The sequence below is a fragment of the Caulobacter sp. GW821-FHT10A10 genome (assembly GCF_059415745.1).
In genome coordinates this window covers 1-57671 of sequence record NZ_JBWKNV010000014.1, presented here as the reverse complement: position 1 = coordinate 57671, position 57671 = coordinate 1, and the positions used below count along the sequence as shown (strand labels likewise).

The following is a 57671-nucleotide window of genomic DNA, read 5'->3' as shown; positions in this document are numbered from 1 at the left end:
CTCGGTGAACCTGCGGGGGCTGGGCTCGCAGCGCACCTTGGTGCTGCTGAACGGCCGGCGCCTGGCGATCAATCCGCTGGCCGCGGCCGGGGCGGGCATCGTCGACACCAACATCATCCCCGCCGCCGCCATCGGCCGGGTGGAGGTGCTGAAGGACGGGGCGGCGGCGACCTATGGCTCCGACGCCATCGCGGGGGTGGTCAACTTCATCACCAAGAAGAACGTCGACGGGCTGGAGATGGCGGCCGACTACCGCGCCATCGACGGCTCGGACGGCGACTACGGCCTCAGCCTGACCTACGGCAAGAAGTGGGACCACGGCGACATGCTGCTGAGCGCTGGCTGGCAGCATCGCTCCAAGCTCAGCGTCGCCGAGCGCGACTGGGCCAATCGCGGCTATCTCGACAATCCCGAGGCCGGCTGGTCGGCGGCGGGCAATCCCTCGACCTTCATCCCGGCCGCCAGCCCGACCAACGGCATGCGCGATCCGGCCTGCGCCGGCCTGGGCGGCTATCCCGGCTTCAGCGGCCTGACGCCGGTCTGCTACTGGCACTACACGCCGTTCGACAACCTGGTGGAAAAGTCCAACGCCGTGCAGGTCTATGGCGAGATCAACGCGCGGCTTTCCGACACCACCAAGCTGCACGTCGAGGCCCTGTGGTCGCACACCGACGTGCCCGACTGGAACACCTCGCCGTCCTACGCCGCCCTGGCCGTGCCGACCGCCGAGGTGGCGGCCTCGACCAGCCTGATCGGCCGCTACTACGTGCCGGCGACCAATCCGGGCCTAGCCGCCTTCATCGCCGCCAATCCGACCGTGACCCTGACGGGGCTGGGGACCGGCGCCCAGACCACGGTGCCCAGCAGCGTTTTCGCCTTCGGGGCCATCAACGCCGCCAACCGGCCCTACGGCATCGGCGGCAATCCCAAGTTCGGCTACGGCCCGTCGATCGGCTCGCGCTCGTTCGACGCCTATCGCGTTTCGACCGACCTGAAGGGCGAGTTCTCCAACGGGATCGGCTGGGAGGCGGCGCTGACCTATTCCCAGGAGGTGGGCATCCGCACCGGCTACGACACCCTGGTCAACCGCTTCGCCCTGGCGCTGCGAGGGCTGGGCGGACCCAACTGCGACACCGACCCGAACACGGCGGGGATCCAGGGCACGCCGGGCGTCGGCGGGTGCCTGTATTACAACCCCTTCGCCAGCGCGATCCCGAGCAACGCCATCACCGGCGTCGCCAATGCCGGCTACGTCTCCAGCCTGGCCAACAGCAAGGAACTGACCGACTGGTTCTTCAAGAAGCTGTCGACCAAGCAGACCTCGCGCTTGTTCGTGGCCGAGGCGGTGCTGAACGGCAAGACGGCCATCACCCTGCCGGGCGGCGACATCGCCTGGGCGGCCGGGGTGCAGTATCGCCGGACCTATTTCACCTCGACCTTCAACGACATCTCCAACGCCCTGATCAATCCGTGCGTCAACACGCCGGACTACGGGGTGACCAACTGCACGGGCTCGGCGCGGAACGGGCCGTTCATGTTCCTGGGCGTCAACACCCCGGCCGACAATCAGAGCGACGTCGTGGCGACCTTCGGCGAGCTCAGCCTGCCGATCACTGAAACCGTGCAGGCCCAGCTGGCGGCGCGGTACGAGGATTATGGCGGGGCGGTGGGCTCGACCTTCAACCCCAAGGCCTCGATCCGTTGGCAGGCGACGCCGTGGATGGCGGTGCGGGCTTCGGCCGGCTCGACCTTCCGCGGGCCGCCGGACCCGCTGACCACCACGACCTCGGTGACCTCGCTGCAGGGGATCCTGGGCGTCTTCCGGGCGGTCGACATCTTCGGCAATCCGGACCTGAAGCCGGAGAAGGCCAACACTTACAACTTCGGCCTGCTGTTCAAGGCCGGCGCCTTCAAGGCCAGCATCGACTACTTCCGGTTCGACTTCAAAAACCCGATCGTGGCCGAGCCGGTGGCCGGCATCACCAGCGCGCTCTATCCGAATGGCGCGGCGGGGACCAACAACTGTGGGAACAGCGCCTATGCCGCCTTACAGGCGCGCTTCACCTTCAACGGCGCGTGCGGCACGCCGACCACCAGCATCGCGCGGCTGAAGACCTTCTACATCAATGGCGCCCCGATCGAGAATTCGGGCCTCGACTTCTCGGCCGACTACGCCTTCGAGGGCGTGCTGGGCGGCGAACTGGCCGTCGGCGGCAGCGCGACCTGGATCCAGAAGTACGAGGTGGGCGCGACCAGCGTCGAGGGCGTGGTGGTCGAGAAGGCTTTCGACGCGGTGGGCCTCTTGAACTACCAGACCACCGTCGTGCCGATCCCGGAATGGAAGGGCGACATCTTCGCCGAGTGGAGCCGGGGGCCGCACAACCTGCGCCTTACCGTGCACTACATCGGCAAGTACACCGACCAGCGCACCGCGCCGTTCGCCACCGGGGCCTACAAGGACACGACCGGGGCGGCGGTGACGGTGGCCAACGGCAAGACCATCGACGCCCAGGTGCTGACTGACCTGGCCTATCGCGTGATCCTGCCGAGGGATGCGACGGCGAGCATCGCGATCACCAACCTGTTCGACAAGGACCCGTCCTACGCCCGGCTCGATCTCGGCTACGACCCGTTTACCGGCGACCCGCTGGGCCGGACCTACAAGCTGAGCCTGCGCAAGAAATTTTGAGATCCCCGCCTCGGGGAACTGGCGGTCGACTTCCTCCGTCGATCTCCCTGGGCCGGAGCCCGCTTGGCCGCCCCCCGCGCCGCGCGCCAGGCAGGCTTCGGCCTTTCTGTTGTTCGGGCGCAAAATTCTTCGTCATCCCGGCCGCAGCGCAGTGGAGAGCCGGGACCCAGGGGCCGACGCATTGCGGTTGCCCCTGGGTCCCGGGTCTACAGTCCGCTTCGCGGACTTTCGCCCGGGATGACGAGATTTGATGAGCGAACGAAAGTGGAAGTCTTTCGGTGGCTCAGACCTGCGCCACCGCCCTCCGAACCGCCTCGGCCAGGTCGTCGAGGTCGGCGATGTCGAGGTTGGCGGCGAAGGGCAGGCCGAGCATCTTGCCGGCCAGGTGGTCGACGACGGGAACGGCGTCGGCGGCGGCCTCGGGGTCGCGCACGCCCACGCAGGTGACGAAGCGGCCCTCGACGGCCAGCAGGGCGGCGACGGCCGGAGCGCAGCCTTCGGCGACGCTGACCACGCAGGCGCTGGACACCCACGACAGGCCCCAGCCGGGCTGGAACTGGATCGGCGAACCGAGCAGCAGCATGCGCAGGCGCTGGGCGTTGGTGGCCAGTTGCTGGCGCTTGAGGGTCCAGCCGTCGAGGCCGGCCTCGCCCTCGAAGGCGGGCGCCGACAGGCGAGCGATCAGCGCGGCGTCCTCGGCGGCGACGAACACGCCCCGGCCGCCGGGCAGGCCGACGACCACCGGGACGGGGGCGTCCATGATCACGTCGTAGCCGAAGGTGGCGTCGACCACGATCGGCAAGCCGGTCTCGGCCTGGAAGGCGGCCAGGGCGGCGAGGTCGGGCGCGCGGCCGAAGGCGCAGGTGGTGACGATGGCCTCGAGCGGGCAGGGGGCCTCGGTCAGACGCTCGCGCAGGTGGGCGGTGTCGACCATCCAGGTGAACGGATCGACGTCGACCAGCCACGGCGTCAGGCCGGCGGCGGCGACGCCCGCCAGGGTCTCGCGGCCGGCCAGGGCCGAGACGATGCAGACCCCGCCGGGACGGGCGCCCTGGGCGGCCAGCAGGTCGGCGGTGGCGGCGGCGCGGTCGGCGGCGGCGCGCACGGCGGTGGGGCGGGAGAAGCGCTGGGCCAGTCGCCCGTTCAGGTCGCCGGCCGGAGCCAGGGCGCGGGAGACGGCGTCGAAATCGATCGGCGCGTCGGAGGCGGGGCCCTGGATCTTCGGCTGCGACGCCAGAACGGCGGCTGTGAGAGAGGACATGCGATCGACGCTTCCGCAACAAAGGCGCCCCTACGACGCCATCATGGTTAACTGAAGGTATCGAGTGACTCGGGGCCGCCCGATGCGGCGCGCCGTCGCGGTGGAGGTCGGAGTTTTCCACGGATTTTGCGGGTAGAGCGCCATGATCCCTCTCTCTCTTTGAGAGAGGGAGGGGCCCGCCGCGAAGCGGTGGGAGGGTGAGAGGTTTCACCTTTGGCGAGCCCCCTAACCGCGTTCCGATCGATTTCGATCGCTGGCTTGTTGCCAATGACGGCCGCCGGCGAGGGGCCGCTGGCTGAACTACCGAGCCCCAGCCTGTGAGAGTGTAATCTCTCACCCTCCCATGGCTTCGCCATGGGTCCCTCCCTCTCTCTATGAGAGAGGGGTCTTGGAGTTCCACCCGTCCCGTAGCTCGCGCTTCAGCACCTTGCCGATATGGCTGCGGGGCAGGGCGTCGACGAGGACGAGGTCGGCCAGGCGCTGGGTCTTGCCCAGGCGCTCGTTGGCGAAGGCGCGGACGGTTTCGGCCGAGGCCGCGGCGCCGGGCCGCAGGGCGACGAAGGCGACCGGGGTCTCGCCCCAGGCGTCGGACGGCACGCCGACCACGGCGGCCTCCAGCACGTCAGGGTGGGCGGCGATCACCGCCTCCAGATCGCTGGGATAGATGTTGAAGCCGCCGCTGATGATCATGTCCTTCTTGCGATCCATCAGGGTGAGGAAGCCCTCGTCGTCGAAGCGGCCGACGTCGCCGGTGCGGATGAAGGCGAGGCCTTCGGGCGAGGTCCAGGTCGCCTCGGCCGTCTTGCCGGGCTGGCCGTGATAGCCGTTCATCATGCCGGCCGAGCGGCCGACGATCTCGCCGACCACGCCGGGACCGACCTGCACGCCATCCTCGTCGATCAGGCGGATGTCGTGGCCCGGGGCGGGGCGGCCCACGGTGTGCAGCTTGTCCGGATGCTCGTGGGCCATGAGGATGCAGGTGCCGCCGCCCTCGGTCATGCCGAAATATTCGACGAGGCCGCCGGGCCAGCGGCGCAGCACCTCGGCCTTCAGTTCGGGGGCGAACGGAGCGCTGGTGCAGAACTTCAGCCGGGTAGTCGACAGGTCGAAGCCGTCGAAGCCCGGATGGGCCAGCAGGCGGCGGTACTGCACCGGCACCAGCATGGCATGGGTCATGCGATGCTGCTGGGCCAGTTCCAGGAAGCGGCCGGCGTCGAACTTCTTCATCAGCACGACGGTCCCGCCGCCGGCCAGGGTGGGGAAGAAGCAGACCAGGGTAGTGTTGGAATAGAGCGGGGTGGACAGCAGGGTCACCGCGTCCGCCCCATAGCCGACGGCGTCGCCGCGGAAGACGTGCTTCCAGCGCATGCCGTGCGACTGGACGATGCCCTTGGGCGCGCCGGTGGTGCCGCTGGAATAGATGATGTTGAACGGATGCTCGGGGCCGATCTCGACCGGCGCGGGGGCCGCACCTTCCGGAGCAAGCCAGGCCTCGAAGGCCTCACCGGCGGGCGAGCCGTCCGGGGCGATGGTGCGGGTGGCGATGGGCGCGGGCCTTTGCGCTTCGGCCACGCCCGCATCGACGAAGAACAGTTTCGCGCCGCTGTCGGCGACCATGCCGGCGATGGCGTCGGGCGTGGACGACGGCGCCAGCGGCGCGACCGCGACCCCGGCCCGCAGGCCGCCCAGGAACACCGCCGCATAGGGAATGGACGACAGGGCGCAGACAGCCACGGCCTCGCCCGGCCGGACGCCGTCGCGCTGCAGGGCGGCGGCGACGCGGTCGGCCACGGCGTCGAAGGCGGCGTAGGTGATGGTCTCGCCGGTCTCCATGATCACGGCGGGGTGGCCGGGGGTCTCGGCCGCCCGCTCGCGGAGGATGTCGCCCATCACGCCGTAGTCGGCGGCGATCATGGAGGGGATGGTGGGCATGGGCTGTTCCTACGCAAAAACTCTCGTCATCCCGGAAGCCTCGCAGAGGCTATCCGGGACCCAGGGGCGGTGCGCACGGCCCCTGGGTCCCGGCTCTTCGCTGCGCTTCGGCCGGGATGACGGGCAAATTTAGGATCGGACTTAGACAGCTACGCGTCCTTGAAGCCCTTGCCTTCGGCCGCCAGCCGCTCCAGCAGGGCCGAGGGCTTGAAGTCGTCGCCGTGCTTGGCCTGGAACTCCTTCATCTTGGCCAGGACCTTGTCGAGGCCGACCAGTTCGCCCCAGAACATCGGGCCGCCGCGATAGACGGGCCAGCCGTAGCCGTTGATCCAGACGATATCGATGTCGGAGGCGCGGATGGCCTTGCCTTCCTCGAGGATCTTCGCGCCCTCGTTGACCATCGGGTAGAGGCAGCGCTCGAGGATCTCCTCGTCGCTGATCTGCCGGCGCTGGATCTGGCGCTTCTCGGCGAAGTCGAGGATCACCTTCTCGACCTCGGCCGAGGGTTTGGCGACACGGTTTTCGTCATAGTCGTAGAAGCCCTTGCCGTTCTTCTGGCCGCGACGGTCCATCTCGCACAGCACTTCGCGCACGGTCGAGGAACTGGTCTTGGCGGGATCCCAGCCGATGTCGAGGCCGGCCAGGTCGCTCATGGCGAACGGACCCATGGGCAGGCCGAAGTCGTAGAGCACGCGGTCGACGTCCCAGGGCATGGCGCCTTCGAGGATCAGCTTCTGGGCCTCGCGCTGGCGCTGGGCCAGCATGCGGTTGCCGACGAAGCCGAAGCAGTTGCCGACCAGCACCGCGACCTTGCCGATCTTCTTGCCGATCTGCATCGAGGTGGCGATCACCGACTTGTCGGTCTTTTCGCCGCGGACGATCTCCAGCAGGCGCATGACGTTGGCCGGCGAGAAGAAGTGCAGGCCGATCACGCTTTCCGGCCGGCTGGTGACGGCGGCGATGGCGTCGACGTCGAGATAGGAGGTGTTGCTGGCCAGGATCGCGCCGGGCTTGGCGATCTTGTCGAGCTTGGTGAAGACCTCCTTCTTGATCTCCATCAACTCGAACACGGCCTCGATGATCAGGTCGCAGTCGGCGAGGTCCTCCAGGTGCATGGAGGGGGTCAGCAGCCCCATGCGCTTTTCGACGTCGTCCTGGGTCAGGCGGCCCTTCTTGGCGGTGTTCTCGTAGTTCTTGCGGATGGTGGCGACGCCGCGGTCGAGGTTCTCCTGCTTGGCCTCGATGATCGTCACCGGGATGCCGGCGTTGAGGAAGTTCATCGAGATGCCGCCCCCCATGGTGCCGGCGCCGATGACGCCGACCTTCTTGACCGGGATCGTGGGGGTGTCATCCGGCACGTCGGGGATCTTGGCGGCCTGGCGCTCGGCGAAGAACACGTAGCGCTGGGCGGCCGACTGGCTACCGGTCATCAGCTCCATGAAGAGGCGCCGCTCTTCCTTCAGGCCCTCGTCGAAGGGCAGGTTCACCGCCGCCTCGATGCACTTGATGTTGTTCTCGGGCGCGAGGAAGCCGCGGAACTTCTTGGCGTTGGCCTTGCGGAATTCGGCGAAGATCTCGGGCTTGCCACGGGCGGCCTCGACCTTGTCGTTGAGGTCGCGAACCTTGGCCAGCGGACGGTCTTCGGCCAGCACCACGCGGGCGAAGGCGATCGCCCCGTCGCGCAGGGCGCCTTCCTCGACGAGGCTGTCGAACAGGCCCATCGCAAGAGCTGCTTTCGCCGGCACGTGCTGGCCGGTGGTGACCATCTCCAGCGCCTTCTCGACGCCGACGATGCGCGGCAGGCGCTGGGTGCCGCCGGCGCCGGGCAGCAGGCCGATGTTCACTTCCGGCAGGCCCGCCTTCGCGGACGGCACGGCGACGCGGTAGTGGGCGACCAGCGCCACCTCCAGCCCACCGCCCAGCACCGTGCCGTGGATCGCGGCGATCACCGGCTTGGGCGAGTTCTCGATCGTGTTCTGCACGTCCTGCAGGGACGGGCCGGTCATGGCCTTGCCGAACTCGCTGATGTCGGCGCCGGCGATGAAGGTCTTGCCCTCGCAGATCAGCACGATGGCCTGGACGGCCGGATCGTCGATCGCCGCCTCGAAGGCGTTCTTCAGCCCTTCGCGGACCTGGGCCGACAGGGCGTTGACGGGAGGCGAGTTCAGCGTGACGACGCCGATGTCGCCTTCGACGGTCAGATCGGTGACGGCGTTGATCGCGGCCATGCGGTTCCACCCTTCTGGTTCGTTTGAACGCTTGTTTGATCCTAGCCTGCACGACGCCGCGCGAGAGTCCAGAGGGGCGCGGACGGCGCCGCTTTTTCGGGCGCCGCAGGTTGACGTCGTGGGCGTCGTACTGGACATTCGAAGGGTTCAGTTTCGGTCGAGATGGCGCCTGCCGGCGCGGGCCGACGTGACATCGCGTCGGCGCGTAAAGCCCACGGTCTCCCAAGAATAATCGGCCAAACTGGGGAGGGAGTTCGCACCAGGACCGGCCGGCCGCCGCCGCTTGCAGGCGTGCGGGACATTCCAAGACCGTTTCAGGCGCGAGCGCGACGCGGTGCATACGACGCGTCGAAACTAAGAGGTGAAGCGCACCTCGGCGCGGGGGCCCCACGCTCCCGCGCCGCCTTGTGTGGGCTTGATGTGCGGGCTTGACCCCGCCACGCCGCGAGCCGATGGAATTCCCATGACCGACACCACGCTCGAAGCCTTCGCTCGCGGCCTGCCCAAGGCCGAACTGCACATGCACATCGAGGGCAGCCTCGAACCGGAACTGATGTTCGCCCTGGCCGAACGCAATGGGATCAGCCTACCGTACAAGTCGGTGGAGGAGATCCGCGCGGCCTACGCCTTCTCGAACCTGCAGGACTTCCTGGACATCTATTACCAGGGCGCGGGCGTGCTGATCACGCGGGCCGACTTCAAGGACCTGGCGCTGGCCTATTTCGAGCGCCTGGCGGCCGACGGCGGGGTGCACGCCGAGATCTTCTTCGATCCGCAGACCCACACCGAGCGCGGGATCGCCTTCGAGACGGTGATCGACGGCCTGCTGGACGGCATGGCGGAAGCCGAAAGCCGCTGGGGCGTGACCTCGAAGCTGATCCTCTGCTTCCTGCGCCACCTGTCGGAAGACAGCGCCTTCGAGACGCTGGACCAGGCCAAGCCGCATCTGGCCAAGATCGCAGGCGTGGGGCTCGACTCCTCAGAGGTCGGCCATCCGCCGGCCAAGTTCGCCCGGGTGTTCAAGGCCGCCCGAGAGCTGGGTCTCAAGATCGTCGCCCACGCGGGCGAGGAGGGGCCGCCGGAATATGTCTGGGAAGCCATCGACCTGGTGGGCGTCGACCGCATCGACCACGGCAACCGCGCCCTGGAGGACGAGGCCCTGACGGCGCGTCTGGTTGCGGACGGGACGACCCTGACGGTCTGCCCGCTGTCGAACCTGAAGCTCTGCGTGGTGCCGGACCTGACGGCGCACCCGATGCGGAAGATGCTGGACCTGGGGCTGAAGGCGACGGTGAACTCCGACGACCCGGCCTATTTCGGCGGCTACCTGCTGGACAACTATCTGCAGACGGCCAAGGCCGTGGACCTGACGCGCGAGGACCTGGTGATGCTGGCCAGGAACAGCTTCACCGGCTCGTTCCTCGACGAAGCCGAGAAGGCGCGGCGGCTGGCGCAGGTGGATGCGTACGTGGCTGGGAAATCCCTCTCTCTGGGAGAGAGGGAGGGGCCCACGCCGCAAGGCGTGGGAGGGTGAGAGGTTACACTCTCTCCGAATGAGGCGCGGCGGTTGGGTTGCGGTTCCCCCCGTGGGTTTGCTTGTGGGCGGTGAAACCTCTCACCCTCCCACCGCTACGCGGCGGGCCCCTCCCTCTCTCAAAGAGAGAGGGGTCTGGCGGAGCGGTCAGTGCGGCAGCACTTCCACCCCGCCTTCCTTGTAGACAATCCCGCCCTTCATCACGAACGCGACCTTGCGCATCAGGCTGATGTCGGCCGTCGGATCACCGGTCACCGCCACAAGGTCGGCCCAGCTGCCCGGCGCAACCCGTCCCACGGCCGGATCGCCGATCAGGTCGCCGGCGGCGCCGGTGGCGGCGGTCAGGGCCTGGGTGGGGGTGAGGCCGCCCTGGACCAGCAGATCGAACTCCAGCGTGTGGTCGCCTTCGCCCAGGTCGGTGCCGTAGGCGATCTTGACCCCAGCCTTCACGGCGTTGGGGAAGTTCCGCTTGGGGATCAGGTCGTTGGCCAGCTCCTTTTCGGCCGTGCCGGGCGGCAGCAGTTCGGGGTGCTTGGACGCCGTCTCGTAGAAGACGTCGTAGACGCTGAGGGTCGGCACCAGATAGACGCCGCGCTCCTTCATCAGCTTCAGCGCCTCGGGCGTGGCGAACGAGCCGTGCTCGACGGAGTCGATCCCGGCCTTGACCGCCGTCTCGATGGCGGGGGCGGGATAGATGTGGGCGGCGACCTTGAGGCCGAGGCCATGGGCGGTGCGGACGGCTTCCTCGATCTCGTCCTGCGCCATGGTCTGGTGGCGCGGGTCGTCGCCGATCGAGGCGATGCCGCCCGACGGCATCAGCTTGATGACCGTGGCGCCGCGGCGCTTGTGCTCGCGAACCTTCAGCCGGGCCTCCAGCGGCGAATTGACGATCCCGTTGTCCCAGCCGGGATTGGAGAGGGCCGGGTCGACGCCGCTGCGCATGTCGCCGTGGCCGGCGGTGGGGCCCAGCGGCTCCAGGGCGATCCACAGGCGCGGGCCGGCGATCTTGCCGCCGTCGATGGCGTCGCGCACGGCCGCCGTCTCCGGGCCGCCGCCGAGGTCGCGGGCGGCGGTGAAGCCCTGCAGCAGCATCTGGCGGGCGTAGAGCGCGCCGTCGAAGGCGCGGTCGATGTCGGAGTGGGTGACGCCGTACTCGACGGCGTTGGTCTTGCTGGGCAGGGCCGCGCCGATGTGGACGTGGGCATCGATCAGGCCGGGCAGGACGGTCTGGGTCTTCAGGTCGACGATCTGCGCGCCCGCCGGGGCGGTCCAGCCGTCCTCGACGGCGATCACGCGGTCGTCGAGGATCACGACGGTGCTGGGGCCGCGCAGCTTGGCGCCATCGAACAGCTTGCCGGCCTGGACGGCCTTGTCGGCGGCGCTGGCGAGGCCCGGCGCGGCGAGCAGGGCCGCGCTCGCCAGCAGAAGGGCGCGGATCGTGGACTTGGGCATGGACGCTTCCCCGAAATGAACGCTTCCGGCTTGGCGCGCGGCGATCGCCGCGTACAGGGCAAATCGCCAGGAAGCGGCGAAAACGGCGCCCTCGCCTACCGCGCCATCAGCCCCATCAGCAGCGGACGGGCGAAGAGCCTCGCGGCGTCCTCCCGCGTGACACCCGGCGCCCAGGCCTGCAGCGACGCCGCCGCGTTGAGCATCGAGTTGATCATGTGGGCGGCGACCAGCGGGTCGACCGCGCGGACCGAGCCGTCGGCGATCCCGTCGGCGATCATGCCGGCGAAGCGGTTGGAGCCGCGGGCGTAGCCGTCGCTCATCTCGTGGCGGATCTCGATCGGCAGGGCGCCCATGGACGAGGCGCGCAGCAGCGGGCCGTGGTCGGACAGCTGGTATTCGACCAGGGCCGCCGTCGCCGCCGACACCGCCGTCCAGCCGTCTCCCGGCTGATCGAGCGCCGCGAGCTGGGCGCGGCGGGTGACCGCGAAGGTGCGCTTGAAGCACTCGACCACCAGGGCGTCCTTGTCCTCGTGGTGGTGGTAGAACGAGCCCTTGGTGACGTTCAGCGCCGCTGAGATGTCCTCGACCGAGGCCCCGCGATAGCCGCGCTGGTTGATCAGGCGGGTGGCGGCCACGAGGAAGGTCTCGCGCCATTCCTGGCCCTCGTCGGAGGCCGGGGTCGGGTCGGGCAGGGCGGGCGGCGCCCAGTCGCGGCCGGCCGCGGCGATGCCGCCCACCAGGATGTCGAACATCCGCTCGCGCACCCGCTCGTAGTCGTCGAGGTCAAAGCGGCGCAGCCAGGCGCCGGTCCAGAAGACCTGTTCCAGCAGGAGGTGGGCGCGGGCGTTGCGCTCGGCCTTGTCGAGATGGGCGAAGGCCTCGCCGTCGAAGAAGCCGCGCACCCGGCGGAAGATGTCGGCGAAGGCGGCCTGGACCGAGGCGCGCATCGGCTCCTTGAGGGCGCGGATCTCGGTGAAGCTGGCCAGGGGCGGGGCCTCGCCGGCGCGGACCTGGCGCGACAGGTCGAGATAGAGGGTCAGGAACTTGCGGATGCGGGCGGCGGCGTCGGGTTGCGCCGCGGCCTCGTCGATCATCGCGTCCAGCCGCTCCAGCCCGCGGATGAAGCAGGCGGCGGCCAGGTCGTCCTTCTTGCGGTAGTAGTAGGTGACGCTGGTGGTGATCAGCCCGACCTTGGCGGCGACGTCGGCCAGGGTCATGCCCTTGACGCCCTGGCGGTTCAGCACCGCCGTCGCGGCCGCCAGTATGGCTTCCTTCTTCTGTGCGTAGCGCGCCGTCGCGGCGGTGACGGTGTGGCCGTCGTCCATTGTCAGGCCCCCTGCAACGCCTCGTGCAGGCGTTGGACTCTCCGGTCCAATCTAGGCCCGGAACGAGGCGGCAGAAAGGCCTTCGTTCAGGAGGTCTCCAAGGCGCGAGCAGGCAGGGCCTCGGCGACCGCGCGGACCAGAGCGGCCGGCGACAGCGGCTTGGCCACCGCGCCGTTCATGCCGGCCTCGACATAGGCGGCCTGCTGGTGGGCCATGGCGTTGGCGGTCATGGCCAGGATCGGCGCGGCGCCGGCCCGGCCGGGCAGCTTGCGGATGGCGCGCGTGGCCTCGACCCCGTCCATCACCGGCATCTGGATGTCCATGAAGATCAGGTCGTAGCCCAGGCGGGCGGCGGCGATGCCGGCCGCGCCGTCTTCGGCGGTGGCCACGCGGGCGCCGAGGGCCTCGAGCATGCGGGTGGCGATCAGCCGGTTGACCGCGTTGTCCTCGACCAGCAGCACGTCCAGGCCCGCCAGCAGCGGCGCGTCGGGCTCGGCGGGGGCGGGGGTGCGGACGGGCGCCTCGGCCGGGGCGGCCAGGATCTCCAGCCAGAAGGTCGAGCCCTGACCCGGGGTGCTGGAAAAGCCGATGTCGCCGCCCATCATCCGCGCCAGCCGGCGGGTGATCGACAGGCCAAGGCCCGCGCCGCCGAACCGCCGGGTGGTCGAGCCGTCGGCCTGGCTGAAGCGCTCGAACAGGTTCTCGGCCGCTTCTGGCGAGATCCCGACGCCGGTGTCCTCGACCTCGAAGCGCAGGCGCAGGCCTTCCGGATCGGGCGAGACGGCAAGGCGCGCGGTGACGCCGCCTTCCAGGGTGAACTTCACGGCGTTGCCGATCAGGTTGAACAGCGCCTGGCGCAGGCGCACCGGGTCGGCCAGGGCCCAGCTGGCGCCGACGGGCGGGGCCTCGACCGTCAGGCGCAGGCCCTTCTGGTCGGCCTGGGGCTCCAGCAGGTGGGCGACGCTGCGCAGCAGGGCCGATGGATCGAGCGGCTCGGGGGAGAGCTCCAGCTTGCCGGCCTCGATCTTGGAGAAATCGATGATGTCGTTGAGCAGTTCCGACAGCATGGCGCCGCAGCCCAGGGCCTCGGCCAGCAGGCGGCGGCCATCGTCGGACAGGCGCTCGTGCTCCAGCAGGTGCAGCACGCCCAGCACCCCGTTCATCGGCGTGCGGATCTCGTGGCTCATATTGGCCAGGAAGCGCGACTTGGCCTCGGCGGCGTCGAGGGCGGCGTTGCGGGCGACCAGCAGTTCGGTGACGTCCTGGCTGATGCCGATGACGTCGAACAGCTCGCCGGCGCCGGCCCGCACGCCGCGCCAGTCGGTGCGCATCCAGATCCAGTTGCGGCTGGTCGGGTCGGCGTGGCGATAGACCAGCTGGGCGTGCTCGCCGGTCTCCTGGGTGCGGACGAAGGCCTGGCTCATCATCGTCCGGTCATCGGGATGGATGGCGGCCAGCATCTCCGGCACGGTCATCTGCCGCGCGTCGCCCATCGGGGCGGCCAGGGTGGTGATCTCCTGCTCGAAGAAATAGATCCCCTTGCGGGTCTCGAACCGCCAGACATAGACGCCGGCGGCGTTGCGCAGCATCTCGTTGGCGCGGTCGGCCTGCTGGCGCTGGAGGCGGCGCACGCGCTCCTCGGAGAAGTCCTGGAAGACGATCAGCAGCGCCCCGTTCGGCAGGATCTTCGAGCGCGAGCGCACCCACAGCCAGCCGCCGCCCTTGCGGGCCAGGCGGTGCTCGGACTGCACCTGACCCTCGGCCCGCAGGATGCGGCCGGCGCTTTCCAGCACCTCGGTGTCGTGCAGATGTAGGAAATCGCGGATGTGGCGGCCGAGACTCTCCTCGGCGCTCCAGCCGGCGATCTGACTCCAGGCCGGATTGACGCGGACGATGGCGCGGCCCTGCACCACCACGAACATGTCGAGGCTGTTCTGGAAAAACCAGTCGGCCGCGGCGCGGTCGGTGCTGGTGGCGGGCGTCTCTTCGTCCGGCCCCTTGCCCATCAAGCTCCCCTCGTCTTCAATCGATCAACGCAGGATGAGGTGAAGGTTGCGTTATCCGTACCGCCTATTCGATCCGCGAAAAGAAGGCGACCGTGACGCAAGGTCGCGCCAGTGTGGGGAAAAACGCAAGTGAGCACGCCCGAAGCCGTCGGTCTGTCGTCGAGCCGACTGAAACGCATCGACGCCTTCCTGCAGGAAAAGTACGTCGGACCCGGCCTTCTGCCCGGCGCCCAGGTGCAGGTCTGGCGGCGCGGCCAGCTGGCCCACGAGGCCGTGCTGGGACTGGCCGACCGTGAGCGCAATACGCCGCTGAAGGCCGACAGCCTCTATCGCATCTACTCGATGACCAAGCCGATCACCTCGATCGCCTTCATGATGCTGGTCGAGGAGGGCAAGGTCGCTCTCGAAGACCCCGTCCACCGCTTCATCCCGGCCTTCAAGGACCTGGGCGTGTTCGCCGCCGGCGCGCTGGGCGCGTTCCAGACCAAGCCTCTGGCCGAGCCGATGCGGATGATCGACCTGCTGCGCCACACCGCCGGCTTCACCTACGGCTTCCAGCAGCGGGGCAATATCGACGCGGCCTATCGCAAGCTGCACCTGGACGACCTGCCGGGGCCGCGCGACCTGGACGGCTTCATCGCCGAGCTGGCGAAACTCCCGCTGGAGTTCAGCCCGGGCGAGGCCTGGAACTATTCGGTCTGCACCGACGTGCTGGGCTATCTCGTCCAGCAGATCTCCGGCCAGCCGCTGGACGTGTTCTTCAAGACCCGGATCTTCGAGCCGTTGAAGATGGTCGACACCGGCTTCTTCGCGCCGCAGGCCGATCATGGGCGGCTGGCGGCCTGCTACAGCCTTGACCCCAAGGGCCGGGTGGTGCTGCAGGACGATCCGGCGACCAGCCCGTTCCTCAAGGACCCGCTGTTCAAGTCGGGCGGCGGCGGGCTGGTCTCGACGGCGTCGGACTATATGCGCTTCTGCCGCATGATCCTGAACGGCGGCCAGCTGGACGGCGCCCGCATCGTCAGCCCCAAGACCCTGAAGGCGATGATGCTCAATCACCTGCCGGGCGGGAAGGAGCTGACGGAGCTTTCGAAGTCGCTGTTCAGCGAGAGCGTCTTCGAGGGCCTGGGCTTTGGCCTCGGCTTCGCCGTCACCATCGACCTGGCCCGCACCCGCACCATTGGCAGTGAAGGCGAGGCCTATTGGGGCGGCATGGCCTCGACCGCCTTCTGGGTGGACCCGCTGGAGGACCTGGCGGTGGTGTTCATGACCCAGCTGATGCCGTCGAGCGTCTATCCGATCCGGCGGGAGCTGCGGACGCTGGTCTACGCGGCGTTCGAGGAGGCGGCGTAGCCCTCAAGGAACCTCCCCCTGTGGGGGAGGTGATCGCGAAGCGATCGGTGGGGGGAGTGACTGCTGAACTGCCGATACCTCGAAAGTTGAAAACGGCCCCCCACCGGCCTTCGGCCGCCTCCCCCATGGGGGGAGGTTCCCCCTCAGTCGCTCCGCGACAGCTCCCCCAGAGGGGGAGCATCTTTAAATCCTCCCCCTCTGGGGGAGGTGGCCCGGAGGGCCGGAGGGGGCCGCGCAGCGGCTAGGACATCGGCGGCGCCGGGGGCGTCGGATCCTCCGGCAACGGAATGAACTCGCCGTTGTCGAGGTCGGGCAGCTTCATGCGGCCGGCGCGCCAGTCGGCCTTGGCCTGCTCGATGCGGTCCTTCGACGTCGAGACGAAGTTCCACTCGATGAAGCGCGGGCCGATCGGCTCGCCGCCCAGCAGCATGACGACCGAGGGCTCCAGGGCCTCGAAGACCACGGTCTCGCCGGGCTCGAACACGGCCATCTGGGCGGCTTCCAGCACGCGCCCGGCGACCTCCACCCGGCCGCTGGAGACGTAGGCGGCGCGTTCGGGATATTCGGCGGGCAGGGCGGCCTTGGCGCCGGCGGCCAGCTGCCAGTGGACGTAGAACAGCGGCGAGTGCACCGGCACCTTGGACTTGGCGCCGAAGGCCTCGCCGGCGATCAGCCGCGCCTTCAGGCCGGCGCTTTCGTAGAAGGGCAGGTCGAGGTCGCCGGCGTGGTGGGTGAAGCCGGGGTCGATCTCCTCCAGCTCGGTGGGCAGGGCGATCCAGGCCTGCATGCCGTCCATCAGCCCGCCGTCGTGGCGCAGGGTCTCGAAGCGCTCGGAGTGGGTGATGCCCGAGCCGGCGGTCATCCAGTTGACCTCGCCGGGCAGGATCTCGATGTCGGAGCCGACGCTGTCCTTGTGGGTGATGGCTCCGTCGAACAGGTAGGTCAGGGTGGACAGGCCGATGTGCGGATGCGGCCGCACGTCGACGCTCTTGGGAAAGCCCGGCTGGAAGTGGGCCGGCCCCATGTGGTCGAGGAACACGAACGGCCCGACCATCCGCCGCCGCGCGAAGGGCAGCACCCGCCCGACCTCGAAACCGCCGATGTCGCGGCGGCGGGCGTCGATGACGAGGTCGATCATGGGGGGCTCCGTGTCGGTCCGGGGGGAAGCTGTTGCGCGGGCCGGAGAGTCCCACGGCCCGCGCGCGGCGTCTTGCAGTTTCTGACCCTGCGTCTCGAGGCTTTCCGGGCTTCCCAGGGGCTCGACCTAGCCGGCGATCGTGCTGAAGCGCTCGATCACGTCCCAGGCGCGCATGGCGCCCCAGATCGCGCCGCCGACCACCATCAGCGTCACCTGCCAGACCCCCATCGGACGGTGGGTGACGCGGTTGTCGCCCTGCTCGTCCCAGTCGGTGACGGCCTGGTTCTCCAGCGTCTCCTTGGCGTTCCACATGGCGATCAGGCACAGCACCGGCACGCCCAGGCCGAAGCCGAAGGTGATCACCTTGATCTCGCGCAGCGCCGAGGCGACCAGGCCCAGGCGGCGGCCGTCGGCGCGGGTCACGCGCACGCCGAACAGCCACTTGCCGGGCGTGCCGCCGGTCAGGGCGATCGAGACGATGACGGCGGGCGCGGTCATCAGGATCAGCAGCGGCGCGCTGATCAGCGCGCCGAAGATGTTGTCGCCCAGCAGGTCGATCCATTGCTGGGTGAGGTCGGGCGCGACGATCATGCCGATGATGGTGACGATGAACAGGCTGCTCAGCCCGAACAGGATGTTGTCGACCGACCGGGCGAAATAGCGCCGCCAGGGGTGGGCCGACACGTCGGTCCATGGATGCGGCTTGCGGGCGGGCGGCGTTTGGGGCGGCGCGGTCTCGGCGGGCGCGGCCTCGGGCGCGGCTCCAGGCACAGGTTCGAGTTCGGGCGCGGCGCCCGCGGTGATGTCGGTCATGTGCAAAGCCCCCGGTACGCGAAGAATCCCCGAGCCCCCTCGGGAAACGCCACCATGGACCGCCGCGCGAGCGGGCTCAACCTTGGGGGCTGGTGAGGGGGCTCGGAAGGGGGCGCCGCTAGCGGTCGTTCCACCAGGCGCCCTGACGGCGGAGGATCTCGACATATTCGTCGACGACGCTGGGCGGGCAGCCGCGGCGGCGCCTGAACTCGGCCTTCTTCTCGGCCTCGACGGCCGCCAGGCGCCGGGCCTCGGCGCGGGCGGCGGCCTTGGCGGCGGCGCGGACCTCGGCCTCGGCGCGTTCGGCGGCGCGCCTGGAGGCGCGCAATTCGGCCGGCGTCGGAGGCGGCGGCGGCGGAACCGGGCCGCGCGTGCGGTGCGGGCGGACGGGGGAGGGATTGCGGCGGTTGGACATGGGGGGCTCCTTCCTTCTCCCCTTGCGGGAGAAGGTGGCGGCCGAAGGCCGTCGGATGAGGGGTCTCTCAAGCATGAGACGCCTCCGCCCGGCCTGTCCGCCGCTCGCGGTGTTGAGTTTTGAGAGACCCCTCACCCGACCCCCGCCTTCGCGGGGGCCACCCTCTCCCGCAAGGGGAGAGGGAACGGGTTGGCGATCTCACGCGGCGAGCCGCTGAGGGGATGGAGAGGGCGCGGGGCGTCCGGACCGCGTCCGGAGCTGTGTTGGATGTACCGTTTCGACGAAGCCTTGACGCCCCGCGCGATCGTTTGACCTCAGGCCGGGGCGCGCGGGCCTTTTCCGCCCTTCACCCCCTTCGGCATCTGCCTTCCCCGGAACCGGGCTGTGAGCTTCGCTAGCCATCGCGTGCAGACAGAAGGCGCCGGAGCGGACCCTCGGGCGGGCGGGAGCCTATTGCAGGCAAGCCCCCGATAGGCGGGTTTACGTCCCCCGCCCTCCGTTCAAGCCCCGCCGGCCCGGCTCACGCCGCTCCAGGAGGCCCCGCTCGATCGCATCCCCTCGCACGCATCGGGCCGGATCCTAGCGCCCTCTCCCCGCGACGGGACGAGGTCCATTATGCGGCCGGTTTGGAAGGGGCGGATGGAAAACGCTGGGAATTTTCTAGGGCGTTGATTGGGTTGGGGTTTGTGGCGGGGCGGAGGGGGATAGGGAGAAGCCATGCGGCCAGTGAAGGGAGAAGGCTGCACGGTAAGCTGGACGTTTTGGGAGAGCTTCACCTAAAGTGTATGTTCTTCTGTCGATTTTCGAGTCGGCAGGCCTAACAGTCGCGAATCTTACGTGAGCCCCTCAAGCAAGCCGTTCACAAAGCCCATTCAGCGGGTGAAGCTTAATCTTGCGGTGACTCGGCTCGCGCAGGAGTTAGATGTTTTTGTTGCTGGTCCATTCATAGATAAAAATTGGACAGCTGAAGAGCTGATTAAGCAAAGTGCGGCTACCCGTGCTAGGCTTGCTGTAAAAGATTTTATAGAATCTGATTTGCAGCACAGGGTTGTTCTTGGTGAGCACCGCGGTGTGGACGAAATTGGGTCGTCTGCTTTTGGTGATCACACTAGTTTTGCTATTGCTGAACTTGCCCTCGTTAGGGCGTGTGAGGCTATTGTGATATTCCCATCAAGCGTTGGATCTTTTTGTGAGCTCGGCGCTTGGTCTTTGAGCGAGCACATATGCAGGAAGATGTTGATAATACCGGAAAAGAAATTTGAAAATGAAATAAGCTATCTAAATGTCGGAACATTAAGAATGGCTGCGAGTAATGGCGCTTCTATTGTTTGGCGGGATTTGGAAGACTTAGAAAGTATAATGGGTGATGTAAGGCGATTTGTCGGTGTCGCGCATGATCGTGCTATGGTGAGGTCTGTCACTCGTGACTAAGCGGGAGGCTATGGATGATATTCTCTTGATGTTGGCTATCAAGCTGGCGCAGCCCGGGTTGGCGGCCGATATCGAGGAGGGGTATTATCGTCTCGATCCGGACTCTGCTGAGGATAGGCCTTCTAGAAAAGATCTAAGGGTTCACTTGGATAGGCTCATGGATCAAAAATATATATGGCTGTATGCGGGGCGGCGTTACCTGTTGACTCGGCGGGGTGAGCGCTACGTTGCGCTTGCTGGTTTGCGGTTGGATCTCGATATGCGTCGCCTCTACTTGCTAAAGGAGACGCGATCGTCTAGCTTGACGCGTCGGGGCGGCACTCACGATTGGCCGCTGAAGCAGCAGCCATAGGTTCTCTTGGTTGGGCGTAAAGGGCTCGCGGTTAGGCTTCTGTCGCGCTTTCGGGCGCAGCCAAAACCGCGACAGAAGCCTAACCGCGTGCTCTTAAGCAACTAATTTGGTTGGTAAAACGTGTCGCCCCGCACCTACGACCTCATCACGAATTCCAAGTATATAGACTTTATTAGTGAGTCTATTCGGTCTGGGTGCGCTCCGGAGGATGTCAAGTTTCCGGTCCCGTCAGTTTCTCTTCCCGTTTTAAATAAAGCCGAAGATATATCTGCCTATCTCGGCATATCTCCTGAATTGATTTGGACTCTTATTAGGTCTCAAAAATATAAGTATAATAACTTTTCTGTGAGGAAGAGATCTGGCGGGTCTCGCCTCATAAGCGCCCCTAGAACCTATATGAAGGTTGTCCAGTGGTGGATAAATGATATAATTTTATCCAAATTTCCGCCGCGAGAGAACGTGTTTGGTTTCGTTCCTGGCGTCAGCTACGTTGATAATGCAGCATATCACCATGGTGCAGTGACCATGATGAATGTCGATATAAAGAACTTCTTTCCATCTATTAAGTCGGATGATGTTCTCGGTTGCTTTCTAAAGATTGGATATTCTAAGCAGGTTGCTTTGGGGCTTTCGGCCCTAACAACATATGCGGGTTTTTTGCCCCAAGGGGCTCCGACCAGTCCGAGTTTATCAAATATCGTATTTTCGGAATTCGATGAAAAAATATCCAATATATGTGAATTGTATAATTTAAAATATTCTAGATATGCCGACGATATGACGTTTTCTAGTGCGGGTAGAATACCAGAGAATTTTCATCGCGTTATTTCTAAGGTGCTGTTCCCGAAATTTTCTCTTAATGAAGAGAAGACGAGATACATGGGGGCGAGAGATAAAAAGGAAGTAACTGGCCTTGTCCTTGGTCGAGATGGGCCTGCCATTAGCCGGGAAAAGCTGAATGGACTGAGAGGGTGGGTACATCAAATTATTGAAAAACCGGAACTGCATTTGGATGATTTGGACAAACTATCTGGTACCCTCGCTATGGTGCGGATGGTTGGTGGTCGCGGTACAGGTCCAATTCTGGTGCAAGGAGGACGTGCTATACAGGCTATTGAGCAGTCCCTTCGCATTGGTCAGGCCTGAGTTAGAAGGTCTACCGCCGCCCCTTCCGAAACGCCTCCGCCTGCTCCGCCCTGTGCTCCGCCCGCACCCGCTTGGGCGCTGACTTGTCCACGGTCTCGCCGGCCCCCGTCAGGACCTCGTTGGCGAATTCCAGGTCGAGGAGCTTCATGCGCTTGATCTCGTCGCGCAGGCGGGCCGCCGTCTCGAACTCCAGGTTGGCGGCGGCTTCGCGCATCTTGGCTTCGAGGTCGCGGAGGGCGGACTTGAAGTTGTCGCCGCTGAAGGGCTTTTCGGCGCCGGAGGCGTCGGCGACGCCCATGGGCACCAGGACGCGGTCGCCGCGCTCGTAGGGGCTGGCGAGGATGTCCTTGATGTCGCGCTTGACGCTCTCGGGCGTGATGCCGTGTTCGAGGTTGTAGGCGTTCTGCTTCTCGCGGCGGCGAGTGGTCTCGGCCATGGCCCGCTCCATGCTGCCGGTGATCCGGTCGGCGTAGAGGATGACCTTGCCGTCGACGTTGCGGGCCGCGCGGCCGATGGTCTGGACCAGGGAGGTCTCCGAGCGCAGGAAGCCTTCCTTGTCGGCGTCGAGAATGGCGACCAGGCCGCATTCGGGGATGTCGAGGCCCTCGCGCAGCAGGTTGATGCCCACCAGCACGTCGAAATTGCCCAGGCGCAGGTCGCGGATGATCTCGATGCGCTCGAGGGTGTCGACGTCGCTGTGCATGTAGCGGACGCGGATGCCCTGTTCGTTGAGATATTCGGTCAGGTCCTCGGCCATCTTCTTGGTCAGGACGGTGACCAGGGTGCGGTAGCCCTTCTGGATGGTCTGGCGGATCTCGTCGACCACGTCGTCGACCTGGGAGGCGCCGTCCTTGGAGACCGGGCGCACCTCGACCGGCGGGTCGATCAGGCCGGTGGGGCGGATGACCTGTTCGGCGAAGACGCCGCCGGCCCGCTCCAGCTCCCAGTTGGCGGGGGTGGCCGAGACGTGCACCGACTGGGGACGCATGGCGTCCCATTCCTCGAACTTGAGGGGGCGGTTATCCAGCGCCGAGGGCAGGCGGAAGCCGAACTCGGCCAGGGTCCATTTGCGGTTGCGGTCGCCCTTGTACATGGCGCCGATCTGCGGAACCGTCTGGTGGCTCTCGTCGGTGAACAGCAGGGCGTTGTCGGGGATGTATTCGAAGAAGGTCGGCGGCGGCTCGCCGGGCTGGCGGCCCGACAGGTAGCGGCTGTAGTTCTCGATGCCGGCGCAGGAGCCGGTGGTCTCGATCATCTCCAGGTCGAAGGTGGTGCGCTGCTCCAGGCGCTGGGCCTCCAGCAGCTTGCCGTTGGCGGTCAGCCACTCCAGCCGTTCCTTCAGCTCCTTGCGGATCTCGATGATCGCCTGGCGCAGGGTGGGGCGCGGGGTGACGTGGTGGCTGTTGGCGTAGACCTTGATGGTCTCCAGCTCGGCGGTCTTCTTGCCGGTCAGGGTGTCGAATTCCGACAGGGCCTCGACCTCGTCGCCGAACAGGGTGACGCGCCAGGCGCGGTCCTCGTAGTGGGCGGGGAAGATCTCGATGGTGTCGCCGCGGCGGCGGAAGGTCCCGCGCTCGAAGGCGGCGTCGTTGCGCTTGTACTGCTGGGCCACCAGGTCGGCCATCAGCTGCTTTTCGTCGACCCGGTCGCCCACCGTCAGGGTGAAGGTCATGGCGGTATAGGTCTCGACCGAGCCGATGCCGTAGATGCACGACACCGAGGCCACGACGATGACGTCGTCGCGCTCGAGGATCGCCCGCGTCGCCGAGTGGCGCATGCGGTCGATCTGCTCGTTGATGGAGCTGTCCTTCTCGATATAGGTGTCGGTGCGCGGGACGTAGGCTTCGGGCTGGTAGTAGTCGTAGTAGCTGACGAAGTACTCGACCGCGTTCTCCGGGAAGAAGGCCTTCATCTCGCTGTAGAGCTGGGCCGCCAGGGTCTTGTTGGGGGCCAGGATCAGCGCCGGGCGCTGGGTGGCCTCGATGACCTTGGCCATGGTGAAGGTCTTGCCCGAACCGGTGACGCCGAGCAGCACCTGGTCCTGGTCGTTGTTCTCGATGCCCTCGACCAGCTCCTTGATGGCGGTCGGTTGGTCGCCGGCCGGCTCGTAGGACGACACCAGCTTGAAGGTCTTGCCGCCTTCCGACTTCTCGGGCCGGGCCGGGCGGTGGGGCGTCCACAGCATCGGCATGCCTTCCGCCCCCATGGCCTCTGGGGAGGCGTCGAGCACGAAGGGCGTCGAGGCGTCGGAAACGCCGGGGTTCTGGCTGCTGGGCATGGGCCAAATCTAGGCGCCCGGACGCGCGAAGGCCAGGGGTCCTGCTGACAGGCCCTGTCAGCAGGCTGGCGGCAGGTGGCGGGAGAGGCGTCCCTAGAGGTCGCCCCAGTAGGTTCCGCTCAGCGGCGCGGCGACCACGCGGCCGTACTTGCTCTGCACGGCCAGGACGTCCGGGCGGGCCAGGATGGCGTCGCGGCGGGCGAGGAAGGCGCGGGCGTGGGCCGACTGGGCGGGCGGGGGCTTGGTCTTGCGGAAGGCCTCCAGGGCCTCGCCGCGCAGGGCCGGGTCCTCCAGGCGGCGGATGTAGTGGGCGGCGGCCTCGTCGTCGCGGCCCAGGCAGATCAGGGCCTGGGCGAGGGCGGCGGGATTGTCCTTCCAGCCGTCGCGCAGGCGGGCCAGCTCGGGAGCGATGCGCGGATCGGCGGGCGTGACCGACAGGGCGCAGACGCGGTTGCTGGCCACCCACATCAGGCCGAACGGCGTGGCGTCCTTGGTGTCGACGGTGTCGAGCACGCGCAGGGCCTCGGCGTGGGCGCCGGCCGTGACCAGCATCTCGCTGCGGTTGATGCGCTGGCTGACGCCGTCGTCGCCGGTGGCCCGGGCCATGACCTTGTCGGCCTCGTCGGTGCGGCCGAGATCGGCCAGGGCGTAGGCGTAGGTGTTGCGCAGCCAGGGCGCCTGCTCGTCGGCGTCGTCGAAGGGCTGGTTGCGCAGCAGGCGGCGGTCGTAGTCGGCGCCGAGGGCGACGGCCTCGTCGAAGCGGCCGAGCGCGCGCAGGGCGTCGATGCGCTCGTGCACGTGGCGCAGGACCTGGGGCTGGGCGGCCGAACGGGCCTCGAACGTCGCCAGCCGGGCCTGGGCGACGGCGCGCCAGTCGAAGCGGCCGGCGGCCTCCAGCGACGGCCAGAGCGGGGCGAACCGGCGGTCCTCGGCGACCGACAGCAGGGCGGCCGGGTCGTCGATCTTCTCCAGGGCGGTCCTGGCCTGGGCCAGGTCGCCGGCGTCGGCGGCCAGCCGGGCCTGGAGCAGACCCCAGTCGTTGCGGGCGATGTCGACATCCTCGTCATCGGTCCACGGCGTGACCCGCAGCTTGGACACCACCCGCAGGCGCGCGGCGGGATCGTCGTTCAGCAGGCGCAGCAGCTGGAAATAGGTCGAGATGCGCAGGGTGGTCAGGGCGGTCGGATCGGCGGCGAAGGCCTTGTCGAAGGCGGCGGCCGCGGCCGGGGCGTCCTTGCGCGTGCGGGCGTCGATCATCAGCACGAGGTTGGCGGTCGCCTTCAGGAACGGCTGCGCGGCGACGGCGTCGAGCTTGCGGGCGAAGTCGACCGCGTCCGGGCCGACATAGCCGCCGCATTCGAGCGCGACGAAGTAGAGCATCTCGCGGCGACGGAGCTCCAGGCCGTCGAGTCCGGGATCGGCCACCGCCGCCTTGATCCGGGTGTTCAAGGTCTTGCTGCAGTCGCCGTTGTCCATGGCGGCGGCCGCGTCGGCGATCAGGTAGTCGATCCTGGCGCCCAGGTCGCCCTTGGCCGCCAGGGCGGGCGCGGGGCCGAGCATCGCGCCCAGGGCGCAGAGGATCGCGCCGCCGGCGGCGGCGAGCTTGCCGTTGGAAATCATGAAAGCCCCCAGTGTCACTGGCGGCCAGAGACCACGGCCGAGCTTGAAGCGCAACGTCAGGTGGGCGCCCGGACGTGCGCTATCCGAATCCGGAATCGTGGGAGGTTCCGGCGCTCCGCTGCGCCGAGTTCACCCCCGGGCGCGCTTGCGCGACCCAGGGGGCGGGATGACAGACGAGAAGACCCTGCCTCAGCCGCAGCTCTCGCGCGGGCGGTCGGAGCGGATGACGCAGAGGATCTTGTTTCCGCGGGCGTCGCCGTAGCGGGCGCGGACCTTGCCGGAGAACTGGTCCCACTTGGCGCGGGTGTCCTCGGCGGCGACGCCCATGGCCTTGTCGTAGCCGCCGCGGCTGGTGCTGGCGGTGTCCTTGTTCAGGTAGGCGTGCTTGATCCGGCCGCCGCAGCTGGCCCACTCGGGAAACCCGTAGCAGCCGGTGATCAGGCCGGCCGGGACCGCCTGGGGCAGGCTGGGGCCGAGCCACTCGGCGGGGGTGTTGTTGTTCAGGCCCTGCGGGTCCTCGATCGTCGGCCGGGCGCGCGGGGCGTCGACCCAGTTGCTGTGCGAGTAGAAGTCCTGGGCGGCGTGCAGGGCCAGGCCGAAATATTCCAGGGTCCGGCACTTGGGCGAGCCCTTCTCGCCGTCGAACGGGCAGTCCGAGCCGGTGGTGGTGTCGCCGTAGGAGAGGTCGGGGCGGACCAGATCGCCGGCGTGGGCCAGGGCCTTGTCGAGGTTCTGGTACATCAGCGTGCGGCAGGCCCGCAGGGCGCCGTTGGCCTGGGCCAGGCTCTGGGCGTAGCCGGACTTGTTGAACCAGTCGCCGTCGTCGCAGTGGGCCTGGGAGACGGTGATCAGGCCGCGGCCGGGACGGTCGGGCGCGCCGACGGCGCCGAAGGTTCCGTTCTTGCCGGCCAGCAGGTCGAGCGTGGCGGGGCCGAAGCCGGCGCCGTTCATGGCCATGCGGGTGATGCGCTCGTGCTCGGCGTTCTGGCCCAGGCTGCGGATGGTGCCGAAGGCCAGGGCCTGCGGCGACAGGGCGATGGTCGCGATGGCGAGGCCAGTAGCGACGAAGCGGCGGGCGACGAGGCGGGCGGGCGTCAATCTGTGCATGGCGGGGGACCCCTTGCTGAACAATCGAGGGTCACAAAAACACGGATTCTCTCTATGCGGGTGTGGCGAATGTCACAGGCGCGCCAGGGTGGCCGGATCGTCCCGGCCGCCGAAGTACTTGTCGAGGGCGGCGCGGAAGCGGGCCTCGCCGGGCGCGGCGGCGGCGAACAGGGTCAGGCTGGAGCGCAGCTTGAGATCGTCGGGCGCGCCGAACACGGCGTGGGCGTCGCTTCCGGGCAGGGCCAGTATGGCGTCGACGACCTCGGCCAGCCGCGGCCCCAGCACCGGATGGGCGAGATAGGCGCGAGCCTCGTCGAGGCCCGAGACCGCATAGAACCGGGCCGTCGAGCTGCGGCCCAGACCCTCCACCTGTGGGAAGACGAACCACATCCAGTGGGTCTGCTTGGCGCCGGCGCGCAGTTCGGCCAGGGCGGCGGCGTAGGTGCTCGCCTGGGCGTCGACGAAGCGCTGGAGGTCGTGGGCCATGACGGGAGTTTGGGCCGGGGGAGGGCGTTTGTCTCGCCCCCGCGTCCCGCCGGACCGTCAGCCGCCGTATTCGCCGCCCAGGTCGACGGAGAGCGCGCGGCCGACCTTGTCCAGGGCCGCCTTGACCTCGGGACGGGTCTTCAGGGCGCTCTGGCGGCGCAGGTAGGCCGGCCGGGTCGGCTCGGCGGCCTTGGCGGCGGGCGACCTCTGGCCGTGGCGGAACCAGCCAAGCGCGTCGCCCCGCAAGGCCGGGTCCTGCAGCCAGCGGACGAGAACGGCGGCCGCCTCGTCGTCGCGTTCGAGGCAGGCCAGGCCTTCGACCGTCGCGCCGGGGGCGTCGCGCCAGTTGGATTGCAGCCTGGGCAGCTCGGCCTCGGCTTCCGGCCGCCGGTCGAGCATGGCCAGGGCGCACAGCTTGTTGCTGGCGACGACCATGCGGCCGTAGGTCGTGCCGTAGTCCGGAGGAACCTGCTCGATCGCCTCCAGGGCCTGGGCCGGATGTCCGAGGGTCAGTTGCAGGGCGGCGCGGTTGACGTTCTGGCTGATCTTGTCCTGGCCCTGGGCGCCTTCGGCCAGGGCCTGATCGGCGGGCGAGCGCTCGCCCAGGTCGCTGAGGACGTTGGCGTAGGCGTAGAGCACCCAGGCCTTCTGCTGGGCCAGATCGTCGAAGGCGTCCTGGCGCTGCATGCGGGCGACATAGTCGGCCCCGACGGCGCGGGCCTCGTCGTAGCGCTGGAGATTGCTCAGGGCCTGGATGCGCTGGACGACCAGTTCCAGGCGGCGCGGTTCGCGGCGGATGCGCTCGTCGATCCCGGCCAGGCGGGCGGTTTCGAGGGCGCGCCAGTCGAAGCGGCCGGCGGCGGCCATGTCCGGCCACAGGGGCTCGAAGCGGCGGTCCTGGTAGACGGCCATCAGGGTCGGCAGTTCGCTCGCCCGGGACAGGACGGCGGCGGCGCGGGTCATGTCGCCCGCGTCGGCGGCGAAGGTCGCCTCGCGCAGGGCCCAGCGGTTGTCGACGGCCTGGTGGGCGTCCTCGGTGGTCCAGGGCGCGCGGCGCAGGACCGAGACGAAGGCGCCGGCGGCGGCCGGGTCGTCGGTCAGCCCGGTCAGAGACCAGTCGAACAGTTGGACCGGCGCCCGGGTGAGCAGTTCCGGGCTGGTCTCGAGCACGATCTGTACATTGGCCGCCATGTCGGCGGGCGCGCCGCGGCGGCTGGCGTCGATCACCAGGGTCAGGGCCGCCTGAGCGCGGACCTCCGGGCGCACCGCCACCCCGAGCAGCCGTCGCGCCGTCGCGACGATGGCGGGGGAATCCTTGGCCTTTTGCCGGCAGCCGAGCTGGGCGAACAGCAGAGTCTCGCGATGGTCGGCCGCGAGGCGATCGAAGTCGGGATCGTCGGTCACGGTTTGCAGGCGTTGGGCGAGGTCGCCCTCGCAGGCGCGGAGCCGGGCGCCTTGCAGCTCGGCGAGGAGCGGCTCGCTGCGCGCCCGCAGCGCCGCTTCGTCGGCCCGGGCGGCGGATCCCACAGACAGTCCCGCGGCCAAGGTCGCCGCCAGGATCGAAACGCGTCTCATCGAAAGCCCCCAACTCAAGCGGGACCTTAAGATCACGACGCCCTCCGCGCCGCAACGCCGGGCGCCGGCGATCGGGGCCGTGATCGCTCCTCTCCCCGCACATTACGAAAGATTCAGCGAACGGCGGTTGCGCGCAAAGTTACTGTGTGACACACAGTGTGTATCGCACACTATGTGCTGCACACCATGCGGCGCACACCAAGACAGGAAGGCTCATGCCGACCGATACCGACATCTTCGAATCCCTGCGCCAGGAGCTGCGTCGCGGGACGCTGATCCTGGCCGTGCTGGCCCAGCTGAAGGTCGAGCGCTACGGCTACAGCCTGCGCCAGGCCCTTTCGGAAGTGGGCCTGGAGATCGACGAAGGCGCGCTCTACCCGATGCTGCGTCGTCTCGAGGGCCAGGGCCTGCTGACCTCCGAATGGCGCGAGGAGGAGAAGCGCAAGAAGCGCTTCTACCGCCTGTCACCCGAGGGCGAGGCCGTTCTTTCCCGTCTGGCCGCCGAGTGGCGCGCCATCAACGACACCCTGCAAAACCTGATCTGAGGGGATCCCACATGGACCTGCTCGACCGCTATCTCGGCGCCGTGGGCGCCCTGCTGCCGAAAGCCCAGCGCGAGGACATCGTCGCCGAGCTGCGCGACATCCTGCTCAACCGCATCGAGGAACAGGAGGAGGCGCTCGGCCGTCCCCTGACCGACAAGGAGCGCGAGGCGGTGCTCAAGGCGTTCGGCCATCCGCTGGCGGTGGCCGGCCGCTACGGCCCGCAGCAGAGCCTGATCGGCCCGACGCTCTATCCGTTCTACGTCTTCGCGCTGAAGCTGGCGCTGGCCCTGGCCGCGATCGTCACCGTCGTGCCGGCGGCGGTGGTCGCCCTGCTGGGCCGGGGCGAGGCGCTGAACGTCGTCATGGACGCGATCACCCACGACTTCCCGCGCTCGGCCCTGATGCTGGCGGGGCTGGTGACCCTGGTCGCCGCCGGCATCGAGCGCGGCTGGGTGCCTTTGACCGGCCTGACCGAGTGGAACGTCCGAGACCTGCCGCAGCTGACCCGCAAGAAGGGCATGTTCGAGGCGCGCTTCGAGGCCCTGTTCGAGTTGGTCGCCACCGCGCTGTTCATCCTGTGGTGGACGGGGCTGTGGCGCGTGGACCTGACCGGGGCGGTGACCCTGCAGGGCACGATCGCGCTGACGCCGTCGCCGGTCTGGGCCAGCCTCTACTGGCCGATCCTGGTCTGGGCGGTGCTGGGCCTGGGCGCCTCGCTGATCGCCCTGGTCAAGCCGGGCCTGGTGCGGGCGCGGGCGGTGTTCGACCTGCTGACGGCCATCGGCGGCATGGTCCTGACCACCCTGCTGTGGAAGTCGCTGCCGCTGTTCACCCTGACGCCGGTGACCTCGACGGCCAAGGACGTGGGCCAGCTGCAGCAGGTGGTCGACACCGGCTTCCACATCGGGATGTTCGTGGCTGGGATCATCTTCGCCTGCCAGATCGGCGCGGCCCTGTGGCGCCTGTACAAGGGCGCCCGCTGAGATCGAAGACGCGGGGACGGATCTTCCAGTGCTTTGATGACACGGAATTAATCCGTCCCCGGTTGCCCCGCCTGACGCGGACATTTACGCCTTCGCCCCAGCTGTTTCGGGCGCGGCATGATCGCGGCCGGACGTAAGGATCGAGCCCGCCCGAGGGGGAGGGGCTCCAGGGAAGGGGACTCTCTCTTGCAAAACCGCCGCGAACTTCTGCTGTCGACCGTGGCCGCCGGCCTGGCCGCCGCCGCCGCGCCTTCGCTGGGCTTCGCCCAGCCTGCCGCCGCCGCCTCGGGCGAGGCCGCAAAGCTGAACGCCTTCTTCGACGACGCCATGGCCAAGCTGCTGCGCCAGGCCCCCGAACTGGCGACGGGCCTTGGCCTCGACAGCGGCGACCTGGCCTGGACCAAGGGCCTGCTGAGCGACCGCTCGTTCGAGGCGATCGCCGCCGGCGCGGCCCAGACGACCGCCCAGCTGGCCCAGCTGCGCTCGATCGACCGCAAGGCCCTCTCGGGCATGGACGCGGTCAACTACGACACCGTCGAGTTCACCCTGGCGGTGCAGGACGAGGGCAATCGCAAGTTCACCTACGCCGGCGGCGGCTCGGGCGCGCCCTACATCCTCAGCCAGCTGACGGGCTCCTACCAGTCGATGCCCGACTTCCTGGACACCCAGCACAGCATCGAGACCAAGGCCGACGCCGACGCCTATCTGCAGCGCATGGAAGGCTTCGCCCGCCTGATGGATCAGGAGACCCTGATCGCCAAGAAGGACTACGCCGACGGCGTGATCCCGCCGGACTTCGTCATCGACAAGGCCCTGGTGCAGATGAAGGCCTTCGCCGACACGCCCACGGCCGACGCGCCGCTGGTCAAGTCGGTGGCCCGCCGCACCAAGGAAAAGAAGATCGACGGCGACTGGGCCGGCGAGGCTTCGAAGGTCTATGAGAACTCGGTGCTGCCGGCCCTGAAGCGCCAGATCGCCCTGTTGGAGAGCGTGCGCCCGAAGGCCACGCACGACGCCGGCGTGTGGCGCCTGAAGGACGGCGGCGACTACTACGCCGTGTCGCTGAAGAACTACACGACCGCGACCATGAGCCCCGACGAGATCCACCAGCTGGGCCTGGATCTGGTGAAGTCGATCTCGGCCGAGGCCGACAAGCTGTTCAAGTCGATCGGCATGAGCAAGGGCACGGTCGGCGAGCGGATGGCCGAGCTGGGCAAGGACATCTACGAGAACACCGACGCGGCCAAGGAACAGCTGATCGCCGACCTGAACGTCAAGGCCAAGTGGATCGAGAAGCAGTTGCCGGCCTATTTCGGCCAGCTGCCGAAGGCTGAGCTCGAGATCCGCCGCGTGCCCAAGGCCATCGAGGCCGGCGCGCCGGGCGGCTACTACAACTCGCCCTCGCTCGACGGCAAGCGCCCGGGGATCTACTGGATCAACCTGCGCGACACCAAGGAGCAGGCCAAGTACACCCTGACCACGCTGACGGTGCACGAAGGCGTCCCGGGCCACCACCTGCAGCTGTCGCTGTCGAACGAAGCCCAGGGCCTGCCGATGATCCGCAAGGTGATCGGCTTCTCGGGCTATGCCGAGGGCTGGGCGCTCTATTCCGAGCAGCTGGCCGTCGAGATGGGCATCTACAAGGGCGACCCGCGCGGCCACATCGGTATGCTGCACGACGCCCTGTTCCGCGCCGTCCGCCTCGTGGTCGACAGCGGCATGCACTACAAGAAGTGGACCCGCGAACAGGCCGTCAAGTACATGGCCGAGACCATGGGCGACGAGGAAAGCGGCACGATCACCGAGATCGAACGCTACGTCGTGTGGCCGGGCCAGGCCTGCTCGTACATGCTGGGCAAGATCACCTGGCTGCGGGCCCGCGAGCGCGCCAAGAAGGAACTGGGCAAGAAGTTTGACATCAAGAAGTTCCACGACGCGGGCCTGCTGTCGGGCATGACCCCGCTGACCGTGCTGGACCGCGTGGTCGACGACTACATCGCCGCGACGAAGGCCGGGAAGTAAGGCTCGGGCTTCTTCGGAAGGTTCGAAGAGGGGGAGCGCTCGCGAGGGCGCTCCCCTTTTTCGTTGGGAATGGGACCAATTGGACCTGGAAAATAGGCTCGTCATCCCGGCCGCAGCGAAGCGGAGAGCCGGGACCCAGGGGCCGCCGCACTACGCCTGGCCGTCGCCGGGGCGCCCGATCGATCCGCCGCGCCCAGTCCCCTGGGTCCCGGATAAGCCCTGCGGGCTTTCCGGGATGACGACTGGGGGAGTCTAGGAGCCCGCCTAGAAATCCGTAGACGCGCTCAAGTCCGCCCAACGTTCCAGTTCGGCCGACCGGCGGGCGCTGGCGGCGCGGATGGCGGCGAGGGCGTCGGAGCCGAGGGGCAGGCGCAGGGGCGGCTCGTCCATGGCGGCCAGCTTCAGGATGGCCTGGGCGGCGCGGGCGGGATCGCCGGGCTGGCGGCCGTGATACTGGGCCTGCATTCGCGCGGCGGCGCCGACGACGGCGTCGTACTCGGCCCGGCCAGGGGCGAGATTGGTCGAGGACCCGGCGAAGTCGGTGCGGAAGCCGCCCGGCTCGACGATCGTCACCTTGACCCCGACCAGGGCCATCTCCTGGGCCAGCACCTCGGAGAAGCCCTCGACCGCCCACTTGGCCGCCGAATAGGCCGCCCGGCCGGGGGCGCCCAGGCGTCCGCCCACCGACGACAGCTGCACGAAGTGGCCAAAGCCCTGCTCGCGCAGCAGCGGGATCGCCGCCTTGGTGACGTTGATCGCGCCGAACAGGTTGGCGTCGATCTGCTTGCGGAAGTCGTCGAGGGAGGTGTCCTCCACCGAACCGATGTCGCCGTAGCCGGCGTTGTTGACCACGACGTCGAGGCCGCCGAAGTCGCGCGCCGCCAGGGCGACGGCGCGCTCGGCCGCCGCGGGATCGGTGACGTCGAGGGCGGCCAGGCGCACGGCGTCGCCGTACTGCTCGGCGAGGTCGGCCAGGGCGGCCGGATCGCGGGCGGTGGCGACGACGCGCTGGCCGGCCTCGAGCGCGGCCTGCGCCAACGCCCGGCCAAGGCCGCGCGAGGCGCCGGTGATCAGCCATCTGCGGGACATGGCGGTTCTCCTTCCTTTCAGGCCCGGCTCAGCGGGCCGCGGTCTCGATCAGGGCCGAGACGGCGTGGGGGTGCGAGATCATGACGACGTGCGAGGCGCCGGGCACGGTGACGACCTGGCGGGCGTGGGCGCGCTTCGCCATCCAGGCCATGGCGGCCGGCGGGATGTTGCGGTCGGCCTCGCCATAGACCCACCAGGACGGGATGGTCTTCCAGGCGGTCGCCACGGCCTTCTCGGCGCCGGCGGCGTCGGTCAGGGGGCGCTGGGCGATCGCCATCAGCCGGGCCTTGGCCAGCGGCACGTCGGCAGCGAACTGGGCCGGGAACTTGTCCTGCTTGATGTAGAGGTCGTGGGCGCCGCCGGGCAGGTCGACCGGCTTGTCGAGCGCCTCGCCCAGTGTGCCGCCCGGGAACTTGCCGGCCAGGTCGAAGGTGCTTTCGCCGACCTCGGGCGCGAAGGCGGCGACATAGACGAGGCCCTTGACGTTGGCCGCGCCCTCGGCGGCGGCCGAGATTACCGTGCCGCCGTAGGAGTGGCCGACCAGCACGACGGGGCCGGGGATGGAATTGATCACCGTGCGCACGGTGGCGGCGTCGGAGGCCGCGCCGCGCAGCGGGTTGGCGGCGGCCACCACGTGGTAGCCGTCGCGGGTCAGGTCGGCGACCACGCCGTCCCAGCTACTGGAGTCGGCGAAGGCGCCGTGCACGAGGACGATGGTGGGCTTGGCGGCGGGCGGGGCGGCCTGGGCGGCGGCGACGCCGGTCAGGCTGAAGGCGAGCGCGAAGGCGAGGGCGGTCTTGGACATGGAAGGTCTCCTGAAGGCGTGGGGAAGGGCGGGCTAGCCGAAGGTGAAGACGTAGGCGCGGGCGCCGGGGTCGAGGAACTCGATCTGGAAGGTCCGGTCGGTGATGGCGCCGGCCTGGCGGACCAGCTGATACATGCGGGGACGGTCGACCACGCCCGAGCCGTCGGCGGCGACGTCCCAGCCGTGATCCTGGCCGGGCGGGGCGCCGTCGAGCGTGACGCGGAACCGCAGCTTTTGGCCGGGCGCCGACGGGGCCAGCACCATGTGCAGGTCGCGGGCGTGGAAGCGGTGGACGAGGCCGGCGGCCGGGGCGTCTGACGTGGCGAACTCGCGGCCCGCCGTCCACTGAGCCGTCAGGCCCCAGCCGTTCAGCGGCAGGCGATCGGGCGCGCGGTAGAGGTGGCTGCGGCCGGGCCGCAGGCCGCCGGGCGAGACGCAGGCCTCCGCCTGGCCGTAGCCGACATAGCTTTCGCCCGAGCCGAGGTCGTTCCAGTCGGCGGCCGCTTCGGGACCGCGCTCGACGGCGGCGGTCGGACCCGTGGGAACGGCCGGGCCTGGGATCTCAGCCAGCAGGTCCTGGATCCGGCGGTCGCAGGCGTCATAGCCGCCTTCGCCGTCGACATGGCCGCGCTCCCGGCCGTTGGCGTCGATGAAGTGGAACGACGGCCAGGCGTTGTTGGCGAAGGCGCTCCAGATCCGCCGCTGGCTGTCGAGCACGACCGGGAAGTCGACGCCGAGATCCAGGACGGCCTGGCGCACATTGGCGGTCTCGCCCTCGAAGGCGAACTCGGGGGTGTGGACGCCGACGATCGCCAGGCCCCGGTCGCCATAGCGGGCCTTCCAGGCGCGCAGATAGGGCAGGGCGCGCAGGCTGTTGATGCAGGAATAGGTCCAGAAGCAGACGACCACGACCTTGCCGTCGAGGGCGGCGGCGTCGAGCGGCTGGCTGTTCAGCCAGGGGCTCGACAGGCGCAGGGCGTCGGTCGCCGGCGAGGGCGTCAGGGCTCGGGCCACGGCCGAGCGGGCCGGCGGCAGGGCCAGCACGCCGCCCAGCGACAGGGCGCTAAGGCCGGCGGCCTTCAGCCAGGCGCGGCGCGACAGCGGGTTGGGATCGGCCATGGCGATGGCTCTTTCTCCGGTAGGCGTCAGGCCCAGCGGGCGACGTCGAGGACGGCCTTGGCGAAGGCCTGGGGCGCTTCCTGCGGCAGGTTGTGGCCGACGCCGCCGCCGATCAGGCGGTGCTCGTAGCGGCCCTTGAACTTGCCGGCGTAGGCGGCGGGCGCGGGATGCGGCGCGGCGTTGGCGTCGCCCTCCATCGTGATGGTCGGGACGGTGATCACCGGGGCCTGGGCGAGCTTGGCCTCCATGGCGTCGAAGCGGGCCTCGCCCTGCGCCAGGCCCAGCCGCCAGCGGTAGTTGTGGATGGTGATGGCCACGTGGTCGGGATTGGCCAGCGAGGCGGCCGAGCGGGCGAAGGTCGCGTCGTCGAAGGCCCACTTCGGCGAGGCGGTCTGCCAGATCAGTTTGGCGAAGGCGTCGGTGTTCTGGGCGTAGCCCTTCGCGCCGCGCTCGGTGGCGAAATAGAACTGGTACCACCAGGAGAGCTCGGCCTGGGGCGGCAGCGGGGCGGCGTTGGCCTGCTGGCTGCCGATCAGGTAGCCGCTGACGCTGACGAGGGCCTGGCAGCGCTCGGGCCACAGGGCCGCGACGATGTCGGCGGTGCGCGCGCCCCAGTCGAAGCCGGCGATCACGGCTTTCGGGATGTTCAGCGCGTCCATCAGGGCGATGACGTCGGCCGCCAGGGCGGCCTGCTGGCCGTTGCGGGGCGTCGCGTCGGAACGGAAGCGGGTGGAGCCGTAGCCGCGCAGGTGCGGGACGATCACCCGCTTGCCGGCCGCCGCCAGGATCGGGGCCACTTCGGCGAAGGCGTGGATGTCGTAGGGCCAGCCGTGCAGCAGGATCACCGGCGCGCCGTCGGCGGGGCCCTGCTCGGCATAGCCGACGACGAGGTCTCCGGCCTCGACCTGGCGCAGGGTCCAGCTGGGCTGGGCGGTGGTCGCGGCGCGGGCGGAAGAGGCGGCCAGGGCGGTGAGGGCGGCGGCCCCGCCCAGGACGGCGGCGGCCTGGAACAGGCGGCGACGGCGAAGATCGATGGCGGGCGAGGCGGTCATGGTGGGCTCTCCGGTTGCGCGGTGAGAGTGGCGCGGACGGGCGGACGGGGATTGGCGGCGATGATCGCGATTTGGACCGGCTGGAAGCGGCGAGGCGGGCCGATGGGACGGGGGAGGGGGATCGGCCCGCCGGCCGGGTCAGATCAGGTTCAGCTCGACGTCGATGTTGCCGCGCACGGCCTTGGAGTAGGGGCAGGTCTGGTGGGCGGCCTCGACCAGGGCGCGGGCGGTGTCGGCGGGGAGGCCCGGCAGGCTGACATTGAGGCGGGCGCGCAGGACAAAGCCTTCGCCGGCCTTGGCCAGGTCGACCTCGGCGTCGATCGCCACGTCGGCCGGCAGGGCGACGCCTTGGGCGTGGGCGGCCAGGCCGAGAGCGCCGATGAAGCAGGCCGACCAGCCGGCGGCGAACAGTTGCTCGGGATTGGTCCCGGGACCGGCGCTGCCAGGGCGCGACAGGCGCACGTCGAGCTTGCCGTCGGTGCTGCGGGCCGCGCCGTCGCGGCCGCCGGTGACGTGGGTGATCCCGGTGTAGAGGACGGTGTCGATCGGGGTGGTCATGGCGTTTTTCCTTTTCAATCGGATCCGATGTAATCGGTACCGATCTCATAAATCCGAGTTCGAGCGCGTGTCAACCTTCCGATTTAATCGGATCCGATTTATATTCGCGACGTCCGATCCGATCCCGCTTCCAGAAGGCCGCCATGACGACGCCCGACACCGCCGAGAAGAAGGCTCCGCGCCTCGCCGATTTCCTGTGCTTCGCGGTCTATTCGGCCAACCTGGCCTATGGCCGGGCCTACAAGCCGATCCTCGACGACCTGGGCGTGACCTACACCCAGTGGATCATCATCGTGGCGCTGTGGGAGGAGGACGGCCAGAGCGTCAAGAGCCTGGGCGACAAGCTGTTCCTGGAGTCCAACACCCTGACCCCGATCCTCAAGAAGCTGGAGAGCCTGGGCTATCTGACCCGCCGCCGCGACCCGGCCGACGAGCGCCAGGTGATCGTCAGCCTGACGGAAGCCGGGCGGGCTTTGCGCGAGAAGGGCGGCCAGAAGACCCTGGTCAAGGCCACGGGCCTGGCGCCGGAGGAGTTCGCCCAGGTGCAGAAGACGGTCACGAAGGTGCGCGACAACCTGATCAAGCACGCCAACGACGGGTGAGGGGGCCGCCCATCCACGGCCAGGGTCTTCGCCAAGGGCGACGGACCTTGCGTTGCGTCCGTCATTTCATGGCGAAAGGTCCGCCGGACCCGGCGTACGAAGCGCCGGCCTCAAATCCCCCGCAACGGCGGCCCGCCCAGGGCTTAAACAGCCGCCTCGTTCGAAAGGCCCGACCATGTCCCTCCACATCGCCCTGCTGCGCGGCGTCAACGCCGCCGGCGGTCGTCTGATCACCGCCGACGAGCTGACCGGCCTGCTGACCGATCTCGGCCACACCGAAGTCCGCATGGGCCCCAAGGTCGGCGACCTGCTGTTCGAGAGCGGCGAGCGCACCGGCGCGGAACTTCAGACCCAGATCGAAACCGAGCTGATGGCGCGCCTGGGCCTGCGCACCGATGTCTATGTCCGCACCGCCGAGGCCTGGCGGGCCCTGGTCGCGGCCAACCCGTTCCCGGACTTCGCGGCGGCCGATCCGGGCTGGCTGATGACCCTGTTCTGCAAGGACACCCCCGACAAGAAGGCCATGGGCGCCCTGCGCGCGGCGATCCGCGGGACCGAGCAGGCGCGGGCCGAAAGCCGCCAGATCTATGCGATCTATCCCGACGGCCTCGGCGGCTCGAAACTGACCACCAGCCTGGTCGAGAAGACCCTCGGCACGCGGATCACGGGGCGGACGTGGACGGCGGTGCTGGCGCTCGCCGACATGCTCGAGCCGATCTAGTTCCTCACTGTCTTTCCTGTCGCCATCGCCCCGCCCCTCTTCAACCGCGCCGGCTTCGGCGAACGGCGACAAGCCTCTGAACGTCCGCTCGCCACCCGTTGCGGACATCAGATGCGGCGCGCCCTCTCTCTTAGAGAGAGGGAGGGGCCCATCGCTACGCGATGGGAGGGTGAGTGGTTACATCTTCAGCCGGCGTGCCGGCACTTCGCCCGCAACAGCGCCAAGATAGTCCAAGGGCTTCGCCTACCCACTCACCCTCCCACGCCTACGGCGCGGGTCCCTCCCTCTCTCCATGAGAGAGGGACTCAAAACCCGCACGGGGGCGTGCGCACCTGAGGCCCGCGGTGGAAGGGATCGGGGTTCGCCGGCTGGCGGTGAAACCTCTCGCCCTCCCACCGCTGCGCGGCGGGCCCCTCCCTCTCTCAGAGAGAGGGATTCTCCTTACTTCTTCGGCGGGCGGGCCGCCTGGACTTCGATCTCGACCAGCATGCCGTCGGCGACGAGGGCCGAGACCTGGCTGGTGATGCGGGAGGGCTTGTTGGGCTGTTCGGCGGTGCCGAAGAAGGTCTTGTAGCCTTCCATCATGCCGGCGAAGTCCATCTTGCCGTCCTTGGCCGGGTCGCCGACCAGCAGGACGCGCATCATGACCACGTCCGACAGGGTCGCGCCCTGGCTCTTGAGGGCCTCTTCCAGGCGCTTGATGACGCCGATGGTCTGGGTCTTGGTGTCGCCGAACTTGGCCACGCCCGTGGCGTTGGCGTCGACGACCGGCGGGGTCATGCCGCTGACATAGATGGTGTCGTAGCCGGCCGGCACAGTGACGACGCTGGCGATGGCCGACTTGGGGTCGCCGCCGCGGACGATCCCCTGGGCGTTAGCCGCGAGCGGAGCGGCGAAGGCGGCGGCGCCGAGCAGGGCGAGGGCGAGGCGTTTCATGGGCGTCTCCTGGTTTGTCTTTTCGGAACTCAGTGGGCCTGCAGGCCGCGGGCCTTGGCCTTGGCGTTCGACTGGGCGCGGACGCTGGAGATGTCGGCGAAGCTGACGGGCTTGCCCTTGTTGCCCCAGGCGCCGCGCACGTAGTTGAGGATGCCGGTCAGCTCGGCGTCGGACAGGTCGTCCTTGAACGAGGGCATGCCGGCCCGGCCGTTGATCACGACGGCGGCCATGAGCTTGCCGTCGCCCTGGACGATCGGCGCGCCGGCCAGGGCCGGGAACGCGCCCTTGACCCCCTTGCCGGTGACCTGGTGGCAGGCCGAGCAGTTGTCGGCGTAGAGGCTCTGGCCGGTCGGCGGCGCGGCGAGGGCGGCGGACGCGCCCAAGGCCAGCGGAGCGGCGGCCAGGGCGGCGATGATGGCGTTGCGAAGCATCAAGTCTCCCCGAGGATCAGAAGTGCGGTGGTCAGGCGGCGCGGACGCGGGCGTGCAGCTTGCCGATCTGCTGCCAGGCCGACTCGATGGCCCCGGCCTGCCAGCCGCCAAGATAGCTGAGGTGCTCGCCGGCCAGGTAGAGGCGGCCGTCGGGCTCGCACAGCACCGGATAGGCGCTCTTGCGGCCGTCTTCGCTCCACTCGGCCCAGCCGCCGAGATTGAACTCGGCCAGGTGCCAGCAGAACGAGAAGGCGTTCTCGAAGCTGTCGGCGTATTCGGGGAACACCTTCTGGCCGGCGGCCACGGCGAAGGCGGCGCGGTCGGCCGGGCTCTTGGCGCTGATCTTGGCCGCTTCGCCGCCGAACGAATAGTAGCCCAGCAGCACGCCCTTCTGCGACTGCCAGCCGGTCGAGGGCAGGCTGATCGTGCCGATGCCGGGCATGTCGTTGTAGATGTGGCCGCCGTAGATGAAGTGGTCCTCTTCCCAGAAGCGGCGCTTCATCTGCAGGCCGATCTTGTTGACCGGGGCGTAGGCCACGCCCTCCATCGCCGCCTTGAACGGCTTTGAGGCCTGCAGGTCGACGCCGCGCAGCACGCTGAGCGGGATGGTGCAGATGCAGTAGTCGGCGCTGATCTCGTCCTTCTCGCCGAAGGCGTCGCGGTAGCCGATCTTCACGCCCTTGGCGTCCTGGCGGATGGTCTCGACGACGCTGGAATAGCGGATCAGGCCGCCGACCTTGCGCTCGAAGGCCTTGGCGATCTGGTCCATGCCGCCGATCGGCTGCAGCATGGTGCGCTGCTGTTCGTAGCCGGCGACGGAGGTCAGGGTGCGCCAGGCGCCCGAGTGCAGCACGTCGGCCATGCTGCGCGGGGTCGAGGGCTTGCCCGGACCGGGCGAGACGCCGGCGCCGGGATGGACGTCGAAGCCGCGGCCGTCCGTGCCGGTATAGGCGAAGTCGGTGGGCGACAGCCGGCCCTCGTTGACCATGTAGGCGACGAAGAGGTCGCGGTCCTCGGCGGTCATCGCGCTGTCCAGCCCGCCCTTGGCGGCGACCTTGGCGATCAGTTCGGCGGCGTGGCCGCGGGCGTCGGCGGCGATCTCGCCCTTGCGGACGGGCTTGCCCTTCAGCGGACCCTCGCCCTTCTCGAAATAGACATAGGCGGCGTCGTTGTCGTTGACGAAGCTCTCCAGCGGCACGCCGAACAGCTTGGTGTAGTGCAGGGTCGAGCGGTGGTGGTACGGGATCCGCCACGGGCCATGGTTGATGTAGAGCCCCTCGTCGAACTGGCAGGTCTGGTCGTTGCCGTTGAGATCGACGTGGCGGAAGCCGCCCCGGGCGCTCTGGCAGCGGCCGCCGGCGAAGCCCCGGGCCTCCAGCACCTGCACCTCATAGCCGTGCTTGGTCAGTTCGTAGGCGGCGGTCAGGCCGGCCAGGCCCGCGCCCAGCACCACCACCTTGATCCCCTTGCCGCCGCCTTCCAGCGGGGGCGGGGCCGCCTGCGCCGAGGCGAAGCCGTAGCCCAGGGCGTCCATGCCGGCCATGGCCAGCGATACGCCTCCATAGGCCGCCAAGCCTTCGAAAAACCGACGACGCGTCAGAACTCCGTCCATATGCCCGCCCTGCTTTCTTGTTCCGCCGATCGATGCCGCGGCGGTGGGGTCCATCTCGAAATCACCGTCTCGCGGGGGCAATCCATTTGCCGCGCGAGGAGCCTTCGACCTGTCGAGGAACGCCGTTGTGCCGAGCCCTTGGGCGCCTGTGCGTGCGCATGAGCGAAGTCTGGGCGAAGGGCGTGCGGCGGCGGAATCGAAGGCCGAAACGAAGGGAGCCGGACACTGGGCCCGGCTCCCCATAGCGCTGGAATTTCCGGCGCTTAGCCAGCGTTTAGAACGTGTAGGTCAGGCGTCCGTAGTAGTAGCCGCCGTTGATGCCGAAGGGCGAGAAGGACGGATACTGGGTGACGCAGCCGCCGCCGGAGGCGACGCAGGCCGACTGGAAGGCGGCCGAGTACTTGTCGGGATACTCGTTGAACAGGTTGTTGGCGCCGATCGCCGCCGTGACCCCGACCGGGAACTTGTAGGAGACCTCCAGGTCGGTGATCGCCGTGGCGCTGACCACGGTCATCAGCAGCGGGCCGGTGCCGGGATCGGCCAGGGCCGAGGCCTTGCCGTAGAAGGTCTCGGTCAGGCTGACCGTGACGGGGCCGAAGCTGTAGAGGCCGTTCAGACCGATCTTGTACTTGGGCGAGGCGGTCTCGAGCAGCGAGGCGGCGTTGCCGGCGAACAGCACCTGGCCGCTCGGGAAGGCCGTGCTGGTGGTGGCCAGGGCGGCCGGGGCGGCCTTGACCTTGGTGATCTTGGTCTCGTTGAAGTTGCCGCTCAGCGTCCAGTCGATGCGGCCGTAGTCGCCCAGGCTGGTCGGGTAGGACAGCACCACGTCGACGCCCTGGGTGCGGGTGTCGAGGCCGTTCGAGAAGATGTTGATGCCGGTGCTGGTGACGGTGCTGTCCAGCACGTTGCCGTTGGCGGCGATCGCGGCGTTGACGTTGGCGTTGACCACCACGCCGTTGCGGATGCCGTAGATCGAGCTGGAGCCGAAGATCCGGTCTTCGAGCTTGATGCGGTAGAAGTCGATCGTGGCCGTCAGCTTGGGCAGCGGGTGGGCCACCACGCCGAGGCTGTAGTTGGTCGACTTCTCGGGCTTCAGCTTGGAGATGCCCAGCAGGGCGGCCGCCGCCGAGTTCGGCGCCAGCTGCACGAAGGCGCTGGTCGGCGAGACGTTGGTGGCCGAGTAGTAGGATTCCGCCAGGGTCGGGGCGCGGAAGCCGGTGCTGAGCGTGCCGCGGACGGCGAACATCGGGTTGAAATCATAGCGGCTGGTCAGCTTGCCGACCGTGGTGTCGCCGAAGTCGCTGAAGTCCTCGTAGCGCAGGGCCACGTCGACCTTCCACGGCTCGATCGGCGAGACCGCCAGGTCGGTGTAGAGCGCCCAGCTGGTGCGGCTGTGGCCGCCGGCGTCGGTCTTGGAGAAGCCGGGATAGGACTGCGAGCCTTCCTTGTAGGTCGAGGCCGCGTCGCCGGCCCCGATGGCGTAGGTGTCGCGACGCTGCTCGACGCCCAGGGCGACGTTCAGCGGCGTGGCCAGGCCGACCTCGAAGTCGTGGCGCAGGTCGATGTTGTTGGTCCACTGGGTGGTGCGCCAGCTGCCGGCGTGGAACGAGGTGGGGGTGAAGCCCTTGGTCGTGGTCGTCGAGGTGTCGGCATAGAGGCTGGCGTTGGCCGAGTCCTCGACCCGCACCTCGATGTCGTCGAGGCCGTAGGTGGACGACACGTCCAGATCCCAGCCCAGAACCTTGCCGCTGAGGCCCAGGGTCATGGCGTAGTCGTCTTCGATGATCCGCTCGCGCGGGCTGAAGCCGTTGGGGAACGGCCGGTCGGCCGCGCCCATCTTGCCCTGCACGCGGTTGTAGCGGCGGTAGTTCTCGTAGGCCGAGGCGTCCTTGTGGCCGTAGGTGCCGAACGAATAGACCTCGAAGTCCTCGGGCAGCTCGACCCCGGCGTTGAAGGCCAGGACGTGCATCCGGTATTCGGCGTCGCCCGAGATCAGGTTCAGGTTCGGATAGCCCGAGATCTGGCTTTCGACGGCGTTGTTGGCGGTCGAATAGCTGGGGCTGGCGGTGTTGTAGACGCGCTGGTCGGGCAGGCCGCGGTTGGAGAAGCCGTGGTATTTGCTCTCGACGGTGAGGTTCAGATAGCTGTTCTCGGTCGGCGTCGTGCCGAGGTTGGCCGAGAACGAGGCGGTCTTGCCGCCGCCGTCGAAGTACTCGCCGCCCGTGGCCGAGACCACGCCGCCGGAATTGGCCTTCTTGAGGATGATGTTGACGACGCCGGCGATGGCGTCGGTGCCGTACTGGGCGGCGGCGCCGTCGGTCAGCACTTCGATGCGACCGATCGAGGACATCGGGATGAAGCCGAGGTCGGCGGAGGCGGCGCCCTGGTAGGGGCCCGACAGCACCGCGAAATTGGCCGTGGTGTGGCGGCGCTTGCCGTTGATCAGCACCAGCGCCTGGTTGGGCGACAGGCCGCGCAGGCGAGCCGAAAGGGTGAGGTTGGCCGTGTCGCCGCCGAACGCCTGGGCGTTGAAGGACGGGACCAGATTGGCCAGGCCCAGGCGCAGGTCGACCTGGCCGGTGCGCTCGAGGGTGGCGGTGTCGACCACCTGCACGGGCGCGGGGCTGTCGGCGACCCGCAGGCCGGTCTGGCGCGTGCCGGTGACGATGACGGTGTCGAGTTCGACGGAATCCGCCGCGGGGGCCGGTTCCGCGGCCAGCGCGACAGTGGTGGTGCAGAGAGCAATCGACAGAGTCGAGATTCCGGCGATCAAGTTATTCTTGAGATTATTATGCATTGTAGCCCCCTCTTCGCATAATCAACGCATGATTGATGGTTCCTCCGTGGGGTCCCGCCCTGGATGTGTTCTTATTGTTGAACGCGAATACAAGACTGAACAGTGGCTATGCCGAGGATGAGCGTCGGGCAGGCCACTGGGTTCGGCAATGGGCAGGGGGCGTTGCGAGGCTGTTACATGGCCGCTAAGCGGCGCGCCGCTTCATTTCGCGGCGCCGAACGGCGGTTTACCAATTGGCCTGATCATCCGGCTGGCGCCCCGGATAACGATGTTTGATCTTGCGCGCACGAACGGGGTCATGCCGCCAGCGCCTATCCGATCTGCGGAATCTCGCTGGGGTGGAGCGGGAGGCGTTGACGATCCTTCCGGGGGAGCTTCGGGCGCCAGGCCCGCAATCTGCTCGTCATCCCGGAAAGCCCGCAGGGCTTATCCGGGACCCAGGGGCCAAGCGCAGTGCGGCGGCCCCTGGGTCCCGGCTCTCCGCTTCGCTCCGGCCGGGATGACGGCGGGGGGAGGGGATGAGGTGGAGTCCCCCTACCGCCCCTCGCCGACCGTCCAGCCGCCGCCCAGGGCCTGGTAGAGGGCGATGGCGTTCTGGAGGCGGGCTTCGCGCACCTGGGCGAGGCCGAGATCGACGGCCAGCAGGCCGCGCTGGGCGTCCAGCTCCTCCAGATAGGACACATAGCCGGCCCGGTAGCGGCGGCGGGCGTGGTCGAGGGCAGAGGCGGCGGCGGCGCGCTGGCGCACGGCGGCCTCTTCCTGCTGCGCCAGCCGGCCGGTTCCCTCCAGGGCGCTCTCGACCTCGCCGAAGGCGGTGAGGGCGGCCTTGCGATAGGCGAAGGCGGCCTGGTCGCGACGAGCCGTGGCCGCGTCGGACTGGGCCCGCAGGCGGCCGCCGTCGAAGATCGGCGCCAGGACGCTGGCCCCCAGGCTCCAGATGGCGATCGAGTCGAGGGGCTCGACATGCAGCCCGCCGCCGGCGGCCGACAGCCGCACCTGGGGCAGGAAGGCGGCGCGGGCGGCGGCCAGGCTGGCGTCGGCGGCGGCCAGGGTCGCCTCGGCCTGGGCGATGTCGGGTCGGCGGGCCAGCAGGGCCGAGGGCAGGGGCGCGGCCGGTTGGGGGATGCTCAGGGCGTCGAGGCTTCCGCGCGTCACCGCGCCGGGGACGTCGCCGACCAGCAGGGTCAGGGCGTTCTCCTGCCGGCGGACGGCCAGCTCCAGGGCCGGGACGCGCTGGACGGCGGATTCCAGCTCGCCTTGCGCCTGGCGCAGTTCGAGGTCGGAGGTGACGCCCTCGCCGGCCCGGCGGCGGGCGCGGGCGGCGGCTTCCTGGCGCGAGGTCAGGGTGGCGCGGGCGGTGGCCAGTTGGGCGTCCAGCGAGACGAGGGCGACATAGGACCGGGCGACGGCGGCGGCCACCGACAGGCGGGCGGCGTCGCGGGCGTCGCGGCTGGCCTGCAGGCTGGCGCGGCCGGCGGCGTCGCTGGCCCGGATGCGGCCCCACAGATCGACCTCGTAGGCGATCTGCGCCTCGGACTGGACGGCGGTGCTGGTGGTCGCGATCCCGAAGGCGTTGAAGGTGCGCTCCTTCTGGGCGCCGGCCGTCAGGTTGAGCGAGGGCAGCAGGGCCGCATGGGCCATGCGGCTCTGGGCCTCGGCTTCGCGCACCCGGGCCTCGGCCGCGCCCAGATCGGCGTTGCGGGCCAGGGCGACGGCGACCAGGTCGGACAGGCGCGGGTCGCCGAACGCCTTCCACCAGTCGGCGGCCAGGGCGTCGGCGCTGGTTTCGGAGGGGGCGCGCCAGCCGGCGGGCGGGACGAGGGCGGTTTCAGGCGGCGGCGCGGTCTTCGGACCGGGTGTCGCGCAGGCGGCCAGCAGGCCGGCCAGAGACAGGCCCGCGAGGAGAAGGCGGCGCGCCATCAGCGGCGGCCCCCATTCTGCTTGGGCGTGGCCACGTCGACCTCGGCCTCGACCGACATGCCAGGGCGCAGGCGGGCGACGTCCGGCTGGTTGGCGTCGAGCACGATGCGCACCGGCAGGCGCTGGGCGATCTTGGTGAAGTTGCCGGTCGCGTTCTGGGCCGGGAGGATGCTGAACTCCGAGCCGGTGGCCGGCGAGACCTGCTCGACCTTGCCGGTGAAGCGCTGGTCGCCCAGGGCGTCGACGGTGACGGCCGCCGTCTGGCCCGGCCGCATGCGGCCCGACTGGCGCTCCTTGAAGTTGGCGATCACCCAGCGCTGCGGCGGCACCAGGGCCACCAGCTGGCTGCCGGCGGTGACGTACTGGCCGCGCCGCACCCCCACCTGGCCCAGCTGACCGTCGGTGGGGGCGGTGACGATGGTGTTGGCCATGTCGATCTCGGCCAGGCGCAGGGCGGCGCGGGCGGCGGCGACGGCGGCCTCCAGGCCCTGGCGCGAGACGCCGACCGAGCGGACGTCCTGGCGGGCGATCTCGTGGCCGGCCTGGGCGGACGCGAGCGTGGCCTCGGCGGCGCGCAGGGCCGCCCGGGCCTGGTCGCGCTCGCGCAGCGACACCGAGCCGTCGGTGGCGAGATCCGCGACGCGGGCCATGTCGGCGCGGGCCCGCTCGACCTGGGCCTGGGCCGAACGGATGTCGGCGGCGCGGCTGAGGACCGTGGCTTCGCGCGAGGCGCGGGCCTGGACGGAGTTGGCGAGGTCCGCCTCGCGGGCGGCCAGGGTGGCGCGGGCCTGGTCGAGGCGCTGGGCGTAGATCCGCTGGTCGACCTCGAACAGCGGCTGGCCGGCGCGCACGGTCTGGAAGTCCTGGGCCATGACCTTGACCACGTAGCCGCTGAGCTGGGGCGCGATGGTGGTCACCTGGCCACGGACATAGGCGTTGTCGGTGCGCTGCACCGAGCCGGCGAAGGGCGGCAGCTTCCACAGGAAGAGGATCAGCAGAACGACGACCAGTGTGCCCAGGGCCGTCAGCACGATGGCCCGGGCGCTGGGCGGCTTGGGCCGGGCCGGCGGCGGAGCGGCCGCGGCGGCGCGGTCCTCCGGCTGGGGCGCGGACTGGGGTGCGGAGGGCGGCGGCGAGGGCGCGTCGGTCATGCGGTCTCTCGGGACGGGGCGGCTGGCGCGGGGGCGGGCGGCGAGGCCGCCATGCGTCGGGCCAGGAGGAAGAACAGGAAGCCGGCGTAGGCGAACTGCAGCAGGGCGATGACGCCGACCACCAGGAACACGTCGTTGAAGGCCAGCACGTTGGCTTGCTGGGTCAGCTGCTGGGTCAGCAGGGCGCTGGCGTCGGCGGCGCGGAAGGCCGGGTCGGCCTGGGTGGGGGCGTAGACCCCGGCATAGGCCTGCAGGGTGGCGGCGACGGTCGGGTCGGTTCCGGTCAGGCGCTCGGCCAGGCCCACTGCGTGCGACTGGGCGCGGACGGTCTGCAAGGTGCCCAGCATCGACGCGCCGAACAGGCCGCCGAGGTTCTGGGCCACCCCGAACATCACCGAGAAGGTGATGATCGAGCCCAGGCCCCGGGTCAGCAGCTGGCCGATGCCGAACATGAAGGACGGGCCCAGGAACATGGCCGCGGCGAAGGCCAGCAGGGCCTGGCTGACGAAGAGGTTGGCCGGGGCGGTCTGGACGGTGGCCTGGGCGTCGAGGAACGAGCCCATGGCGATCAGCAGGATCGAGCCCAGGAACTGCGGCGCCAGGGTCTTCTGGTTGAGGGTCATGGCGCTGGTGACGATGCCGGCGGCGGTGGCGGCCAGCACCACGCCGTAGAGCAGGCGCTGCTGCTCCTGGGCCAGGCCCAGGGCCTGCATCAGGCCGGCGGCGCCGACGCTCTGCTCGGAGAGGATGACCCGCACCAGGGCGACGTTGAGGCAGAAGCGCAGGAAGGCGCCGGTGGCCACCCAGCGGGTGTCGATCAGCGGGTGGGTGCGGCCGTGCTCGACCAGGGCGCCGGCGACCAGCAGGATCACGGCTGCGGCCAGGCACCAGCCCAGCCACGGGGCCTCGAACCACCAGACGATGCGGCCCAGGCCCAGCACCGCGACCAGCAGGCCAAGGCCTCCGCCCAGCAGGCCGAAGGTGAGGATGTCCATGCCCTCGAAGACGTGGATGCGCACCCCCTGGGGCAGGCGGAACAGGGTGACGGCGGCCAGGCACGCGGCGGCGAGGCAAGCTTCGAGCGCATAGAGCCCGTGCCAGTAGGCCGCGTCGAGCAGGCCCGTGGAGATCAGCCGGGCCAGGGGCGCGCCCAGCTGCGAGACGCCGACGCCCAGCACCAGCGCCCCCATCCGGAACGAGGCCGGAAAGGCCTGCAGCATGTAGAACATGGCCAGGGCGGTGAGCGCCGCCGCGCCGACCCCGCTGATCGCTCGCAGCAGCAGGGCCATGGCGAAGTTGTCGAGCAGCAGGTGGGCGAAGGCGGTGACGGTGTAGAGGGTCAGGAACACCAGGGCGAACCGGCGGATGCCGAACTGCTGGCGGTACTTCACCAGCAAGAGGTTCATCGAGATGTTGGTCATCACGTAGATGGTGGTCAGCCAGGCGCCCTGGACGGGGCTGAGGCCCAGCGAGCCCTGGATGGCTGGTAGGTTGACCGAAACCAGCGCCGTGCCCAGCGAGCCGGTGATCCCGATCAGCAGGCTGATAAGGCCGTGGATGACGCGGAAGTGGGTCGGGAAGGCGGGCGTCGAGGGCGAGCCGGGCATCATCGGCCGCTCGTGCGGCAGCCAGTCCGGGACGGGTCCGATCTGCTCGCCGTGCTGGGGCATCGCGCGGCCCCGTCAGGCGGAGGGCGACACGGTCAGGCGGCGCGCGCGCGGCGCTGGCATGCAGATCCGAAGCAGAAACGACGTCATCGCGCCCTCATGTCCTGTCCAGCGACGCGACTGTGGGCCGCCTCGCGCGGCCGGTCAAATGCGGCGCGCGGCTTGACGGTTCGGGCGCGACGGGGGCGAGCGGACCTCCTGGATCTCCTCTCCACCGTCAAATCCCCGCGAAGGCGGGGAAGGACGGAGAATGGGGGGGGCAGGATCGTCAGGCAGACCCTAGAACCTGCTGGCCAGCCCGATGCGGACCATGCGGCCGATCGGGTCGCGGTCGTCGCGGCCGTAGCCGGGGGCGGGGCGGCCGTCGCCCAGGCGCGCGCGGGGGCGGGCGTCGAGCAGGTTGTCGACGTCGAGGCTGAGGGTGAAGCCGCGATTGCGGCGCGCCGCGATGGCCGCGGGGCCGCCGGACGAGGCTCCGGGCGGGGTGGGGGCGGCCTTGCGATTGACCAGATAGCTGAGGCGGGCGTTGATCGTGCCGAAGGCGGCCACCTTCAGGTCGCCGTCTCCGTCCTGGCCGCTTTCGGCGCGGATGCGGTAGGCGCTGCGCCAGGTGGCGCCGGCGTTGACGCTCCAGGGGCCACGACGGGTGCTGAGGGCGAGGCCGAAATCCTGGCGGGGCGTACCGCCGCCGTCGCCGGCCAGACGGTCCATCCGCGGCAGGCCGGCGCGGATCACCGTCTCGTCGTCCAGCCGCACCGTGTGGGTCAGCGACACCTGCACCGGGCCGACGGACGGCAGGGCGCCGGGCGGGGCGGGTGGGCCGAGCGGGATGTTGAAGGTGAGGTTCGAGGTCAGCGAGCTGGAAGTCGCCGAGGCGATGTTGATCGGCCGCTGGTCGATGCTGACCAGCCGGCCGTCGGCGTCGCGCTGGAAGCGCTCGGGGAAGGCGGCCTCGACGTCGGCGGTGGGCGTGGGCAGGGAGCCGATGCCGTCGGTCGCCTCGCTGTGCTGGTAGTTGAGGCCGCCGAACAGGTTCCAGCGGCTGTAGGGACCGGCCGAGACGCCGAAAGTGACGGTCTCGCGCTTGGCGGCCTGGAGGTCGGGATTGCCGCCGGTCAGGGGCAGGACCTCGACCGACTGGCCGGTGCGGAAGTCGAACACCACGATCGGGCTGCCGTAGAGCGTCGGCGCGAACCGCTGATCCTCGCTGGGCATGTCGGCGGCGCGCGACCAGGCGCCCGACAGGTTCAGCTTGCGGACCGGCGTCCAGAAGAGGTTGGCGCCAAGATTGTCGCCGCGGCCGGAATCGGCGTGGCGCAGGCCCGCCGACAGCCGCAGGCTGACGTCGCCGATATGCGGGCCGGGCCGGTCGATGGTCATGGCCGAGCTGAGCAGCGGGATCGAAACGGAACCGTCGAGATCCTGGCCGCTGCTGGAGGTCGAGCGGTCGATGCCCTGGCTCTGGCTTCGGGTCTGCGCGTGGGTCGCCGAAAAGCGGCCGGAAAGGTCGGTCGTGAGCTGGCCGGCCGGCAGGGTCAGGAGCGTGCGGTTGGCCGCCAGGAGCAGGTTGGCCGAGCGGTTGTCGCTGCGGGCGTCGCTGAGGCCCGAGGATTCGGTGTGCGAGACGAGGCCCGTCACGGTCGAGCGGATCTGCCAACCGGCCGCCTGGCCGCCCAGCCCGCCGACGAGATTGGCGCTGCGGCTTTCCGAGCGGTTCAGAACCACGGTTCCGCCGGTGTCGGAGGTGAAGCTGCTCTCGCTGGCCTGGAGCATGGCGCGCACCGAGCCGCGCCACTTGCCGACGCCGCCGGTGCGCGAGAGGTCGGCGCCGATCCGCCGCGTCCGCGGACGCAGGGTGGCCTCGGCGCTTTCGGGGTTGTCGGCCAGATAGTCCGGCCGCTCGTCGGCGCGCAGCGAGGTGTCGGTCGCCACCCGCACGCCGATGCGGCTGGTGTTGAGGTCCTGGATGCGCCCTCGACGCAGGTCGCCCGACAGGTTGGTGGTTTCGCCGGCGGTCGGCCCGGCGGCCGTCAACAGTCCGTCGCGGCTGGCGAACGACTTCTGCAGGACGATGTTGACGACCCGTCGCGAGGGATCGCCGCCGGCGCCGTAGGCCGCCCCGGCCGAGGGCGGAAGCACCTCGATCCGGGCCAGGGCGTCGGGCGGGAAGCCGGTGAAGGCCTCTGCGTCCGACACCCGCTGGCCGTTGACGATGATCACCGGCGCCGAGCCGCCGCCGAAGCGCTTGTTCACTTCGTTGACGACCTGGCTGATGTCGTCGAGGGCCAGGGCGTCGATCTGGTCGGGGCTTAGTTCGTACTCTGGCGGCATCAAGGCCGCGCCCCGCCGGGCGGTGACCTCGACGCCGTCCAGAGCGACCGGCGCCTCGTCGACGGCCTGCGCCGTCACGGCCTGGGCCTGAGCGGCCTGGGTCGAGACGGCGGGGTCGGCGAGGACGCACAACAGCCACAGCATGGCCTAGCGTCCGGCTGCTTTCGAGGGCGCGGGCACGCTTACTTGCCCTTGGCGGGGGTCTTGGTCAGGGTCGGGCTGTCGAGGTCGAGCTTGTCGATCGGGATCGTGACGGCCTTGGGGGCGGCGGCCTTGACGCCGTCGCCCATGGCCTTGGCGTCGCCGACCACGATGACGCTGGCCTTGGCCGGGTCGAGCTCGGCCTTCGAGAAGGCCTGGACGTCGCTCGCGCTGACCGCCGAGACCTTGTCGGTATAGGCCTGGATCTCGTTCAGCGGCACGCCGTAGACGGCCAGGCTTCCGAGGATGTCGGCCAGGCCCCCGGACGTGCCCAGGTCGCGGCCGAAGTCGCCGATCAGCACCGACTTGCGGGCCTGCAGCTCGGCCGGCGAGGCCGGCTCGGTTCCCAGGCGGGTGAGTTCGCCCTTGATCAGCTCGACCACCTGGCCGGCGGACTCGTTCTTGGTCTGCACCGTGGCCGAGAAGCCGCCCGAGGCCGCGCGCGGCGTCAGGCTGGAGCCGGCGCCGTAGGAGAGGCCGCGCTTGATGCGAATCTCCTGGTTCAGGCGGGCCGAATAGCCGCCGCCCAGCACGCCGTTGGCCACCAGGCCCGCGTAGTAGCGCGGATCCGAGCGCAGGATGGCCGGCTTGGCCACCACCACGGCCGCCTGACCGGTGCCCGGCAGGTCGATGACGACGTCACGCGGCGCATAGGCGGTCGGGCCGGGGGCGGGCGCCGGGGCGGGACCGGAGGGGTTGGCCCAGCCGCCGAACGCCTTTTCAGCCAGGGCGAAGCCCTGCTCGGGCGTCAGGTCGCCGGTCAGCACCAGCACCGCGTTGTCGGGGCGCCAGTAGGCGGCGTGGGTGCGCACCAGGGCCTCGCGGGTGATCCTGGGCAGCGAGCCGGGCGTGCCGCCGGCCACGTGGCCATAGGCCGAGCCGGCGTAGATCACCGGGGCGACGGCGAAGCCCGCCACGCCGCCGGGACGCTGGTAGGTCACCGACAGGCCGTCCAGCGCCTCGGCCCGCACGCGGTCGAGCTCCTCGGCCTTGAAGGCCGGCTTCTCGGCGACGTCGGCCATGATCGCCAGGCCCTCGGCGGCCTTGTCGGAGATGACGCTGAGGGTCAGGGACGAGCTTTCCCAGCCCGAGCCGGCCGAAAGGTCGGCGCCCAGGGCCTCGGTCGCCTGGGCGATCTGGGTGGCGGTGCGGGCGCCGGCGCCTTCGGTCAGCAGCTCGGCGGTCAGGGCCGAGACGCCGGCCAGGCCCTTGGGATCGGCGCTGGAGCCGCCCTTGACGGTGAGGTCGGCGGTGACCAGCGGCAGGTCGCTGGACTTGGCGACGATGACGCGCAGGCCATTGGCCAGCACCTTCTCGACCGGCGTCGGCAGCACCGGCGAGACCGGCTGGCCGGGGGCGGGCGGGGCGATGCGCTCGGCCTCGGGCGCCAGGGTGGTGACCGGGCCGTCATAGCCGACCGAGGCCACCTTGGGCGGAGCCGGGAAGGGATCGGCCTCGCCCTTGGGCCTGGCGCTTTCCGGCAGGTAGCGAATGACGGTGCGGCGGTCGGCGGCCAGGTACTTCTGGGCGACCCGCTGGACGTCGGCGGCGGTCACCGCCTGCAGGGCGGAAAGATCGGTGTTGGCGCGGCCGGCGTCGCCTTCGGTGCGCAGGGCGTAGCCGAGCGCCGAGGCCCGGCCGTCGATGGTTTCGCGCTCGCGCACGGCGCCGGCCAGCAGGCCGGCCTTGGCCTCGGCCAGTTCGGCGGCGGTGGGCGGGGCGTCGCGCAGGCGGGCGACCTGGGCCAGCAGCGAGGCCTCGCCCTGCTGGGCGGTCTTGCCGCCGGCCATGATCGCGCCGACGTAGAACAGGCCCTGCTGGGCGCTGTCGGGCGCGGCCGAGAAGGTCGATTGGGCGATCTTCTGATCGTAGACCAGGCTGTCATAGAGGCGCGAGGACTTGCCGGCCGACAGGATGGCGTCGAGCACGGCCAGGGCCGGAACGTCGGGATCGGCGGCCGGCGGGGCCAGCCAGGTGATCGCCACCGCCGGCAGCGGCACGTTGGGGCCGTAGGTGGTGACGGTCTTGGGACCAGCGCGCGGCGGCTCGACCGCGGTGACCGCCTTGATCGGCGCGGCCGGGGTCTTCAGCGGGCCGAAATACTGGTCGATCCAGGCGTCTAGCTGCGCGTCGTCGAAATTGCCGACCACGATCAGGGCGGCGTTGTCGGGCCGGTAGTAGGCGGCGTGGAAGGCGCGCACGTCGTCCACCGTGGCCGCGTCCAGCTCCTCGATCGAGCCGATGCCCGGGCGCTGGTAGGGGTGCACGGCGTACGAGGCGCGCGGGATGTTGATGAAGAAGCGGCCGTAGGGATTGGCCAGCACGCGCTGGCGCAGCTCTTCCTTGACCACGTCGCGCTCGGACTTGAACACCGCCTCGTCGATGACCAGCGAGCCCAGGCGGTCGGCCTCGGCCCACAGCAGGCGCTGCAGGTGGTTGGCCGGCACGACCTCGAAATAGTTGGTGAAGTCGTCGGCGGTGGAGGCGTTGTTGAAGCCGCCCACGTCCTCGGTCAGGCGGTCGAGCATCTCGTTGGGCATGTTGCGCGTCGATTTGAACATCAGGTGTTCGAAGAGGTGCGCGAAGCCCGAGCGGCCGATCGGGTCGTCCTTGCTGCCGACGCCGTACCAGACCTGGACCGTGACGTTGGGCGTGGTCACGTCGCGCGAGGTGTAGACCTTCAGGCCGTTGGGCAGGGTGCGCTCGCGATAGACGATCGGCGGAACGGCGATGTTCGCCTTCGACGCCGAAGTCGCGGCCGCCGGCTCGGCGGGCGAGGCGGCTTGGGCGGCCGAAATCGGGGTCAGGGCGGTGGTGGCGACGGCCAGGGCCGCGAAGGCGGACACGGCGGCGGGGCGGATCATTCGCGAGTACTCCGAAGCAGACCGCATAGGCTTAGGCGCCCCGGAGCCATTAGGCAATTTACAGTTGTGTCACTTGTCGCGGCTTCCCTCGCAGACCGTCAGGAAGTGTCGCCTGAGGCGCACCGGCGGCCGCCTCAGTTGATCGCTGCGGACGGCGGGCTGTAGGCGGCCAGGCGGACCAGCACGCCCTCGGCGTTCTTGCGGTAGTAGCCGCCGGGCGAGCTGAGGGCGCCGCCGCAGGCCGGGCAGGGCTTGTTCACGGAGACCTTGCTGCTGAGCAGGTCGAGCACGTCCTGCTGGAGGGTCAGCACGGCGGGGCCGCCGCAGGCCTCGCACTTCAGGGCCAGTCGGGTCGACATCAATCGCTCTCCATCGTCGCCAGTTCGCGGACTGGGGCGCCGCCGGCGGGAGTGGGGGAGGGGGCTCCGGGGGCGCGAGCACTGCAAGAAAACCCCTCGAGATGGCGTGCTCATGACCAAGTCTTGCAAGGATCGGCCGATCCTTGCAGAGAACGCGGTTCTCGTAGCTTCGCCGCAAATCCGGGGCCATCGTCTCGCTGCACACGGTCCCTATCGACGCGCTCATACAGGAGACGCGTCATGAAGAGACTGACCTTGATCGCGACCGTGGCGACCGCGCCGCTGCTTGCGATCGGCCCCGTGGCGCACGCCGAGAAGACGATCAGCAGCGACTCCCGCACCACGCCCGTCGCCACCTCGACGGCGAGCGACGGCACGGCCGACGACGTCAAGATCACGACGGCCGGCGCCATCACCCTGTCGACCTCCGGCGCGATCGTCACGCTCGACAGCAGCAACACCGTCACCAACAACGGCACGCTGAGCTCCGAAGACGTCTCCGACTCCATCGGCATCCTCGTGCTGGGCGGCAACACCGGCACGGTGACCAACGACGGCACGATCTCGCTGACCGAGGACTATTCGGCCACCACGACCTCCAGCATCGTCCACGGCGCCTTCGCCGAGGGCTCTGGCCGCTACGGCATCTATCTGAAGGGGACGGACGCCTTCACCGGCGACGTCACCAACAGCGGCACGATCACCATCGAGGGCAACGACTCCTACGGGATCCTGCTGGAGTCCCCGCTGATCGGGAACCTGATCAACAGCGGCTCGATCTCGATCGTCGGCGACGACAGCACCGGCATCAAGATCTCGGGCGGGGTGACCGGCAACGTCACCCAGTCGGGCTCGATCAGTGTGCAGGGCGAGAACTCGGTGGGCCTGTCGGTGGATTCCGCCGTCTCGGGCGCGCTGTCGATCGAGGGCAGCGTCAACGCCACCGGCTATCGCTACACCAGCCGGGCCAGCGCGACCTCGACCCTGGCCAAGATCACCTCCTACGCCGACAACCTGCTGCAGGGCGGCTCGGCCGTGGTGGTCTCGGCTGACGTGGCCGGCGGCATCATCCTGACCGGCTCCGACAGCACGGTGACCGTCGACGGCACCACGACCACCACGGTGACCACCAGCTATTCCTCGACCGGCACGGGCTCGATCTCGGTGCAGGGCGAGGCGCCGGCCCTGCTGATCGGCTCGGACACCCAGGACGTCACCATCGGGGCGGTCGGCACGGACGCCGACGCCTACGCCCTGATCATCAAGGGCTCGATCTCGGCGGCGGGCATCTATGACGGGGTGACGTCCACGGCCCTGCAGATCGGCGGCGACGCCGGCTACGCCACCACCCTTGCCGGCGGCATCCGCCTGGACGGCTCGATCACCTCGTCGTCCTACGAGGCCGACTCGACGGCGATCCACCTGAAGTCCGGCGCCGACGTCGAGACGCTGTTCAATCGCGGCTCGATCAGCGCCAGTTCCTATTCCTACGCGGAGTCCGGCACGACGGCGACCGCCTACGGCCTGGTCGTCGATTCCGGCGCCACGCTCAGCAGCCTCAACAACACCGGCACGATCGCGGTGACCCGCACCGGCGAGAGCGGCGATGCGGTGGCGGTGCTCGACGAGTCGGGGACCCTGACCTCGATCACCAACAGCGGCCACATCTACGCCGCGGTGGTGGCCCCGACCGTGACCACGGCGGGCGACACGGTGACGACCACGGCCACCGGCTCGGCCATCGCCTTCGACCTGACGGCCAACACCACCGGCGTGACCCTGACCCAGACGGCCGCCACCTCGAACAGCGGCTCGGTGGCCGGCACCACCTCGGTGACCCTGACCACGACCACGGCCACCACGATCACGCCCTACATCTATGGCGACGTGCTGTTCGGTTCGGGCGACGACACGCTCAACATCTACGCCGGCTACCTGATCGGGGCGATGTCGTTCGGCGAGGGCGACGACGTCCTCAACATCGACGGCGGGGCCACCGCCTATGGCGACCTGATCGACCCGGACGGCCTGGGCTCGCTGACCATCGGCGACGGCCGCCTGACGGTGACCAACACCGACACCATCGCGGTCAAGAGCCTGAACCTGGGCTCGGAATCCGAGCTCTACATCACCGCCAACCCGACGACCGGCGAGAACACCTCGTTCACGGTGGGCACGGCGACCATCGCCAGCGGCGCGACGATCGGCGTGCGCCTGACCAGCCTGCTGACCGAGCCGACCACCTATACGGTGCTGACCGCCGACACCCTGACGGCGGGAACCCTGGCCAGCAGCGTCTCGCAGGCGCCCTATCTCTATGTCGCCAGCGCCTATGCCGAGGACAACAGCGTCTATCTGGACGTGCGCCGCCGCACCGCCGCCGAGGCGGGGATGAGCAGCGGCCAGGCCTCGGCCTATGACGCGGTGTTCGGTGCCCTGGGGGCGGACTCGACCATCGCCGACGCCTTCCTCGTGCAGTACACGCGCGACGGATTCTACAATCTCTACAACCAGATGCTGCCCGACACCGGGGTGGGGGCGTTCCGCGCCCTGACCTCGATCAACCAGCAGATCGGCGAGGCCACGGCCGACCGGCCCGACGCCGGCGACCGCTATGGTCCCGACAGCGTCTGGGTGCAGGAAGTCAACGCCCTGGTGCGGATCGACGACGGCGACACCCTGGGCTCGGACACCTATGCGGTGGGCTTCGTGGCCGGCTACGAGGCCATGGGCGACGCGGGCGGGGCGCTGGGCGTCACCCTGTCTCTGGTCAATCTGCAGTCCAAGGACACCGCCGCCAAGGTCGGCGAGCAGAACAGCGGCATGTTCGGCCAGACCGGCGTCTACTGGCGCCGCTCGGTCGGCGGGTGGCGGTTCAATCTCGGCGGGGGAGGCGGCGGCGGCCGCTTCAAGGGCCGGCGGGTGTTCATCTCCGAGGACGTCGACAGCGACGGCGAGGCCGACGTCTACCTCAAGAACCGCTCGGCCTGGTACGGCCTGACCGGCTACGCCTTCGGCGGGGTCGCCTACCGCCAGGACTTCGGCAAGGCCTATCTGCGGCCCGAAGCGCGGCTGGACTACACCTATCTCTACGAGAGCAAGCAGGAGCAGTACGGCGGCGGCGACGGCTTCGACCAGGTCATCCAGGCGCGCTCGTTCGACAACCTGTCGGCCAATCTCGGCGTGGCCTATGGCAAGCGCTACGAGAACGCCGACGGGGTGTGGTTCGAGCCCGAGGTTCGGGTCGGCTATCGCCAGACCCTGGCGGGCGACATCGGCGAGACGGTGGCGGCGTTCACCGGCGGCGGCTCCAGCTTCACGATCAGTTCGATCGACAACCGCCAGGGCGCGCTGACGCTCGACTTCGGGGTCAAGGCGGGCTCGGCTCTGTCCTATTTCGCGGTCAAGGGCGGGGTGGAGGCCACAAGGCATCAGAAGGCCTACAAGCTGAGCTTCAGCGGGCGGGCGATGTTCTAGGGGCGGTTCCTGGGTTTAGGGGACGCCCGCGCCTGGTTCGTGAAGGCCAGGGGAGCGATGTTCCCGAGGCAAAATGCATTTAAACCAACGTTACGTGAAAAACCTGTTTGACATCTCCGTAGGGTAGTCTAGATAGCCGCCTCCGCCGCAGCGCAACGCACCGGCGGGGGCCGCTCCCGGGACTTCCGAGGCGGTCTAGGGCTCCGGCCCAGGTCTTTGACATTGTTGATTTGGAAAGAGAAACGCAGGCGGCGGCGCTCTGGCGGTCACCCTTAGGGGTGACGCAAT

Annotated in this window: 39 protein-coding genes and 3 pseudogenes (1 of these 42 running past the window's edge); 12 read left to right on the top strand and 30 right to left on the bottom strand. The window is 69.2% G+C overall.

Going from position 1 to position 57671, the window contains the following annotated elements; all coding sequences use genetic code 11:
* Nucleotides 1-2689: pseudogene (locus tag AC07NS_RS25810) on the top strand (TonB-dependent receptor); it begins 550 nt to the left of the window's first position.
* Between the two features lie 283 nt (nt 2690-2972).
* Here AC07NS_RS25810 and AC07NS_RS25805 read toward each other — a convergent pair.
* From AC07NS_RS25805 to AC07NS_RS25795, 3 genes are all read right to left on the bottom strand, one after another.
* Nucleotides 2973-3950: a DegT/DnrJ/EryC1/StrS family aminotransferase gene (locus AC07NS_RS25805; protein ID WP_494608006.1), complete on the bottom strand. Its 978-nt coding sequence runs from the start codon at nt 3948-3950 to the stop codon at nt 2973-2975.
* A 372-nt stretch (nt 3951-4322) separates the two neighbouring features.
* Nucleotides 4323-5882 carry a class I adenylate-forming enzyme family protein gene (locus tag AC07NS_RS25800; RefSeq protein WP_494608004.1) on the bottom strand — a complete coding sequence of 520 codons (1560 nt, stop codon included), beginning with the start codon at nt 5880-5882 and terminating at the stop codon, nt 4323-4325.
* 149 nt (nt 5883-6031) lie between these two features.
* On the bottom strand, nt 6032-8110 hold the full coding sequence (locus AC07NS_RS25795; RefSeq protein WP_494608002.1) for a 3-hydroxyacyl-CoA dehydrogenase NAD-binding domain-containing protein: 2079 nt from the start codon (nt 8108-8110) through the stop codon (nt 6032-6034).
* Between the two features lie 463 nt (nt 8111-8573).
* Here AC07NS_RS25795 and AC07NS_RS25790 point away from each other — a divergent pair, with 463 nt between their 5' ends.
* On the top strand, nt 8574-9644 hold the full coding sequence (locus AC07NS_RS25790; protein ID WP_494608000.1) for an adenosine deaminase: 1071 nt from the start codon (nt 8574-8576) through the stop codon (nt 9642-9644).
* Nucleotides 9645-9791: 147 nt separating this feature from the next.
* Here AC07NS_RS25790 and AC07NS_RS25785 read toward each other — a convergent pair whose 3' ends face one another.
* The 3 genes from AC07NS_RS25785 to AC07NS_RS25775 form a co-directional block, all read right to left on the bottom strand.
* Nucleotides 9792-11096, bottom strand: a complete 1305-nt coding sequence (locus AC07NS_RS25785) for a metal-dependent hydrolase family protein (RefSeq protein WP_494607999.1) — start codon at nt 11094-11096, stop codon at nt 9792-9794.
* Nucleotides 11097-11191: 95 nt separating this feature from the next.
* Nucleotides 11192-12421 (bottom strand): TetR/AcrR family transcriptional regulator, encoded by a 1230-nt coding sequence (locus AC07NS_RS25780; protein ID WP_494607997.1) that lies wholly within the window; start codon nt 12419-12421, stop codon nt 11192-11194.
* A gap of 86 nt (nt 12422-12507) precedes the next feature.
* Nucleotides 12508-14427 (bottom strand): ATP-binding protein, encoded by a 1920-nt coding sequence (locus AC07NS_RS25775; RefSeq protein WP_494607995.1) that lies wholly within the window; start codon nt 14425-14427, stop codon nt 12508-12510.
* Nucleotides 14428-14556: 129 nt separating this feature from the next.
* Between AC07NS_RS25775 and AC07NS_RS25770 the strand changes: the two genes are divergently transcribed.
* Entirely contained in the window at nt 14557-15780 is a 1224-nt protein-coding gene (locus AC07NS_RS25770; protein ID WP_494607993.1) for a serine hydrolase domain-containing protein, read from the top strand.
* Between the two features lie 241 nt (nt 15781-16021).
* Here the strand turns inward: AC07NS_RS25770 and AC07NS_RS25765 are convergent, their stop codons facing one another.
* From AC07NS_RS25765 to AC07NS_RS25755, 3 genes are all read right to left on the bottom strand, one after another.
* Nucleotides 16022-16918 carry a pirin family protein gene (locus AC07NS_RS25765; protein ID WP_494607991.1) on the bottom strand — a complete coding sequence of 299 codons (897 nt, stop codon included), beginning with the start codon at nt 16916-16918 and terminating at the stop codon, nt 16022-16024.
* A gap of 126 nt (nt 16919-17044) precedes the next feature.
* The gene (locus AC07NS_RS25760) at nt 17045-17731 is read right to left on the bottom strand and encodes an RDD family protein (protein ID WP_494607989.1); all 687 of its coding nucleotides are present in this window, start codon (nt 17729-17731) and stop codon (nt 17045-17047) included.
* A 118-nt stretch (nt 17732-17849) separates the two neighbouring features.
* Nucleotides 17850-18146 carry a hypothetical protein gene (locus AC07NS_RS25755; RefSeq protein WP_494607987.1) on the bottom strand — a complete coding sequence of 99 codons (297 nt, stop codon included), beginning with the start codon at nt 18144-18146 and terminating at the stop codon, nt 17850-17852.
* 837 nt (nt 18147-18983) lie between these two features.
* On the opposite strand from AC07NS_RS25755, the gene AC07NS_RS25750 reads away from it, so the two are divergent.
* Together AC07NS_RS25750 and AC07NS_RS25745 are read left to right on the top strand one after the other, a co-directional pair.
* Nucleotides 18984-19577 (top strand): hypothetical protein, encoded by a 594-nt coding sequence (locus tag AC07NS_RS25750; protein ID WP_494607985.1) that lies wholly within the window; start codon nt 18984-18986, stop codon nt 19575-19577.
* A 472-nt stretch (nt 19578-20049) separates the two neighbouring features.
* Nucleotides 20050-21075 (top strand): retron St85 family RNA-directed DNA polymerase, encoded by a 1026-nt coding sequence (locus tag AC07NS_RS25745; RefSeq protein WP_494607984.1) that lies wholly within the window; start codon nt 20050-20052, stop codon nt 21073-21075.
* A 10-nt stretch (nt 21076-21085) separates the two neighbouring features.
* Here the strand turns inward: AC07NS_RS25745 and uvrB are convergent, their stop codons facing one another.
* The 5 genes from uvrB to AC07NS_RS25720 all read right to left on the bottom strand — a co-directional run bounded on the left by uvrB (nt 21086) and on the right by AC07NS_RS25720 (nt 28141).
* The gene (uvrB, locus tag AC07NS_RS25740) at nt 21086-23353 is read right to left on the bottom strand and encodes an excinuclease ABC subunit UvrB (RefSeq protein ID WP_494607982.1); all 2268 of its coding nucleotides are present in this window, start codon (nt 23351-23353) and stop codon (nt 21086-21088) included.
* 93 nt (nt 23354-23446) lie between these two features.
* On the bottom strand, nt 23447-24973 hold the full coding sequence (locus AC07NS_RS25735; RefSeq protein ID WP_494607980.1) for a hypothetical protein: 1527 nt from the start codon (nt 24971-24973) through the stop codon (nt 23447-23449).
* A gap of 189 nt (nt 24974-25162) precedes the next feature.
* Nucleotides 25163-26080: a hypothetical protein gene (locus AC07NS_RS25730; protein WP_494607978.1), complete on the bottom strand. Its 918-nt coding sequence runs from the start codon at nt 26078-26080 to the stop codon at nt 25163-25165.
* Between the two features lie 72 nt (nt 26081-26152).
* Complete coding sequence (locus tag AC07NS_RS25725) at nt 26153-26566, bottom strand: DUF1810 domain-containing protein (RefSeq protein ID WP_494607976.1); 414 nt, start codon at nt 26564-26566, stop codon at nt 26153-26155.
* Between the two features lie 57 nt (nt 26567-26623).
* Nucleotides 26624-28141 (bottom strand): hypothetical protein, encoded by a 1518-nt coding sequence (locus AC07NS_RS25720; RefSeq protein WP_494607974.1) that lies wholly within the window; start codon nt 28139-28141, stop codon nt 26624-26626.
* A gap of 215 nt (nt 28142-28356) precedes the next feature.
* Between AC07NS_RS25720 and AC07NS_RS25715 the strand changes: the two genes are divergently transcribed.
* The 4 genes and pseudogenes from AC07NS_RS25715 to AC07NS_RS25700 form a co-directional block, all read left to right on the top strand.
* On the top strand, nt 28357-28686 hold the full coding sequence (locus tag AC07NS_RS25715; RefSeq protein ID WP_198578714.1) for a PadR family transcriptional regulator: 330 nt from the start codon (nt 28357-28359) through the stop codon (nt 28684-28686).
* Nucleotides 28687-28697: 11 nt separating this feature from the next.
* Nucleotides 28698-29669, top strand: a complete 972-nt coding sequence (locus AC07NS_RS25710) for an HAAS signaling domain-containing protein (protein WP_494607972.1) — start codon at nt 28698-28700, stop codon at nt 29667-29669.
* A gap of 186 nt (nt 29670-29855) precedes the next feature.
* Nucleotides 29856-31691, top strand: coding sequence for a DUF885 domain-containing protein (locus AC07NS_RS25705; RefSeq protein ID WP_494607970.1), 1836 nt, complete (start codon nt 29856-29858; stop codon nt 31689-31691).
* Nucleotides 31692-31787: 96 nt separating this feature from the next.
* Nucleotides 31788-31907, top strand: a pseudogene (locus AC07NS_RS25700) (hypothetical protein); the annotation flags it as partial.
* A gap of 48 nt (nt 31908-31955) precedes the next feature.
* On the opposite strand, the gene AC07NS_RS25695 reads toward AC07NS_RS25700, so the two are convergent.
* The 5 genes from AC07NS_RS25695 to AC07NS_RS25675 form a co-directional block, all read right to left on the bottom strand.
* Nucleotides 31956-32780, bottom strand: coding sequence for an oxidoreductase (locus tag AC07NS_RS25695; protein WP_494607968.1), 825 nt, complete (start codon nt 32778-32780; stop codon nt 31956-31958).
* A 28-nt stretch (nt 32781-32808) separates the two neighbouring features.
* A complete protein-coding gene (locus AC07NS_RS25690) occupies nt 32809-33585 on the bottom strand; it encodes an alpha/beta fold hydrolase (protein WP_494607966.1) in 777 nt (258 codons plus the stop codon).
* A 33-nt stretch (nt 33586-33618) separates the two neighbouring features.
* Nucleotides 33619-34704 (bottom strand): redoxin family protein, encoded by a 1086-nt coding sequence (locus AC07NS_RS25685; RefSeq protein ID WP_494607964.1) that lies wholly within the window; start codon nt 34702-34704, stop codon nt 33619-33621.
* 26 nt (nt 34705-34730) lie between these two features.
* Nucleotides 34731-35756, bottom strand: a complete 1026-nt coding sequence (locus AC07NS_RS25680) for an alpha/beta fold hydrolase (protein WP_494607962.1) — start codon at nt 35754-35756, stop codon at nt 34731-34733.
* Nucleotides 35757-35894: 138 nt separating this feature from the next.
* On the bottom strand, nt 35895-36314 hold the full coding sequence (locus tag AC07NS_RS25675; protein WP_494607960.1) for an organic hydroperoxide resistance protein: 420 nt from the start codon (nt 36312-36314) through the stop codon (nt 35895-35897).
* A 143-nt stretch (nt 36315-36457) separates the two neighbouring features.
* Between AC07NS_RS25675 and AC07NS_RS25670 the strand changes: the two genes are divergently transcribed.
* On the top strand, nt 36458-36916 hold the full coding sequence (locus tag AC07NS_RS25670) for a MarR family winged helix-turn-helix transcriptional regulator (RefSeq protein ID WP_494607959.1): 459 nt from the start codon (nt 36458-36460) through the stop codon (nt 36914-36916).
* Between the two features lie 175 nt (nt 36917-37091).
* Nucleotides 37092-37637 (top strand): DUF1697 domain-containing protein, encoded by a 546-nt coding sequence (locus AC07NS_RS25665; RefSeq protein ID WP_494607956.1) that lies wholly within the window; start codon nt 37092-37094, stop codon nt 37635-37637.
* A gap of 441 nt (nt 37638-38078) precedes the next feature.
* On the opposite strand, the gene AC07NS_RS25660 is transcribed toward AC07NS_RS25665, so the two are convergent.
* The 11 genes and pseudogenes from AC07NS_RS25660 to AC07NS_RS25610 all read right to left on the bottom strand — a co-directional run bounded on the left by AC07NS_RS25660 (nt 38079) and on the right by AC07NS_RS25610 (nt 53906).
* On the bottom strand, nt 38079-38573 hold the full coding sequence (locus tag AC07NS_RS25660) for a RidA family protein (protein WP_494607954.1): 495 nt from the start codon (nt 38571-38573) through the stop codon (nt 38079-38081).
* 29 nt (nt 38574-38602) lie between these two features.
* Nucleotides 38603-39004, bottom strand: a complete 402-nt coding sequence (locus tag AC07NS_RS25655; RefSeq protein WP_110118707.1) for a c-type cytochrome — start codon at nt 39002-39004, stop codon at nt 38603-38605.
* 31 nt (nt 39005-39035) lie between these two features.
* The gene (locus AC07NS_RS25650; protein WP_494607952.1) at nt 39036-40616 is read right to left on the bottom strand and encodes a flavin monoamine oxidase family protein; all 1581 of its coding nucleotides are present in this window, start codon (nt 40614-40616) and stop codon (nt 39036-39038) included.
* Between the two features lie 274 nt (nt 40617-40890).
* Nucleotides 40891-43389 carry a TonB-dependent receptor plug domain-containing protein gene (locus AC07NS_RS25645; protein WP_494607950.1) on the bottom strand — a complete coding sequence of 833 codons (2499 nt, stop codon included), beginning with the start codon at nt 43387-43389 and terminating at the stop codon, nt 40891-40893.
* Nucleotides 43390-43842: 453 nt separating this feature from the next.
* Nucleotides 43843-43915, bottom strand: a pseudogene (locus AC07NS_RS25640) (hypothetical protein); the annotation flags it as partial.
* Between the two features lie 32 nt (nt 43916-43947).
* A complete protein-coding gene (locus AC07NS_RS25635) occupies nt 43948-45333 on the bottom strand; it encodes an efflux transporter outer membrane subunit (protein ID WP_494607948.1) in 1386 nt (461 codons plus the stop codon).
* Nucleotides 45333-46484 carry an HlyD family secretion protein gene (locus AC07NS_RS25630; RefSeq protein WP_494607946.1) on the bottom strand — a complete coding sequence of 384 codons (1152 nt, stop codon included), beginning with the start codon at nt 46482-46484 and terminating at the stop codon, nt 45333-45335. Before AC07NS_RS25630 ends, AC07NS_RS25635 begins: the two co-directional genes overlap by 1 nt.
* Nucleotides 46481-48154, bottom strand: coding sequence for an MFS transporter (locus AC07NS_RS25625; protein WP_494607944.1), 1674 nt, complete (start codon nt 48152-48154; stop codon nt 46481-46483). The genes AC07NS_RS25630 and AC07NS_RS25625 overlap by 4 nt, the downstream gene beginning before the upstream one ends.
* A 276-nt stretch (nt 48155-48430) precedes the next feature.
* Nucleotides 48431-50626, bottom strand: coding sequence for a TonB-dependent receptor (locus AC07NS_RS25620; RefSeq protein WP_494607942.1), 2196 nt, complete (start codon nt 50624-50626; stop codon nt 48431-48433).
* A gap of 38 nt (nt 50627-50664) precedes the next feature.
* Entirely contained in the window at nt 50665-53547 is a 2883-nt protein-coding gene (locus AC07NS_RS25615) for a M16 family metallopeptidase (protein WP_494607940.1), read from the bottom strand.
* A gap of 134 nt (nt 53548-53681) precedes the next feature.
* Complete coding sequence (locus AC07NS_RS25610; RefSeq protein ID WP_494607938.1) at nt 53682-53906, bottom strand: hypothetical protein; 225 nt, start codon at nt 53904-53906, stop codon at nt 53682-53684.
* 240 nt (nt 53907-54146) lie between these two features.
* Between AC07NS_RS25610 and AC07NS_RS25605 the strand changes: the two genes are divergently transcribed.
* Nucleotides 54147-57383, top strand: a complete 3237-nt coding sequence (locus AC07NS_RS25605; protein WP_494607936.1) for an autotransporter domain-containing protein — start codon at nt 54147-54149, stop codon at nt 57381-57383.
* Nucleotides 57384-57671: the final 288 nt, after the last annotated feature.

What these genes read in the sequence shown, in the direction of transcription:
- AC07NS_RS25805 (WP_494608006.1), bottom strand. Translation starts at nt 3,950, where the DNA reads ATGTCCTCTCTCACAGCCGCCGTTCTGGCGTCGCAGCCGAAGATCCAG.
- AC07NS_RS25800 (WP_494608004.1), bottom strand. Translation starts at nt 5,882, where the DNA reads ATGCCCACCATCCCCTCCATGATCGCCGCCGACTACGGCGTGATGGGC.
- AC07NS_RS25795 (WP_494608002.1), bottom strand. Translation starts at nt 8,110, where the DNA reads ATGGCCGCGATCAACGCCGTCACCGATCTGACCGTCGAAGGCGACATC.
- AC07NS_RS25790 (WP_494608000.1), top strand. Translation starts at nt 8,574, where the DNA reads ATGACCGACACCACGCTCGAAGCCTTCGCTCGCGGCCTGCCCAAGGCC.
- AC07NS_RS25785 (WP_494607999.1), bottom strand. Translation starts at nt 11,096, where the DNA reads ATGCCCAAGTCCACGATCCGCGCCCTTCTGCTGGCGAGCGCGGCCCTG.
- AC07NS_RS25780 (WP_494607997.1), bottom strand. Translation starts at nt 12,421, where the DNA reads ATGGACGACGGCCACACCGTCACCGCCGCGACGGCGCGCTACGCACAG.
- AC07NS_RS25775 (WP_494607995.1), bottom strand. Translation starts at nt 14,427, where the DNA reads ATGGGCAAGGGGCCGGACGAAGAGACGCCCGCCACCAGCACCGACCGC.
- AC07NS_RS25765 (WP_494607991.1), bottom strand. Translation starts at nt 16,918, where the DNA reads ATGATCGACCTCGTCATCGACGCCCGCCGCCGCGACATCGGCGGTTTC.
- AC07NS_RS25760 (WP_494607989.1), bottom strand. Translation starts at nt 17,731, where the DNA reads ATGACCGACATCACCGCGGGCGCCGCGCCCGAACTCGAACCTGTGCCT.
- AC07NS_RS25755 (WP_494607987.1), bottom strand. Translation starts at nt 18,146, where the DNA reads ATGTCCAACCGCCGCAATCCCTCCCCCGTCCGCCCGCACCGCACGCGC.
- uvrB (WP_494607982.1), bottom strand. Translation starts at nt 23,353, where the DNA reads ATGCCCAGCAGCCAGAACCCCGGCGTTTCCGACGCCTCGACGCCCTTC.
- AC07NS_RS25735 (WP_494607980.1), bottom strand. Translation starts at nt 24,973, where the DNA reads ATGATTTCCAACGGCAAGCTCGCCGCCGCCGGCGGCGCGATCCTCTGC.
- AC07NS_RS25730 (WP_494607978.1), bottom strand. Translation starts at nt 26,080, where the DNA reads ATGCACAGATTGACGCCCGCCCGCCTCGTCGCCCGCCGCTTCGTCGCT.
- AC07NS_RS25725 (WP_494607976.1), bottom strand. Translation starts at nt 26,566, where the DNA reads ATGGCCCACGACCTCCAGCGCTTCGTCGACGCCCAGGCGAGCACCTAC.
- AC07NS_RS25720 (WP_494607974.1), bottom strand. Translation starts at nt 28,141, where the DNA reads ATGAGACGCGTTTCGATCCTGGCGGCGACCTTGGCCGCGGGACTGTCT.
- AC07NS_RS25715 (WP_198578714.1), top strand. Translation starts at nt 28,357, where the DNA reads ATGCCGACCGATACCGACATCTTCGAATCCCTGCGCCAGGAGCTGCGT.
- AC07NS_RS25710 (WP_494607972.1), top strand. Translation starts at nt 28,698, where the DNA reads ATGGACCTGCTCGACCGCTATCTCGGCGCCGTGGGCGCCCTGCTGCCG.
- AC07NS_RS25695 (WP_494607968.1), bottom strand. Translation starts at nt 32,780, where the DNA reads ATGTCCCGCAGATGGCTGATCACCGGCGCCTCGCGCGGCCTTGGCCGG.
- AC07NS_RS25690 (WP_494607966.1), bottom strand. Translation starts at nt 33,585, where the DNA reads ATGTCCAAGACCGCCCTCGCCTTCGCGCTCGCCTTCAGCCTGACCGGC.
- AC07NS_RS25685 (WP_494607964.1), bottom strand. Translation starts at nt 34,704, where the DNA reads ATGGCCGATCCCAACCCGCTGTCGCGCCGCGCCTGGCTGAAGGCCGCC.
- AC07NS_RS25680 (WP_494607962.1), bottom strand. Translation starts at nt 35,756, where the DNA reads ATGACCGCCTCGCCCGCCATCGATCTTCGCCGTCGCCGCCTGTTCCAG.
- AC07NS_RS25675 (WP_494607960.1), bottom strand. Translation starts at nt 36,314, where the DNA reads ATGACCACCCCGATCGACACCGTCCTCTACACCGGGATCACCCACGTC.
- AC07NS_RS25670 (WP_494607959.1), top strand. Translation starts at nt 36,458, where the DNA reads ATGACGACGCCCGACACCGCCGAGAAGAAGGCTCCGCGCCTCGCCGAT.
- AC07NS_RS25665 (WP_494607956.1), top strand. Translation starts at nt 37,092, where the DNA reads ATGTCCCTCCACATCGCCCTGCTGCGCGGCGTCAACGCCGCCGGCGGT.
- AC07NS_RS25660 (WP_494607954.1), bottom strand. Translation starts at nt 38,573, where the DNA reads ATGAAACGCCTCGCCCTCGCCCTGCTCGGCGCCGCCGCCTTCGCCGCT.
- AC07NS_RS25655 (WP_110118707.1), bottom strand. Translation starts at nt 39,004, where the DNA reads ATGCTTCGCAACGCCATCATCGCCGCCCTGGCCGCCGCTCCGCTGGCC.
- AC07NS_RS25650 (WP_494607952.1), bottom strand. Translation starts at nt 40,616, where the DNA reads ATGGACGGAGTTCTGACGCGTCGTCGGTTTTTCGAAGGCTTGGCGGCC.
- AC07NS_RS25635 (WP_494607948.1), bottom strand. Translation starts at nt 45,333, where the DNA reads ATGGCGCGCCGCCTTCTCCTCGCGGGCCTGTCTCTGGCCGGCCTGCTG.
- AC07NS_RS25630 (WP_494607946.1), bottom strand. Translation starts at nt 46,484, where the DNA reads ATGACCGACGCGCCCTCGCCGCCGCCCTCCGCACCCCAGTCCGCGCCC.
- AC07NS_RS25625 (WP_494607944.1), bottom strand. Translation starts at nt 48,154, where the DNA reads ATGCCCCAGCACGGCGAGCAGATCGGACCCGTCCCGGACTGGCTGCCG.
- AC07NS_RS25620 (WP_494607942.1), bottom strand. Translation starts at nt 50,626, where the DNA reads ATGCTGTGGCTGTTGTGCGTCCTCGCCGACCCCGCCGTCTCGACCCAG.
- AC07NS_RS25615 (WP_494607940.1), bottom strand. Translation starts at nt 53,547, where the DNA reads ATGATCCGCCCCGCCGCCGTGTCCGCCTTCGCGGCCCTGGCCGTCGCC.
- AC07NS_RS25610 (WP_494607938.1), bottom strand. Translation starts at nt 53,906, where the DNA reads ATGTCGACCCGACTGGCCCTGAAGTGCGAGGCCTGCGGCGGCCCCGCC.
- AC07NS_RS25605 (WP_494607936.1), top strand. Translation starts at nt 54,147, where the DNA reads ATGAAGAGACTGACCTTGATCGCGACCGTGGCGACCGCGCCGCTGCTT.